We start from the raw sequence: 57,671 nt of genomic DNA, 5'->3' as shown, positions 1-57,671 counted from the left end.
TTGTTATTTGAGTTAGGAGAAGTAATCACGATTACCCCCGGAGTAAGGGCAATATTATCGGTGATTTTCCACTCATAAAATCCTTCGATATGAAAGGAAGTATCGGGATCATTAGTGGAACTGCCATCATTTAATCTAATACTAGAACTAGATACCCAAGGCTGCATACCAACAATAATACCCGCCGTATTTCCTTCCTTAAATAAATCAGGAAAAGCCAAAGTTACCGCCCAATTCCAGATATCTAAATCCCCGCGTTCTAGTTGTCCATCTAAGGTGCTAAGGGTGATAGCTTTTGTGTAACCACCCCAACCACCGAGGACAAAACCATCGACAATTCGCCAAGTAAATTGTAAACCCAAACTATTATTAATGGTCGGGACAGCCTCCCCGAATAGTTCTTCGGTGAAAAATCGGAAATTCGAGCGCTGACTTCCCGTCCCCGTGTCTAATTGGTTATAACCATGAAAGTAGGATAAAGCAATGCCAAAATTCTCGTCTGGAACATAACCCACCTGTGCCAGGGCAGTATAGGAACCGTTAAATAAACCCGCACCCGGGTTAGGATCGTTAGCATCCCCGGCAAGATAACCGGCGCTGAATTGGAAAGCCCCATAATTACCCTGTAAACCGAGTCCAGTTTGTCCGGGGGCAAAATAAAGGGGATTGCGGGTACCAAAAGCGGAAAGCGCCCCACTAGCACCATCTCCATCCAAAAAGTTGAGGGTATTGGTAAAGTCATCTTTAGCACCTCCCGTCGCTTCTAACCAGAGTTGGATATTTTCCGTTAGGGGGAAACTGTAGTTTAAAACTTCTAGCAATAAATCGTTGCCGTCCGGTTGGGTAAAGGCTAAGGTACTGGCAAAAGTTCCGGTGGTATCGGCTAAATCGGCAATATTTCCCGTTGCTAGACGGGTATAGAGTAAATCTTTGCCTGTGAAGCTAGTATTTAATTCTAAACGGGCCCGATAACCAAAAGCTGGCACTTGGGGAATTCCTTCACCACCGTTTTTTTCTCCTGTGGCTACCCCATATAATGCCATCACCACTTCCCCGGTTAATTTAGTAGTGGTGGAAAATTGATTATTTTCCAGAAAAGCGACTCGATTTTCTAAGTTATCAACCCTTGCCCCTAGGGCTGCTAATTCTGTCTCGAATTCCTTGACTAATCGCTTGATTCTGTCTAGATCTTCTTTTAATACCGCTACTCCTTCTTGAATCAATCTTTCCAGGGTATTTAAGCAGGAATTCAACCCCGCGGCAAATTCCCAACGAGTTAAAGCGCGTTCACCGCGAAAAGTACGGTCAGGATAACCTACTATACAACCATACCTCTCCACGAGACTTCTTAAGGCCTCAAACGCCCAGGCGGTGGGAGAAACATCCCGCAATTGATTGACACTTGTTACCTGTGCCATGGGGTTACTAGAGAGGTTTTCGAGACTATTAGCCAGTACTGGACCAGAAAAACCCAGTAATATCGCTGCTGTTAGCAAATTTTGCTTGATTTTCATTGCTGCCTCCCACACTTACAAGAATGATTCTTATTATCAATGTAATCAGGTTAGCAAACTTTTTCCAGTTTGGCACTGTTGCCAATATTTTTTAAGTGTTAAGTAGCTGGTTATAATTAAATTGAAGATAGATTTTAGGTTCGATCCCCCCTGCCCCCCTTGATAAGGGGGGTGCCGGTAGGCGGGGGGATCGAACCTTAATAAGAGGGGCATCTGATAACTTTTAACGCCTACTTACTTACTCCAGATAAAATCTGAATTGCCTAGCATTTATTGGTTCAAATAAATCTTAAATGATAATAAAAACAATAGGTAAATAATTTTATTGTTCCTAAAAACAAGATAGAGACGCTGCTGACAGCATCTCTAAATGATTATTTTTGGTTCAATTGAGGATAAAAAAGGAGGTAACTAGCGCAATTCAGCGTTAAACTCGTTAAAAGAGCGTCTTTTTAACTCTACCGATTCTGATCGAGGCAGAAGATCAAAAACCTTTCTTAAGACATCATCCACATCTTCGTATTTAACATTGCCCAAACCATCATAAACCACTTTACCTTGTTGGTCTAAAACCACCGTTTGGGGAACCCCACCGCGATAATAGTAACCCGGTTCATCGGGACGATAGGAAGACTTTAAGGGGATAGAATCGACAGTAACGGGGATAATACTGGCGGCGCGACCGTAAAACTCTTGAAAACGGGAGACAATCGCCGCAAATCGCTTACAATCACTACTATCATCCAAATAATAGACGATTATAGCTGGAATTTTCCGTTGAAAAGTTTCCGCTAAATTTAGACGCGGTGGTACGAGGGAACCATTACCCGCATAGACCACAAAAATATTACCATCGAGGCGATCATCATCGATCCCCGCATAGGCGCTAGAGGTTAGCCAAGGAGACCAACTCGTCAGGGCGATAATAAGAAAGACAAGACAGATCTGAAGACGCAGCCGATAACGAGATTTCATGATCAACAGGGTTAAAATATTAAGACAATTTTTAGTGTAAAAAATCTTGTGACCTTCGAGCGCGATAATTCCCAAACTACCTCGCGAGTCATTGCCGCTAACTCGCGCTTTGCCAATACCTATTATGCCATTCTCGGGCTACATCCGAGTGCCTCGGTGATCGAAGTGCGACGCGCCTATCGGGAACTCAGTAAACGATACCACCCCGATACTACCGAACTCAGCCCCGAAGTGGCAACGGTTAAATTCCAGCGTCTTAACGAAGCTTATGCCACCCTGAGTAGTCCCGATCGCCGTTCCCTGTATGATTTACAGATAGGTTACTCGCGCTGGAATGTCATCCAAACTATCCCCGATGGCGATCAACCCATAGCTAATCGTAGCGCCTATCTCGATCCTACCGATCGCCCCCTATCTTCGGGAGAAATTTTTGCTTTGTTTATCTTGGCACTCACCCTGCTGGGCTGCTTGTTACTAGCGGTGATTATTGCTATGCTTCGAGGAGAGAATGCCGTCACTGTAGCCCAATTATTTTTGATTTAGATGCGATGAAGATTCCCACTGCTGATACTCCCCTCTATAATCATCCCTTACCGGCGATCGAAGCATGGCTAGTTAAATTAGGTTGTCGGAAAAATACCGAGAATGTCCACTGTTGGACTGTGGAAAAACCGACATGGAAAGCGGAAATCTGCCTCGATATCGAAGAAATCACCGTTCGTTACTTTCGGGCAGCAAATGACGGCAGTGATATCAATCGCGCTTTTAAATACTCCCTTAGTCGCCAAGATATAGAATCGGCGGTTTTTTCTGGTCCCTAATCATCGGTTAAACTTTTGACTATCTAAGATTACTCGTTAAGACAGCACCGCAGTTGGCAGCGAGGAGAGCTAGTCCGAGCATTTGTACTAAACTTTCCGAGACAGGCTGTCAATCCAGTACACTTGTTCAGCTTGAAATCAAAGCTCCCCCACAACTGGAACCGCTGCCGGCAGTGCAACCGTAGCAATAGGAAGCGGTTTGTACCTCTGCAATTAGATCTAAACTATCCGCTTGTAATAAATCCGACAGGGTTAATTTTTGGTCTTGACCGGTGCAAGCGGCCAGATCTTCCATCTGATTAAAATCGCAGTCATAGATATTACCCAAATAATCGATCGAAAGCTGATTACGACACATCAAATATTCGACAGTATCGCCATTAAAATGGTCTTCGAGGAATTGAAGATAGGGTTGATAGAGTTGCCGGTGTTCCAGATGGAAGCGCGTCCTTCCGACGGGTAGGTTAGTGATAGTAAACAGATTGTTAAAAGAAATATTAAAATGTTCTTGTAAGAACTTTTTATAATCCCGTGTTAGGGATACCTGATCCGGTGTGAGAGAAAAATTCTCTGACTTAGGAATCTGGGGATTATAGACTAAATCTACAATCAAATTCGGCTCTTGAGCGTAGCCAAGACGGTTCAACCATTGTAAAGCGGCGATTGATCGATCATAGACTCCCAGACCGCGCATTTTATCCACATTATCGGCAAGATAACAGGGTAAAGAAGCCACCACCCGCAGCTGATGGCCCGCGCAATATTCAGGAATATCAGTAAATCCTTTCTCGAAATAAATAGTTAAATTCGAGCGCACAATTACCTGTTTCCCAGCTTTTCTAGAGATTTCCACAATCGGCTTAAAACCGTAGAGCATTTCTGGAGCGCCGCCGGTCAGATCGACGGTTTTAATTTGGGGAAATCTTGCGATCAGTTCGATAATTTGTTCGCACACTTCTGGAGTCATTTCTTCGGAGCGAACTGGACTTGCTTCCACATGACAATGGCTACAAGCAAGGTTACATTTTTTTCCCAAATTAATTTGCAGAACCGAGATTTTTTGCTTAGTTAAAGGAGTTTTTATTTTCTCAACAAAAGGGGTCATGGGAGAGTAAACAGTAATCAGTAAACAGTGAACAGTAAACAGTGACCAATCACTAATCAATGATAACTGATAATGGATGAGTTTTTTGTCAATGGGTAACTCCTAACTCAGATAAACTTGATTTTTCTCTTAGTTGCCAGGGGATAGCTCAGAAAGATTAGCTGATTTTTCTTGCCAATCTTGACCAATTTTAATCGTCACATCAGAAGCGAGATTTCCCGTACTTTCCACCAAAACTTCCCCGACACCAAGGCTATTATGGAGGGCAGCAGCCAGGGAATCATCCCCTTTTTGAGCAATAATTTTGGTAGTTTCTAGAATTGGCGATGAAGACTTAGAGACAAAAACATTTTCATAACCAAACGAGCGCAGATATCTGACTAGAGTTTGCACCGCTTCTGGATTATCGATGCTATCTTCCACAGCTATGCGAGTCGGTCGTGTGGTTTCTTCAGTGTCAGCCATAAAAAAGCCGTGGTTAAAATGTTGAGCCACTAGCTCTTGAATTTTACTTTGATCGGGCAACCAATAACTGATCCCTTGCCGACCATCACCATTAAAGTCCCCCGGTAGCAGTAGCATTTGCACATCAGCGCGCTGAGTTTTGGAGGCAAAACCGGCTAGGGCGAGTAACTCCTCTAAACTGAGATTAGTATCGATATGGGTGCGGATAACCTCGATAATATCGGGAATTTTCAGTAAAGTTGCTGGTTTTAGGGTTTGTTCTACTAAAGACCGCATTAATTGCTGTTGTCGTTGGATACGACCGATATCGCCGTTAGCATCGTAACGAAAACGGGCAAACTGGAGGAATTTCTCGCCGTTGAGGTGTTGTTCCCCTTTTTTCAGGTCAATGTAGAGGTGTTGACTAAAATCTTTGTACTTCATGTCTTTGGGAACATATACCGTCACCCCCCCCAAAGCATCAATTAATTTTTCCACACCCTGCACATTAATGCGAACATAGCGATCGATAGCGACTCCGTCTAAAAGATGACTAACCGTTTCCGCCGTTAAAGCAGGTCCCCCGAGAGCGTTAGCTTCATTGATTTTTTTCTCCCCATAACCCTCGATATCGGTGCGGGTATCCCGGGGGATGGAAAGCATGGTTAACTTCTGTCTTTGGGGGTCAAAACGCAGTAACAGCATGGTATCGGTTAAACCCTCCAAGGAATTAACCGGGGCATGATAACCCAGATCTGGGGTTTGTGCCTCCTTGACATCGGATGTCAACACTTTCGCGCCAACTACCAGAATATTAACGGGGCGGTTGAGGGCGGGAAGTTGCAGATTTTCATAGGATATGGCCTGCTGATTGTTAAAAGCGGCGGCTTCTTCGGGACTAAGGGCAGCTTGTCGCAAAGGTGTGGAGGAGAGAGACACAGCTAACATAGCCCCCGCCGTAGCGGAAACTAGGGCGCAGCCAGTTAAGCCTAGGGCTGTCAGGAACCATTTACCCGACAATCGCCGCTTTTTAACAGGTTTAGCCGCTAATTTGCTTGATTTTCCGCTTTTAAGCCTTGATTTCGTCTTATTAACCACAAATTGCCTCACACAATCACTAAATATCTCCCTAAAACCATATTTAAAGAGATAAACTATTTGTTTTCTCAGATAACCGGAAAAGATTATTAAACTAATCGGGTTTTCTAGAGAGTTAGCAGATAATATAGCAGAATTTTTCCTTATAGTTCTTCGGCATCGCAATTTTGTCGAAATATCTAGGGTTTGTTTCGTGGGAGTGGGGTGTGGGAATTATGAATTATGAATTATGAATTATGAATTGGGAAGTGGGGGAGTGGGGGAGTGGGGGAGTGGGGGAGTGGGGGAGTGGGGGAGTGGGGAAATTGAACTAAAACCGCAACACCCCAACCCCTAAAACCTGTCTCGGAGTCTCCTCATTGGCTGATTTTTTTGTGCAGAAATAACTTTTGTGGTCGATTAAATAACCAATTGACCAACCAACCGTCGGTTTTTTGCAGACGATAACCGCTACTTAAGTACAGTGACCGGGCTGCTAGATTATTATCGAGAACATGGAGGGAAAGTTCCTCAAAACCCCATTCTCTAGCGATCTGTTCACACTTGAGCAGCAATCTCCGGGCCAGACCGGCACGCCGGCGATCGGGACTAACGGCTAAATTAGAGATATAAGGGATGGGAACAGCCAAAAAAGAACTGGATTTTAAGCCGATTTCCGCCGTAGCGACAATAATTTCCTCAGGACCTGTGGCAGTGACGCTGGTTTGACTGACTACCAGACAGTGGTAGTAAGGGGTATCGGCGCGCAATCGTCCCCGTAAGTCCTCGTAAATGCCTAATTTAAAGATGGGACGCAGAAAAGACCAATAATTGGCCGTGGGGAAAAAACTATCGGTGAGAATCTCCGCCAAACTTTTGAGATCTTGGCCTTGGGCCAAACGTACTTCGACGGCAATGGCGGCAGTGTCACCGATCGCTTCCGAGTCGGAGGGATGAGACAATAGGTATGAGATAAAACAGGAGTCCACTTTAATCACAGGAGTCGGCAGGGAAGATGGGGATGGCAGTCCTTATCTGGGAAGGGTAAATAGGGGTGGGATTTAGTTGGGGGAATCAAGCATCTATCTTAGGGAGAAGACCGCAATTTTTCAAGACTACTGAATCAAAATCTCATCCATTCTACTGCCTATAGCCCCAGTTGGGGGAAAGACCGCAATTTTTTCGGGAATTTTTTTTGATCGCCGGGCAATGGCTAATATGGGGCGATGCCGGTCAGAACTAATCTCTTTCTTTTTGGGTCAATTAACTATATTCTTTAATCTAATCTATCCTCCTATCCCCTCTATGATCAAGGAAATTTCCGCTTATTTGCAAGTGTTCCGCAGTCAAAAAATGGCGGCTTTGTTATTCTTAGGTTTTGCTTCTGGATTGCCCTTATTGCTCACCAGTCGCACCCTGCAAGCTTGGATGACCACCGAAGGAGTTGATCTGAAATCGATCGGTTTATTTAGTTTAGTCACCCTCCCCTACTCTCTCAAATTTCTTTGGTCTCCCTTACTCGATCGCTATGTTCCTCCTTTTCTTGGTCGTCGTCGCGGTTGGATTTTAATCGCTCAAATTTGTTTAACTTTAGCGATTGGTTTTATGGCTTTTCAACAACCAAAACAATCTTTGGAATTATTGGCAATTAATGCTTTACTGATTGCTTTTTTTAGTGCCACTCAAGATATTGCCTACGATGCCTATCGCACAGATATTTTAGAAAAATGGGAGATGGGTGCTGGGGTGGCGATCGGGGTTTTAGGTTATCGTTTGGCTTTAATTTTAACTGGTTCGATCGCTTTAATTTTAGCCGATCAATTTCCCTGGCCCCTTGTCTATCTTTTCCTAGCTGCATTGATGGCTTTAACGATTATTTGGTCTTTTTTCGCCCCAGCTACTCCTCCTAGAGATGATACTCCTCAAAGCCTTTTAGAGGCGGTTTGGTTGCCTTTCCAAGAGTTTTTTCAACGCTATCGATTAGGTCAAGGAATCGGCATTCTCGCCTTTATTGTTCTCTATCGTTTAGGGGATGCTTTAGTTAATAATATGGTGACTCCTTTTCTCTTAAAAACTGGTTTCAGTCAAACCGCTATCGGAGCGATCCAAGGCGGCATGGGCATGATAGCAACTATGGTGGGAGTTTTATTAGGTGGTTCCCTGTTAAGTCGTTGGGGAATTAATCGATCGCTCTGGATTTTTGGCGGCTTGCAAGCTATTAGTAATTTAGCCTATTTTATTTTAGCAAATTTAGGGCAAAATTATCCTTTTATGGTCTTAGCTATTAATATTGAAAACTTCTGCAGCGGCTTAGGAACTGCCGCTTTTGTGGCTTTTTTAATGAGTCTTTGTAATGCTCGTTTTACCGCTACTCAGTACGCCCTCTTATCAAGTTTAATGGCCTTTAGTCGCGATATTTTAGTAGCTCCCGCTGGAGGTGTAGCGGATAAGATCGGTTGGCAGTGGTTCTTTTTAATCACGGTAATTGCCGCTTTACCCGGGTTAGCTTTATTACCTTTATTTGCTCCCTGGCAAGAGCCGAATTAGGCTAATTTATGAGCTAGAGAACGATGATTTATTCCTCCGATTTCACTCGCATAACTACTAAAGTCATATCGTCACTACTGTCATTTCCTAACCCAGTAAAAGCGGCCACTTTCCCAAATAAATATTCTAGAATCTGTTCGGGATCGTTGTACTGTTGACAGGCTTCTTTAACTGCCGATAGCCAATTTTTCTGATCAAATCTTTCCCCTTTCGAGTTAACTGCATCGGTAAAGCCATCGGTATAATAAATCACGGTATCTCCCGCTTCTAATTGCACTTGGGCATCATCATAGATAGAATCGGCCTCTAAACCAACTAATGTCCCTTCCGTGTCGAGAGACTCTAACTCTCCCGTTTTGGCCCGCCACCAGAGGGTGGGATAATGGGCAGCATTACTGTAGCCAAGACGGCGCGTCAGGGGATCATACTCGGAATAAAATAATGTCACGAAACGATGAGAATTATCGAGATCGGCATACATAACCCGATTGAGATGACGCAAAATTTGGGCCGGGGAGTGACGATTTAACACTTCCGCTCGCAACATTCCCCGGGTCATGGTCATCAATAATCCTGCCGGGACACCTTTACCCATGACATCACCGATGACTATACTCCAAGGGGCGGTACTGGCTTCCATTTCCGCCTCCGTTGCCGGTTTAAATTGATCGTAGTTGCAGGGGATAAAATCATAATAATCGCCCCCAACGCGATTAGCCGTTTTGCAGTGGGCTGCCAATTCTACCCCCTGAATTTTCGGACATTGCCGGGGTAAAAGACGATTTTGGATTTCGGAAGCGATTTCTAACTCTCGATCCTGACGTTCCTTGGCCCGTAATTCGATCGTTAATTCATTATTAGCTATAGCTACCGCCGTTTGATCGGCCACTAGCTGCAGAAGTTTACGACGGGTGGGTGTCCAACCATAATCGGGATCGCGACTGAAAACGTATAAACGTCCCCGCTCACTATTTTTTACTAAAACAGGTGTACTATAAACCTGCGTACCCTGTCCGAGAGTTTGCCGGATTTTATGGTCGAGACTATCGAGAAGCGATCGATTATTTTTGTTCTCAAGTGTCGCTTCTTGGTTTAATTGTCGGATAATTGCCTCTAATTGTCGGCGTAGTTCCCCATTAATTTGATTATCTTGGCAATGGAGTTGATCGAGGGCTACTTGACCGTTATTTTTGCTCAAAATCAACGCTCCTCCCTCCGCGTCTGCCACTCGTGCGGCCATCAAGGGGGTAAGATCGAGGAATTGGTTTAAATTATTGAAACTCCGCAGGGCAAAACCGAGGGAACTTAAGAGATTTTGAACTTTGTTTTGTTCGCGATATAAACTGGCGACCAACTCTTTTAAGGCTAAAATTGGCTTGATATCGGTAGTTTGATCGCCCATATTGACGGGGGCAGTGGTGAGGGTTTCCCTCGGTTCCGGCTCAGAAAGCATAAAATGATTTTTGTGGCGGTGACATGATTATAGCTAGATGGTCATTGGGTTATGACCTGTTTAAGTTTAACAGTATAGTCGATCTTTTCCTGACTGCCACAATTTAACCCCGATGTTTTACTATTTCTGTTTTGTCACACCGAAGTCTAGGGCTGATAACCTGACCTTATAATAATTAGAAGTATTTAACTTGATCCATTGACTTTATGACCTTGCCTCTCGATGTTCCCACGGCGATTAATCAACGTCGTTCTATTAAAAATTTTACCACCGATCCGATCGCACCGGAACTGCTGAAAACCCTAGTAGAATTAACCGTTGCCGCACCTAGTAGTTTCAACATCCAAGATTGGCGAATTATTTTAGTACAAGATGAGGCACAAAAGGCCGCTTTGGCCGAGGCCGCTTGGGGACAAAAGCAAATTATCCAAGCGCCGGTTACTTTTGTTTTCGCTGCCGATGCTGCCGCAGGAGGAGGAGATCTAACTCCTATCTATGAACAGGCTCTCAGTACAGGTGCCTGGAGCGAAGGCACGGTAAAATATTTTAAACAGGCAATCCCGGGATTTCAAAAGGATTTGGGCGAAAAAACCCGGGAATATGCGATTAAAGATGCCATGATCGCCGCTACTCATCTGGTTTTAGCTGCTGAAAGTCTCGGTTTATCTAGTTGTTTTCTCAACGGTTGGATCGAGGACAAGGTAAAAGCTGTGATCGGTGCTGCCGATCATCCCCATCTGGCGATCGCTGTTGTCGTTCCCATCGGTTACGCGGCGGAACCACGGCTTAATCCGGGGCGTTTACCCTTAGATTACAATGTTTTTGTGGATCGCTTGGGTAATCCCTATCAAATCTAAACTCTATTAAATGGATTTAATCCCGTTTCGATCGCTGTTTTAGCCGGTGGTTTGGGGGTGGGTATCGGTTTCGGTTGGCAGGGGTTGGCGTTGCTGATTTGAGATAGGAATCTTCTGGCAAACTAACTTTTAGATAGGATGCACAGTTGGTATTCATAGCTTGATTGAGCAACGCCTTGTATTGTGTCAAAATTAACAATTTAATCTGCATCAAGCTGCGCTAATACAGCCGACATCGATCTTAATTTTTTCACAAGATATAAGGTTAATTATTTGTATATAGCGTTTCCCAATCTCATGAGGTACACCAAAATCTTAACTCCTGAATCCCGAATCCTGACCCCTGACTCCTGACTCCTCAAAACCTAAGACTCTGTACCTCACAACTATGGGAATTGCTATATAGCGTTTCCTAAGCTAGTGAGGTACACCTGTTTTTCTTCCCCTTTGCCTTTTGCCTCTTGCATGAGTGCCTAAAACCCATAACTTTTGTACCTCAGCAGACTGAAAAACGCTATAACAAGTCCCTAGAAACCTTATTCATACCAAAACTCGGAACTTCCCGCACATTTTTCGTCTCTAAATAACCATTGTTGAAACACTTGTTCTCTACCATCCTGAGGTGCAACAATCTGATAAACTGTTAGGGATTTTTTAGCAATTCTCTGGCTGCCCTTGCTGGTTAATTTATAACCTAACAAGTTTAAAAAATTACGAATAATTGTCAGGGGACGGGAAGTATTAGAGAGATTAATCTTGGTGATAGTTTTAATCTCGTTACGGTTTTTAATGGCGATTTCCGCCATTTTTTGTAAATCGGCATCATGATTATTTAATTCTCTTTCTGGGTTAGCTAATAATACGGAAATTCCCAACAATTCTAACGTCCCGATAATCACTCCTAATTGACTACTATTAAAATCGGGAATAAATAAACTTCCGTGACCTGATTCTATCAGTTTACGCGCAATTAAAGCATCTCGATCACACAAAAATTGTCGCCCAATTGTCAAAAAGTAATGTAAGCGTAGTTCTTGATACCATCCTTGATCATCTTTAATTACTAATTGTGGTGTGACGGGGATTCCATAGCGTTTGTATAGGTCATATTTCCTGATAATTCTCCTTTCTTTTACTGACTTAACTAACTGTTTTTTTAGCAGACGACACTCTGATTCCGTTATCTCGGCTGCGCTGGCAATCGCATCACATTCAGAACGATAATTATGTTCCATAATTTCTTCAATTGCTTCCGTTAACTGATTAGTTATGTCTAGTTCTTCTTCCTGATTTCGTTCTTTAATTCTATGACCTTCTGCTTGTAAAATCTCTAGAATTGACTGACGATAATTAAGCATATAAGCATTGACTCGCACGGCCATTTTAGCCCAGCAGAGTAGAGATTCCGCTTGAAAAGTTGTATCTAAATCCTCCAGAGATTCTAAATCTGATTGGTGTAGTAAGCGAATATTAACCTCCGTTAATCGGTGTCCAGAGGTGAGAAGTTTGGGGATAGAAGTGGAACCATTGCCCACCTGATTAAATCCGTACACTGCTGACCAAATATAACGAGGAATATTCTCTCTAATTCTCCCTAAAAATTGAGCGATAGAAGTGGGATTCTGAATTCCCTGTGCTAAACACCAAACCGAGGAAAAGTGTTGCTGAATATCAATACTAATTCCCGTTTCGATCGCGGGACTAGCTAGAACTATATCATAGTTAAGCAACAACTGATTTAAATTGCCAATCACTTGATAGACATCGTGACTAGAATCTTGCAATGACTCTGAGTCTATCCGCAGAATTTTCTTGTGAGGAAATTGCTTTTTTAGATATGATTCTAGGGTAATTGTTCCCCATTTGCTGGTTAATTTTTGTGCTGATAGACAAACGAAAGGTTTTCCTCCCTCTTTAATATGTTTGACTAAATCATTAACTAGCTGTTGAGGACTATTATCAGAGTAGTTATAAACTCGCCAAGCTTCCTGATAACTAGGTTTCCACTCATTAATAATCAAAAAAGTGTCTAGTTTAATTGCCGCTAAAGAAGTTAAATAATCTAGGGAAATATCACTTAAATCAGCATCGGCAACTAGGACTTTACCCCCACTGCTGACCACAGTTTGCAGCAGGGACTTTAGGGATTTTAAAATTGCCACACGATTACTTTTACAAGTATCCCCATTTAAACCATGCCATAGAACTTGTTCGATCTCATCGATAATAATAATAGCTCCCTGCCAATCTTCCGCTTGAAATTTAGCTTGTGATTGGGGATGGAGAGAGTCAATACATAAACCATAACCGTAAATTTGTGCCGCAGGATTATCCCTAATTTTGCTGATATAGTTTAAACCAAAGCGTTGACATAACTCCTCTACCAGTTTCACCCGATGACCAATAACTAAAACTTTTTGTTGATTGGCAATAGCCTGTTTAACTATCTTGGCTAAAAACTCAGTTTTTCCCGTACCTTTAGCCGATTTAATCGCCATTAACTGCGCTGATGTCGGGATGGCAATATCTGGCAAGTAACGGCTATTTAATTCTAGATGAGGTGGGAGAGTTAAACTATTTAAACTCGCTGCTTTCCAAATCTCCCAAGAGGTAGCTTTTTGATAGACTTGTTTAAAGTAATCTTCTCCTCGATTGATTAGTAAATCATCCACCCCTTTACCGTCAGCAGCATCCCAAGCAACTACCTTTACCTCACAGTTAGCCTGAGTGAATAGATAACCCATTCTCTGTAAAGCTAAATTAACCGCTTGTTGGGTTTTCGGTTTAGTTTCTTGGTCGAAAACTAGATAAATCTTTCGTCCGGAATTAGCCAATTTTTCTAGCTGCGGAATTAAATGAGATTTACCGATTCTCCTACCCAGTTCGTCCTTGGGAGTACGATAACCATTGTGAATCCCGGGTAAGGCAATTGTCACATAACCTGCTGTTAGTAATGCCCCCGCTTTTTTCGCTCCTTCCGTAAGACAAATAGGTATCTCTGGATGTTTGATTACCCAGGACCAAAAACCGAGATCCTCTTGCTTATTATCCACTTCTTCAGGTAAAATATTAACATTGATATGCTGGGCTATCCTTTGCCAAATTTTCAGGGGAACCCGCAAAGCAAAGACTCCCGTAGGGGTTTGGGGGGGATGTTCGTACTTAATCGGTTTAGCCTTATCGAAGCTTAAACGGGGAAAATCGGGCTTAAAACAGCCCCAAGGGTCATAATTACCCGTTAATAAGTCAATTCCTGAACACCACCAACCGCCTTGACTGGTATGTTCATAACGCTTGAGAATACTATCCCTAACCCTGCCATCATTGCGTCGCGGTAATTCTTGGGAGTAGAGTAGGTATTCACTGGGAGATAGCCCCGCTAAACCGGTGACATTGAGAGCGATTAACTCCGCATCCACACCGCTACCACGCCATTCTTCTAAATATTTCATCCTTGTCCTCTACTGGCTAGACGCTATATATAGCGTTTTTGTCCTATTATTCTAGCGGTAAGACACTAAATAGCGAAAAGAGAAATTTTACTCTCTCAGAGGTTCTCGGAGGAAATTTGACTTTTAATCCACTCTTGTCTTAGATTATGCAGAATCGGATCAAAAATATTTTGTCAATCTGTTTGTAATATCAAATAAAAATCTTTTTGTCAAGCATACATAAGAACTATCCTAGCAAGAAAATCGAGAATTTTTTGCGGAAAATGTCATCCAAAACACTGTTTTAGGGAACAAAACAATCCTAGCTATACCACATATAGAGTTATAAAATTATTTAACACGCTAGATATTGTGTTTTCCTAGAAAATCTGATAGAATAACTTAGTACAAATAAATTAATTTGTCAATTTTTTTTAAAGCCGCAATTTCCCAATTATGCAATCGAAGCCCTTGACTACTGCCGTCTCCATTCACAAAAATAACGAAGTAATACCCTTTCGTTCTACCCCTTTAGCTAATATGGGCAGCCATGGAATTAGAGTGATTCGGCGCGATGGTTCCACCACAAGCTTAAATATCGGCAAAATTCGTGACGTGGTAGAGTGGGCTTGTGAGGGCAAAAAAGTCAATTCTATTGCCTTAGAAGCGGGTTTAACCACACGCCTGCGGGATGGGATTACCACTAGGGAAATACAGGATAATTTAATCAATTGCGCCCTAGAAATGTGTAGTCCCGAGGAACCGGATTGGCGCTATGTGGCGGGAAGATTGCATATTTGGAGTCTGTGGAAAGATACCTTGGTAGCCCGGGGTTATCAGTACGGAAATTACGAGAAAACTGTCAAAACTCAAGTTAAAAATCGCCTGTACGACGAAAGGATTCTCATCTATTCCGAGGCAGAATTAAAAGAAGCTGGTTCTTGGATTAATCCCGATTGGGATATCGATTATGATTACGCTGGCGCATTGTTAATCACTAGCCGTTATTTACTCAAAAATGAGTTACCCCAAGAGGCATTATTAACCTGTTCCTTGCTGCTTGCCATTGTGGAAGAACCGGCTAATAGACTCCACTGGGCGAAGAAATTTTATCAAGGGATTGCTCAAAGAAAAATCTCTCTTGCCACCCCAATTTTAGCCAATTTACGCACTCCCAAAGGTTCCCTAACCAGTTGTTTTATCCTCTCAATTGACGACAGTTTAGAAAGCATTTTCAGCGAGATTACTAATGCTGCCCGCATCTCCAAAAATGGTGGCGGTGTCGGGGTGAATGTAAGTAGAATTCGCGCCACTGGTAGCTGGGTAATGGGGAAAGCTAACGCTTCCGGGGGGATTATTCCTTGGATTAAATTACTCAACGATACAGCTATTGCAGTAAATCAGGGGGGAAGACGCGCCGGGGCAGTAACTATCGGTGTTGACATCTGGCATTTAGATGTGCCAGAATTTCTGGAAATGCAGACAGAAAACGGTGATCAAAGACGCAAAGCTTATGATGTTTTTCCCCAATTAGTTATCACCGATGAATTTATGCGTCGGGTGATAACTAAAGCCGAGTGGACATTAGTAGATCCCTACGAAGTTCGCAATAAATTAGGTATAGAATTAGCGGAACTATGGGGGGAAGAATTTGAAGAGGCCTATCGTTTAGTAGAAGCTAATTTAGATAAAGAGATTCTCCTCTATAAAAAAATCAATGCCCGGGACTTGTTTAAAAGTATCATGCGTTCCCAAGTGGAAACAGGAATGCCCTACATTGCTTTCAAAGATACCATCAATCGGGCTAATCCTAATAAACATGATGGCTATATCCCCGGTGTAAATTTATGCACGGAGAGTTTCTCGAATGTCACCCCCGATAAAACTGCTCATTGCTGTAATTTAGTTAGCCTTAATTTAGCCAACATCGACAGGGAAGAAATCGAGTCTAATTGTCAAATTGCTGTCAGGATTCTCGACAATACTATCGATATTACTAATCCTCCCTTTGATAATGCTAAAAACCACAACGATAAATATCGCACTATTGGGGTAGGGGCGATGGGATTGGCTGACTGGTTAGCTAAACGGAAATTATCCTACAATAACCTGTCAGAAATTAGTAATTTATTTGAAGAAATTGGCTATTGGTGTACCTATTCCTCGATGGAATTAGCCAAAGAACGCGGCACTTATCAAGCTTTCTTGGGCAGCGAATGGAGTCAAGGTAAATTAATCGGTGCAAAACCAGTGGCATGGTTTTTAAATAATGCGGTGCAACCGCAAAGATGGCAACAATTAGCCGAAGATATTCAACGATTTGGCATCCGTAACTCCCATATTACCGCCATTGCTCCTAATACTTCCTCTAGTTTGGTACAGGGATGTACCGCTAGTGTTTTGCCGGTTTATAGTCGCTTTTTCTACGATAAATGGGCAAAGGGAACCGTTCCCATCGCACCGCCTTTTATTGAAGAAGCTTTCTGGTTTTATCCAGAGAATAAAAATCTCGAACAGCAGCAGGTGGTGAAAGCGATCGCTACTATGCAAGAATGGATCGATACGGGGATTTCTATGGAGTTATTATTCAACCTCAATGAAGGGGTTTATTTCCCCGCAGAACCCAACCGTTGTCTCACTGCTAAAGATATCTTTGATACCCTAATCATGGCGTGGGAATTGGGGTGTAAAGCGATTTATTATATCCGCACCGTACAAAAGGACAATTTTCGAGAGTCTGACGATAGTTGTTCTAGTTGCGCTAATTAAGGTTAAGATAAGTCTTATTCATCAATGTAATCACAGCTATGGATAAGACTTTATACGAACAGGATTACTATCTCTGGTTAGAGAAAACCATATCTTTACTAGAAAATCGCCAGTTTTCTGAGTTGGATTTAGAAAATTTAATTGAAGAAATAAAAGATATGTCCAGAAGAGAACGCCAGAAGTTAGAGAGTTTACTAACTAAACTCTTGGAACATTTACTTAAATTAACTTATTGGCAATCTAAGCGCGATTACAATAAAAACAAGTGGCGACGAGAGATTTTAAATTTTCGCATTCAAATAAAAAGAATTATTAGCAACAAAAAGGATGGAAATTATAATACAAACTTAGTATCTTACCTCACCGAGATTCTCGATCAATGTTATGAGGATGCTTGCCATCTATTTGTCGAAGGTTCTGGCATCGATAAAAGACTTTTAAGTGCTACACCTATTGGATCAATTGACCAAATTTTAGATGAAAATTGGTTTCCTGAGTTTCTCGGAGAGGATTAAGCAATGAAGAGTGATTTATACGAGCAGGATTACTATCTCTGGATAGAGAAAACCAGATCTTTACTGGAAAATCATCAATTTTCTGAGTTGGATTTAGATAATCTCATCGAGGAGATTAGCGACATGGGCAAAAGTCAACGACAAAGCTTAAAGAGTTATTTAACTCGGTTATTAGAACATTTGCTGAAACTAGCTTACTGGCAGTCGGAATTAGAATATAATCAAAGAGGATCGAAAAATGAAATTAGGAATTTCCGTCGTGCCATAAAAAGAATTATTGCCGATAGTACTAGTTTACAGCCTTATCTGATTTAAATTTTTAACAACTCTTTTCAAGAAGCTCGTATTTCTTTTATCGAATTATCGGGAATGGCTGAAAATTTGGTCAGTTTAGATGCAATTTGCATTATAGAACAAGCTTTAAATGAGGATTGGTTTCCTGAAATATCAAAATAATGGGGATAATTATGGAAAAGAACTTATAGGAAAAAGACTACTATCTCTAGTTAGAGAAAACTATATTTTTACTAGAAAATCATCAATTTTCTGATTTATATTTAGAGAATTTAATTGACGAAATAAAATCTATGTCTATCAGTCAACAGAAAGCATTAAAAAGTAATCTGACTGTGATTTTATGGCATTTACTAAAATACTTACAAGCACCAGAACAACAAACCAGAAAATGTAAATTAACCCTTTTTGATCATCGCGAAAGAATAGAAGAAGATTGAGAAAATAGCCCTAGTCTTAAGAGTTTTTTTAACAGAAGATGATTTTAAAAAATGCTCTAATAAGACTAGAAAAAAAGCCGCTATTGAAACAGGGATAAACCTAGAGAAATTCCCGAAGGATTGCCCATTTACTTTGGCAGAAGCTCTAGATTTTGAATTTATCCCTAATCAAACCATTTGACTTTTTACCGAAAATCTACTATAACCTAAAAGTGCCATAATGTCCAAGTAATCATGTCCTTACATTTAGTTAATTCTTGCCATTCGATGCCCATTTCCCCGATCTTCAATCCGGCGGGAGATGATGCGATCGAAAACCGTTCGATCTGGTTTGGTAACACCACCAACCTAATGCAGTTAAACGATGTCCGCTACACCTGGGCGGTGGGTTTATATCAACAAATGCGCGAAAATTTCTGGATTAAATAAGGTAGTCCAGACTAAATCCCCTGAAAACGGTGAAACTCTGTGATCTATCTTGCAAGAAAATTTGTTATAATGTGTAATATGTATCGCACAACAAAACAAATGGAAAGCAAGACTTGCACTAAGTGTCATACCACAAAACCGATTTCTGAATTTCACAAAGATAATAGGCTAAAAAGCGGGACAGTAGCAAGGTGTAAAAGCTGTACTTGTGAATACAAGCGAGAGTATTACGCATCAAGCGAAGGAAACGCCAAAATAAAAGCCTACATTGAGCGAAATAAAGAAAAAAGATCCACTTACAGTAAACATTATTCTCAGAAGTACAGAGATGCTCAGTTTAAAAACCAAAAAAAACTTGAGTTTTGCCTCTATAAAGGAGGGTACTGTTCTGAATGTGGATTGGCTGTAACGGAAGACACTATTGCGGCCTTTGATTTTCATCACATCGAACCCTCTGAGAAGGAATATACCCCATCAGATATGTTGATGTTGAAGAAAGAAAAGGTGTTCAAGGAATTAGATAAGTGTATTCTCTTGTGTTCCAACTGTCACAGGATTTTGCACCACAGACAATACCGTGCCAAGCTGCTAGAAAAAAAGCAGAAGGTGTAGAGACTAATGAACAGCAGATCATATCTGACTAAGTAAAGTAGGCAGTAAGCGATTGACTGTCGAAGCGGGGGACTCCTTTGTATAAGCAAAGGATGATGATATAGTCCGATCCATTTGGTGACAGATGGCAGCTTGAATAAAGCGGGTTAGGGGTAGCGAACCTAATTGAACATAAATGACCGCAACGATTAGATATCACTCAAGACGTGACTGAATACGGGCATCTTACCGACGAAGAAAGATATGCTTATGATGGTATTTTGTCCTATCTAACTTTTCTTGATTCCGTGCAAACCTGCAACATTCCTCACCTAAAAGGTAGCGTCACTGCGCCAGAAATTAGTCTTTGTATGGCGGAACAAATTTCTCAAGAGGCCATGCACAATCAAAGTTATCAATACCTAATTGAAACGATTATTCCCTCGGATCGTAGAGGTGAAGTTTATGACTTTTGGCGCACCGATAAAGTTCTCAAGGATCGCTGTCAATTTATCGCTAGTCTCTACCAGCAATACATCGACAAACAAACTACTGAAAGCTATTTTATCGCCCTTCTTGCCGATTATTTGCTAGAGAGTTTGTATTTTTATAACGGGTTAAATAATGAGGTAGCCCACTAGCATCGTGAGGTGTTAGTTAAAACTCGCCAAATTGCTGGGAAGCCCTAAAGCCCTTAAACCAAAGCGAAGTCTGAAAAGATAAGCGTAAAGGAGCGAGAGCAGAAAAAAGTTAAGGGATTTAATAAAAGCCGTAAGGCAGCTATTAAAAACAATGGGTAATCAGCAGCCAAGCCTCTATTTTAAAGGGGAAGGTTCAACGAACAGAGGGTGAGTATCTTCTTCCGCTTGGTAAATATGCCATAATTATAAATGTAAAAAGTTTTTTTACAGATATGGAGACTGGTGTTATTTACAAAGTGCAGAACCTTGAAAACGAAAGAGCGTATGTTGGGTGTACCCGAAATTTTCCACAAAGGATAGGTCAACACTTGTTGCTATCAAGTAGTGGAGACGAATCATTGAGATTTTACCCAGAGTTAAAAAAGTATCCTGAAAAATTTTACTTTCAGATACTAGAGTCTGGAGTAACTCTTTGTCGATTAAGGGAAAGAGAAAGTTATTGGATAAACAAGCTTAACTCTATTGAGTGCGGGTATAACGAATGTCTGTATAGTGGGAATGAAAAAATTTCTTTGATACAAGTCAATGAAATAAAGCTAATCCTCAAGACAGAGAAAACTAAGTTTTCCGTTATTGCAGAGTTTTTTAATATTGATGCCTCTACTATATCTGATATCAATTGTGGAAAAGCTTGGTACGATCCATCAATAACCTATCCAATCAGACGCAGCACTGTAAAACGAAAAAAACTCTCTATAGATGAGTTAAGGTTAATTCATGAACTGCTGTCTGACACAAATATCTCTTTCTCTGAGATAGCGGCAATGTTCGGATGGGAATCAGAATCTGTTATCAGAAAGATTAACGCAGGAATTTACTCTGTAAAAGTCTTGGATGATAATAGTTATCCAATACGCTCTATCGATTCAAGAAAAGGTTCAAGAAGATAATGGTATGTTCTAGCCCCACTCTGAAAGGATGGGTAGTTGCGTCATCTTTTTCTATAATCTTGCTTCTCGACAGCTAATGTCCGGTAGTGCTGACGTTTTCAAAATGATCAACCGGGACGAATTAAGTCACGTCCGTTTGTATCAGAAACTTATTCCCGAAGCCATGGCAATTTTTCCCCATTCTGTTGAACAGATTTATGAGATGTTCGATAGTGCCGTTAAACACGAATGTCGCTGGACTAATCACATTGTTGGCAACGACATTTTAGGTATTACCGAATACAGTACCGAACAGTACACCAAATACCTCGCTAATATTCGACTAAAAGCGATCGGACTTGAGCCTTTATACAGGGAAGAAAAGTATAAAAAAAGTCCCTATACCCATCTGGAACGCTTCTCCGATACCAAAAAAGAAGGCCACACCAAAGCTAACTTTTTTGAAGCAACCGTTACCAGTTATGTTATGTCTTCTGGCTTAACTGGATGGGATGAAATTTAAAATTTACAGGACAAGAATAACCCAATTTCTTACCATAAAGTGGCAACTTTGTCAAATATTTTGACAACTTTTGACCCTCTATTTGCCGGGGTTCAAGGTGCTTTTTGCTCCTTGGACTCGCTCAACTTTTAACGATCCCCACCGGTATCTCGGTAATTAGGGTTGGCTGAATAAATCTAAAAACCTTGTTGGATAAGGTTTTTAGATTTTTTTGACCTCAAAAAGTGCCAACCATTGGAGTGATTGGGGGGAAAATTTCTGGACTTTTTCCCTGAAAATTAGGTAATTGACCCCCTCAAAATCGGTAAAACCCTACACCCTACACCCTACACCCACGAAAAACTTTTTGCCGCAAACCCTAATTATGACGATTGCCATCATAATGAATTCTCGCCCCGGCCCATTGTAATTTTTCCTGTAGAGTCTGATAAAAAGAATAGCTTTCCCGCAGGATAATAAATTGGGCGAATTTTTCAGCTTTGGTAACTCCCACCCATTGCCCGGGCCAAATGGAAGTGGCTAAAGCGCCATCCATCCAGAGTTTAGTGTTTAATTCGTAGTCTCCCAGAGGCCAAATACTGACCAGAGATGCCGGGGGAATGACAATCGGCCGACTGGAGAGACTCAAGGGACAAATCGGGGTGACAGCGATCGCTTCCATGCCGGGGTGTATAATCGGACCATTAGCGGAAGCGGTGTAACAGGTGGACCCCGTGGGAGTAGCCACTAATAAACCGTCCCCTTGGTACTGATCTACTATTTCCCCGTCCACTTCAATTTCGAGGATCGAGGTGGGCATCCTATCGATACTAGCGGGTTTCACACACATCTCATTCAGGGCATAAAATGCCTCGCTCACTGCCTCTGGGTTTCTTTTATCCCCTTCATAGATTCTGGCCTTTAACATCATCCGTTGTTGTACCGCATAGTGATCGGATTGTAAACGCTCCCAGACCGTCTCCGTATCTTGGAAAATCTCAAAAGGTTCCGTTAAAAATCCCAGATGGCCGCCGACATTCACCGCTAAAATTGGAATGTCTTCGTGAGCTAAATAGCGAGTGGCGGCCAAAGTGGTTCCATCTCCGCCTAAAACGATGGCGAGGTCGATTTTTCCCGATGCTGAGGCTAAAAATACCGGATAGGGATTATCTTTAAAGCCACTGGGTCCCATTAAAACTTTACACTGACGGGCTTCTAACTGTTTAGCGCATTTTTCCGCCCATGCTTTACTTTGGGGATGGTTGGCCTTGTGAGCGATGATGACTTGTTTTAACTGCACGGAGTTGAGACCTTTTTCGGAGGTTCTATACTTTTAACAATACCAAGACTGGACAGATCGAGTGACAAGTAAAAAGTAAAAAAGAGGTTGGGGGAAGAACCTCGGCCTGACTGTAGCCAATTTGACAGAATTAATCGATAGATAAGAGTAAATGGAAGTAACTAGGATAAGCTCACAGGTTTTAGCAATCTTATCCCGTTTTTTCCCTGTAACTGCTGTATCTATGCGACTTTTACCGAATTATTTCCCTCAACACCCCTACCACTTAATTTCCAGGCAAGGTTATAATTGTATTAAGATGTGTAACAATTCTCTGGCAAGCTCTTGACAAAGGATAACAAATCTGATCTACCAAAAAACAGGAAAGGTTTTATTTCTATGACATTAATTCAAACCGCCCAATTATCGCTGGAAACCTCGGCTTTAGCCTTTTTTAAGCAGACAGAAGGACGCTGGCAATCCCAGAGACGTTATTACACCCTCACCCAAGAAACGGAACCCCAAGAAGTTATCAGCGCCATCGAGATTAAATATTTACCCCAAGGCAGCGAACCATTAATTCAACTTGCCCGTTTACATCATCTGGAAGATACAACTTTATTAGGTGGCACGGAAGTCACCTGGCAAAGTAATTATCTCCGTCCCCAGAGTAAAAAACCCTCCAACGGTTCGACTATATTCGGTATTTTAGATAATATTCTCTATCGCGATCGGGGATTTGCGACGGATAAACCCGTTAGCGCTATTTATACCTTTCCTAACCCCTCTACTCTCTGTCTGAGAACAGAATACGCCGGTTCTGTCTTTGAAGAAGAAATTAAACTCATCGGTCAACAATATCGCACCCGACAAACTATTATCTCTCGCGCCGGTCAAGAATTGATGATCGGTCAATATCTAGAAAAACGGGTCAATTAATCAAAAAAATGGCGGTTATTCCCAGAATTTTGACTTTTATCCTAGGAATAGGGCTGAAATCAAGTCAGCCCTTTCAATAACTCCCCTTTAAACCGGGGTTAAATTGTCTTGATTCTGACTAGCGAGAAACTTCTCTAATTCCGTAATCGCATCGGCATCGACTTTAGTTTGCATGGGACAGAATTTCGGTCCACACATCGAACAAAACTCCGCAGTCTTATAGATATCTGCGGGTAAAGTCTCATCGTGGTATTCCTTAGCGCGATCGGGATCCAAGGATAACTGAAATTGACGATTCCAATCAAAATTATAACGAGCGATGGAGAGTTCGTCATCACGATCACGCGCTCCTGGACGATGACGGGCGATATCTGCCGCATGAGCCGCTATTTTGTAGGCAATTAAGCCATTTCGCACATCTTCAGCGTTGGGTAAACCGAGATGTTCTTTCGGGGTGACATAACATAACATCGCCGTCCCGTACCAACCCGCCAGAGCCGCCCCGATCGCCGAAGTGATATGATCGTACCCTGGAGCAATATCGGTGACAAGGGGACCAAGAACATAGAAAGGTGCTTCGCTACACTCCTCCATCTGTTTTTTCACATTAAACTCAATTTGATCCATGGGAACATGGCCCGGTCCTTCGACCATCACCTGTACATCGTGTTCCCAAGCGCGGCGCGTCAGTTGGCCGAGGGTTTTCAATTCCGCTAATTGGGCTGCATCGGAAGCATCGTGGGTACAACCGGGACGCAGGGAGTCACCGAGACTAAAAGAAACGTCATAACGCTTGAAAATCTCGATAATTTCGTCGAAATGGGTGTAGAGAGGATTTTGCTTGTGGTGGTGTAACATCCACTTAGCAATAATACCACCGCCCCGGGAGACGATCCCGGTCAGACGAGTTTTAACTAAAGGCAGGTGTTCGATGAGGATTCCCGCGTGAATCGTCATGTAGTCTACCCCTTGCTGGGCGTGTTTTTCGATAATGTGGAGGAAATCTTCGGCGGTCAGTTTTTCAATATTACCGTGAACGCTTTCCACCGCTTGATAGATGGGTACAGTACCGATGGGGACGGGAGAAGCATTGATAATCGCGGTGCGAATTTCGTCCAAATTACCGCCCCCGGTGGAGAGATCCATCACCGTATCGGCGCCGTATTTGACCGCTAGGTGTAATTTTTCCAGTTCTTCGTTAATATTCGAGGAGTTAGGGGAAGCCCCGATATTAGCATTAACTTTACACTTAGAAGCAATACCGATCGCCATGGGTTCGAGGTTGAGGTGATTGATATTAGCGGGAATAATCAGTCTTCCTCGGGCGATTTCGCTGCGAATCAATTCGGGAGAGAGATTTTCCCGTTTTGCCACATACGTCATCTCTTCGGTAATTATCCCCTGACGGGCGTAGTGCATTTGCGATACATTTGCTTGTCCGCGCCGGGGGGCAACCCATTCTTGTCTCATAATTTTATTTCCTCTGTAAACAGCTTCCCTACGCTGGAATTACCCAGTCTCAGGTTCTAAGGGTCTTTCTCAGCCTGATTATCCCAGACACCCCTAGCTATGACGGCAATTGTATCACTGTTGAGGACTGAGGAGATCAAGCTTAAGATTGTTGTTTGATTAGGCAGTATTCAGGAGTCACTATTCAGTATTCAGTATTCAGTATTCAGTATTCAGCTTTTATTTATTATCCCATCTCCCCCGCTCCCCACTTCCCGCTCCCCCACTCCCCAATTCATAATTCATAATTCATAATTCATAATTCCCCCACTCCCCAATTCATAATTCATAATTCTGAACTTCCCCCATACAGAAATACTAAAAAATTAACAAAATCCTTACTACATGGAGCTTCTAAGAAAAAACTGAAAAGAGGCTACTGGGTACATTTTTCGCTTGAAAATGGCTGTACCGTTGACTGTATCTGGAGTAGAGCGATTCCGTAGAGTTGGCTGTATAGTGATCGCTAACCTGATTGTAACAGATAGTGTCATTAATCTCTAGAGTAAGCGATTCCCTCTGTAGCCATGTTTTTGCTGGTTTTCTGCCCCAAAACAAGCTATAATTGTCTAAAGGTCGAATTTGAAAAATTTTGCCTCAAACGCTATCTGCGTAAGGTTTTCAGGAGTTTGTACCCAGTAGTTTATTAGTATTACATTGCTTTAACTCAGGCTCTGTAAGACTTTTAGCCATAGCTAGTACATTTATACGGTGGAAGTTGAGATAATTCATAATTCATAATTCATAATTCATAATTCATAATTCCCCTACTCCCCAACCCCCAACCCCTTGCTGATTCGGAAAAAAAGGGCAGACAAAAGCCCACCCTAGGATTAATGATTATTCAATCAAACCTTAGACATCGTAGTAGAGAGAGAACTCGTAGGGGTGGGGACGTAAGCGCATCGGGTTAACTTCGTTATCGAGTTTGTAGGTGATCCAGTTTTGGATAAAGTCTTCGGTAAAAACACCAGAATCGGTCAAGAAAGCGTGATCTTTTTCGAGACTTTCTAGAGCTGCTTCTAGAGAACCGGGGGTAGAGGGTATTTTTGACAATTCTTCGGGGCTGAGTTCGTAGATATCCACATCAAGGGGTTCCCCGGGGTCGATTTGATTTTTAATCCCATCGATACCGGCACAGAGCATGGCGGCAAAAGCGAGGTAGGGGTTAGAAGTCGCATCAGGACAACGGAATTCTAAACGTTTGGCTTTCGGGTTGCTTCCCGATAAAGGAATCCGAATCGAAGCGGAGCGATTACCTTGGGAGTAGGCTAGGTTTACAGGGGCCTCAAAACCGGGGACGAGACGCTTGTAAGAGTTGGTGGTGGGGTTAGTTAAAGCTAAGAGCGCGGGAGCGTGTCTAAGCAAACCACCGATGTAGTGCAGTGCCATTTGGCTAAGTCCGGCGTATTTATCCCCAGCGAACAGGGGTTGACCATCTTTCCAGATAGACTGGTGAACGTGCATCCCAGAACCATTATCACCAAAGATGGGTTTAGGCATAAAGGTGACGGTTTTACCGTATTTCTTGGCCACGTTCTTGATGCAGTATTTATAGGTCATCAAGTAGTCGGCGGCCCGTACTAGGGTAGAGAATTTAATCCCTAGCTCGTTTTGACCACCGGTAGCGACTTCATGGTGATGTTTTTCGATGGGAACTCCGCAGTCGGCCATGGTTAAGAGCATTTCCGTGCGGATATCTTGAGAGGTATCGGTGGGACTAACGGGAAAATAACCCTGTTTGTAGGCGGGTTTATAGGCAAGATTTCCGTCTTTTTCGTCTTTACCGCTATTCCAACGACCTTCGACACTATCCATGTAGTAATAGCCCGAGTTGGCGGTTTGGTCGAAACGAGCGCTATCAAAAAGGAAAAATTCTGCTTCCGGTCCAAAATAGACGGTATCACCTAAACCGGTACTGCTAAGATAATCGAGCGCTTTCTGAGCAATAGAGCGAGGATCGCGGCTATACCATTCACCGGTTCTCGGTTCTTTGATGCTACAGATCATGCTTAGGGTAGGTTCCTTGTAGAAGGGATCGATCCAAGCAGTGGTGGGATCGGGAACCATGGCCATATCGGACTCGTTAATTGCTTTCCAACCGCGAATACTGGAACCATCGAAGGCAACACCATCGCTGAAAGAGCTTTCATCGATTTGATCGTAGTAGAACGAGCAATGTTGCCAGATACCAGGCATATCAATAAATTTCAGGTCAATAATCTTAATATTGTTGTCCTGAATCATTTTCAAGACTTCTTGTGGCGTTTCGGGCATGGAAAACTCCTTTGATGTATGGATCAGTTCTTAAGCTTCTCAAAAAAACCATCCTAAACAGTCACTTTGACCGTTTTTGTATTTTTCGATACAAAATCTTTGATCGTAGCTTGAAAAAATCTGTAATTTCCTTGTTCAGGTCGGTAATCGCCCGGAATGGCGATTTGCCTATCAGCTTCTACTGCCTCTTGCCACTCCTCAAGGAGGTTCGTTTGTGCAAACATTTGCCGTCTGGAGATTTTCTGTTCATTTAAAAGCTTACAGATTTTACCGAAAATCTGGGTTTAAGGTTCCCCGTCCTTGAGCTTAGGGCCGGACGGCTTTAACTACATATATGGGTCTATTTTTGAAATTTTAGCGTCAATGTTTATCCTAGAGTTTAACTTGAGGCTAAAATAAAACAATATCAAGCCCCAGACGATGCTATCCGCATCGCTTGATTGAGCAACGTCCAACAGAAAAAAATAAATAAAGCTTTTTTGGCAATAAGTAAGAGGTTGAGCTTGACTTATAGTGACAAATAAGTTAGGGTCATGGCCTACGAGAATCCCAGAATATCAGCGCGTCGATGGTTCGAGTCCCTATAAAAACAAGTTCGAGAGTTTGAATGCTCAGGGCGCTGCCAGAGCAGCAATGCCGACCCCTAGTTTAGAATGGGTTTGTAGGGGGAACGAAAATACTCAAGAATCTGATGGAAATTGGTAGTGCTAAACAAGTAATGATAAATCCAAAGAGGAATTATAGTGATGGATAAAATACTAGATCCCCCCCGATCCGTAGGGAATTTTGGACAATTAGGCATAGCGGAGAGACACTTGATTTTTAGCGACTATTCTATCATCATTACTTCTTGAGGACTACCGTAAAAAGCAAAAAGCGGCCAGGTTTGCCTTTTGCTCCCTCTTATCTATTCCTCTCGATAATTTTCACTCAAATCATGAAAAAACGCTTACAATGGCTAGGTTTAATCCTGATCACCCTGATAGGTGTCCTAGCTTTTCGTTCCCCGGCAATTGCCCAAACCCCGCGACATTTTACCGATTTAACTTTTCCTCCCCTTCCTGAAGTTACAGTTCCCCAATACGAGCGCTATCAACTAGATAATGGTATGGTGGTTTATTTAGTGGAGGATCGGAGCTTACCTTTAGTGAGTGGTACGGCGATGATTCGGACGGGAGGAAGATTAGAACCGGGGGAAAAAGTCGGATTAGCCGATATTACTGGAACCGTGCTGCGTAGCGGTGGCACAGAAAAACATTCTTCTAATGTCTTAAATCAATTATTAGAACAAAGAGCAGCCCTCGTAGAAACCTCGATCGATCTTAACTCTGGAACTGCTAGTTTTAACGCTCTTAGTGAAGATTTAGAAGCAGTTTTTAATCTCTTTGCCGAGGTTTTGCGTTCCCCAGCTTTTGAAAATCAGAGAGTGGAATTAGCCAAAGTTCAGGAAAAAGGGGCGATTGCCCGACGTAATGATGATCCCAGTGATATTGCTAGTCGGGAGTTTAAAAAGCTAGTCTATGGTGATAATAGCCCCTACGCTCGTACTGTAGAATATAGCACTTTAGCTAATATTGACCGTCAGGATTTAATTGATTTTTATCGTACCTATGTCCGTCCCGACCAAATAATTTTAGGAATTGTCGGTGATTTTGATTCTCAGTCGATGAAAGCATTAATCAATAAGACTTTTAGCGATTGGAAAAATCCCGCCACTACCCCTAAAATTGTCACCCCTTCGGCAACCCAAAAAAATCTTCAAGGTGTCTTTGTTGTCAATCAACCCCAATTAACCCAGAGTAGCGTTTTATTAGGTCATCTTGGGGGTCGTTTGGATAGTCCAGACTATCCCGCTTTAACGGTATTAAATGAGATTTTAAGCGGTTTTGGTGGTCGTTTATTTAATGAAGTGCGTTCCCGTCAAGGATTAGCTTATTCTGTCTATGGTATCTGGAATAGTCGTTATGATTATCCCGGTTTATTTATTGCCGGAGGTCAAACTCGCACGGATGCTACCGTACCTTTTATTAAGGCAATTTTAGGCGAAATCGAGCGCCTTCGCAATCAACCCGTTACCGCAAAAGAATTAGCAGATGCTAAAAATGCTATTCTCAATTCTTTTGTTTTTAAGTTTGAGAAACCCGCTCAAAATTTATCGCGATTGATGACCTATGAATACTATGGTTATCCCCAAGATTTTATTTTCCGTTATCAACAAGCGGTAAAAGGGGTGACAATTGCCGATATTCAACGAGTGGCCCAACAATATCTACAACCGAATCAAATTGTGACTCTTGTGGTGGGTAATGAACAGGAAATTCAACCTCCTTTATCCAGTTTGGGAACTACGGTTAAAACTGTTGATGTCACCATTACAAAACTATAAATAAATCTAGGTTGGATTGAGCTAAACTAGGTGAAATCCAACCTAGAAAAATTAGATAAATATAGCACGAGATATGGCTTTACAACTCACCATAAATTATCCTGAAAATTTACCCGACTTTCTTCAAAAAAACCGCGAGGAATTCGAGAGAGAAGCAACCTGGGCTATGGTAGTAAAACTCTTTGAGATGAAACGTATTTTATCGGGTATAGCTGCCAATTTATTAGGAGTGGATAGGGTTAATTTTTTATTGAGATTGACCGATTTTGGCGTAGGGATGATTGAATTGACAGAAGAAGAACTATTATAGCGTTTTTCAGTCTGCTGAGGTACAAAAGTTATGGGTTTTAGGCAAAAGGCAAGAGGCAAAAGTCAAAAGGGAAGAAAAATATGTGTACCTCACTAGCTTAGGAAACGCTATATCAGACTTTGAAAATGCCTAAAACTGAAGGTGACGTATTGCTAAATTACAGCCCTTCTCGTAAAAAAAAGTATAACCTAATTTGGTATTGACTCCTGACTGCTGACGACCGACTCCCCAAAACGAAAACTTCCTATCTCACCATTGAGATAACTGCTGTAACTATTTTGAGATAACTAAGGCTATCATTGAGGAAAGTTACTGTTGAGATTCCTGATTAGTTTATTAATTTTTGTGTTAAGTACCTAGACAATTAAACCCCTTAGAGATAGGGTAATCGTGGCTGAGTTGGCTATTATATAGTTTTGTAAATAAATATCAAACTCAAGGATTTTTGAAGATGGTATGTCGCTAAACTGAAAGTATAAAGTACAGAGGTAAAAATACTTACGATGCTATTACAAGATGTTGCGAGAACCTCTAGAGAACAAGCATTAATTCTGTGGTTTGAAGAAGTAGACAGCAAAGATGTGGGATTAGTCGGTGGGAAAAACTCCTCATTAGGCGAAATGATCCAACAATTAACCCCAAAAGGGATTAATGTACCCACAGGATTCGCCACCACCGCTTACGCTTACCGTCACTTTGTCGAAAAAGCCGGACTAGACGCACAATTAAGACAAATTTTCCAAGATTTAGACGAAAACGATGTGCAGAACCTGCAAGAAAAAGGTAAACAAGCACGCACATTAATCCTCAATACACCGTTCCCCGATGATTTAAGTCATGCGATCGCTATTGCCTATCGCCGACTCTGTGAACGTTATGGCGATGATCTCTATCATTCCATCGATGTGGCCGTTCGATCGAGCGCCACCGCCGAAGACTTACCCGAAGCGAGTTTTGCCGGACAACAGGAAACCTATCTCAACGTGCAAGGGGTGAGGGGAGTTTTAGAAGCTTGCCATAAATGTTTTGCCTCTTTATTCACCGATCGCGCTATTTCCTACCGTCATCATAACGGTTTCGATCACTTTGCCGTCGCCCTTTCCGTCGGTGTCCAAAAAATGGTGCGTTCAGATCTAGCCACCTCTGGGGTGATGTTTTCCATCGATACGGAAACAGGGTTCAAAAATGCCGCTTTAATCACGGCAGCCTACGGTTTAGGGGAAAATGTCGTGCAAGGAGCCGTTAACCCCGACGAATATCTGGTTTTTAAACCCACTCTTAAAAACGGTTACAAACCCATCCTCGACAAACGCCTCGGCAGTAAAGCGATCAAGATGATCTACGATGATGGAGGATCGCGTCTAACCAAGAATATCCGAGTTAACAAGCTAGAACAGGATCAATTCTGCATTAATGACCAAGAAATCCTTACTTTAGCCCGTTGGACAGCCCAAATCGAGGAACATTACTCGCAAGTGCGCGGAACCTACACCCCCATGGACATCGAATGGGCAAAAGATGGGATCACGGGAGAACTCTTTATCGTTCAGGCCCGTCCAGAAACCGTACAATCACAAAAAGCCGCTAATATCCTTAAATCCTACGAGATTAAGCAAAGAAGTCAAGTTTTAGCGGTGGGACGGAGTGTAGGTGCGGCAATCGGTCAAGGAAAAGCCAGAGTTATCCTCAGTGTAGATAAAATCAACAACTTTAAACCGGGAGAAGTTCTCGTCACCAATCGCACGGATCCCGACTGGGAACCGATTATGAAACAAGCAAGCGCGATCGTTACTAATCAGGGTGGTCGTACTTGCCATGCCGCTATTATCGCACGAGAAATGGGCATTCCGGCGATCGTGGGTTGCAATAATGCCACGGAAACGATTAAAACCGGTCAGGAAGTCACCGTTTGCTGTGCGGAAGGGGATGAAGGGAAAGTTTACCTCGGATTGCTACCCTTTGAAATTCTTGAAACTCCCCTGGATAATTTGCCCCAAACTCGGACAAAAATCCTCATGAATATCGGTAATCCCGAAAAAGCCTTCGCTTTTGCCGATATTCCTGCCCAAGGGGTCGGTTTAGCCCGTCTAGAATTCATTATCGCTAACCATATTCAGGCCCACCCCAGCGCCTTGCTGAAATTCCACGAATTGGAAGAAGGAGACGTAAAAGACCAAATCGCCGAATTAACCAAACACTACGAGGATAAACCCCAATTTTTCGTCGATAAATTGGCCCGGGGGATTGCCATGATTGCAGCCGCATTTTACCCCAAAGATGTAATTGTGCGGATGTCTGATTTTAAATCCAATGAATACGCTAATTTATTGGGGGGCAAACCCTTTGAACCCAAGGAAGAAAACCCGATGATCGGTTGGCGCGGCGCTTCCCGTTATACTGATCCTAATTATCGCGAGGCTTTCGCTTTGGAATGTCGGGCGCTGAAAATGGTCCGCGAAGACATGGGATTAACTAATGTGATTCCGATGATTCCTTTCTGTCGTACTCCCGAAGAAGGGATGAGAGTCCTCGAAGAAATGGCGAAAAATGGTCTCGAACGCGGGGTTAATGGTTTGCAAGTTTATGTGATGTGTGAGTTACCAAGTAATGTAATTCTTGCCGACCAATTTGCTCAGGTGTTTGACGGATTTTCGATCGGTTCTAATGATTTGACCCAATTAACCTTAGGATTAGATCGGGATTCTGCCCTAGTTGCCCATCTTTTTGATGAACGGAATGAGGGAGTTAAACGCATGGTGAAAATGGCCATTGAAACCGCTAAAGCCCATAATCGCAAAATTGGTATCTGTGGTCAAGCCCCCAGTGATTACCCCGAATTTGCTCAATTTTTAGTGGAATTAGGCATCGATTCCATCAGTCTTAATCCTGATTCTGTCCTCAAAACTTTATTGATGGTGGCAGCAGTGGAGAAAGGACAATAGTTTAGTGACAAAGGTGGGCAAGTCCCACCTTTTTTTATCTTGGTATAAGTAATACTAAATCCGTCGAGTATAGGCTACATATCAGGACAGGCACTCAGGCAAAAGGGAGAATAAATAATCAGTTTTTACTAACCAGATTTAGTATTAGATATTGACAGATAATTAATTAAAATTCCCAACAGTGATTAGCATCCTTTAACGCGGCTTTTCCCGTCGATAATTGAATGAAATTTCTCAAAGAAATAGAGCAAAATAAGATAGTAATTTCTTCTAAAATCAAGGAAAGTTTTTGATTATCACCAGAGGATAAAGAGCGATTCACCAGTTGATAACATTCATAGATTTTCAAGAATAATTATTAGTTTTTTAAGAGATGGCGGTACTTTTCTTGGAGATTTTCCGTTGCTTTGGTTAATTTTCCCTTTTCGTCTAGGATGGGTAGTTTCATGATTTCCGATGAAGCTTTAATTAAAAGTAGCAGCTCCCGAAACTTGGCTGCATCTTCCTCTAGATGAGGATTAAAATTAGCTCGTGACTCCAGTTCGGTTAAACTCTTAATAGCTCTACTATTCAGACTATTAACGAGGTATTGTAACTCCTTAATTCTGCGCTGAACTTGTCCTAAAAAACCCTTACTTTTATCTAACTGAGCTATTTTATTATCCACTTCCTTGGCGTATTCGATAGCTTTAGTTAGGGCCTTTTTCCCTTCTCCTCCTAAGACAAAACCACCAATCATTAAAGCAGGTCCGACGGTAATACCTCCTAAAACCACTGTTCCCAGGGCCATACCACCACCACCGGCAGCTAAAGAACCACCTCCTAACCATGCTAAGGTAGCATTCCAAGCGGCTACCCCACTAAGTCCACTAATTGCTGTTCCTGTACTAGCAGTACCGAAAAGACCAATTAATCCTAGGGTTCCCTGACTGGCTGCCGAAGCGACTCCCACTACTTTTAAACCCCCCACAGCCAAACTTTGCGCGTCTAACACTTCTGCTTTATATTCCTTGAATTGTTCGGCAGAAAATCCCTCAAACCCTTCTAAGAAGCGTTGATGGGATGGGGAAGAATTTTGACCAAGTCTTTGACCTATTCTTTGATCAATTCTGCTAATAAACTTAATAAATCTGCCGATAGTGTTGATTTTGACATTAATTTGCAGTTGACCGTATTCTTCCGCGAATTTTTGGGTAGCTTGAAACTTTTTTTCTAGGGATTTGTTGGCTTTTTTATATCTTTGTTCGGCACTTTTGCCAATTTTTTCCGCCTTTTGTAGCTTGGATACACCATCAGCACCCGCACTAACACCCACACCAGCAGTAACTAAGGCCGCCGCGCCAAGAATAATCGGGATAATAAAGATCATGACCAAAAATCTCCTAGTCTATCCAGTTTTGTCAAATTCTACCAACATAGTTAAAAAAAAATCAAGGAGGTGCATCTCACACTTGCAGAAATACCGACAATCAGCAATTATCAGTGACTCTTATACCATTTTTCTTTATTTGCGTCACAACGAATGCAGGCTTGGCAAGCATTCGAGCGTGGATGTCTGTCATGGATTTAGAAATTTGGTATTAAATTATTACAGATGCGTCAGCCGCTGCCTGTAAGCATCCCACCGAAAAACTAATGCGCGGGGGGTTTGGGGGCGGCGCCACGCCCCCAACGGGGGGTTTGGGGGGTTCTACCCCCCAAAAGCTTGGATTGAGTAATAAAATCAAAAGTAAAGCCCAATTTTAAAAGAGAGTTTCCCCGTAAAAATCCCAACTTGCTAGATTGACAAAATTGTATCGGTAGAATTACTTAAAATGTCGGATGAATGCCCCCGCTAGATTTTTCGACAAGATACTCACAAAAATTAGCGGGGGATGAAATCCGACCAGAATATTAGCAACGGAGCATCGGTTTAATTCCACTATCTGTGGGTAAACTGTGCTATAATTAACTTAACCAATGGTCGTGGATTGTTAGATGCTAGTCGTAGAAGCAAAGCTAAAAAACGGAACACTAGAGCAATATCACCGGCCTGATGAAGCGATCAAAACTTCTCAGTTTGTGCGTAACTCCTGTGTTCGTTATTGGATGGACAATCAAGGGACAAACCGCAATGATCTCCAAAAACTTTGTGCGTTACTAGCTAACAATAAAGAGACACCTTGGGTTAATAAATTAAACTCACAAGCACGTCAATCGGCTGCTGATAGAGCCTGGCAATCAATTACTAGGTTTTACCATAATTGTCATGCTAAGATACCAGGGAAAAAAGGTTTTCCTCGTTTCAAAAAGCATAGCCGTTCCGTTGAGTATAAACTAACGGGCTACAAACTATCTGATGATAGACGTAAAATTAAGTTTACCGATGGTTTTAAAGCAGGAGAATTTGATTTATGGTGTAGTCAAAAAACTTTAGTTTATTATTCAGAGCAACAGATTAGACGGGTAAGAGTTGTTAGACGTGCTGACGGTTATTATTGTCAGTTTTTGATTGACGTAGAACGGCAAGAATACCAGAAACCAACGGGACAAATAACAGGAATTGACTTAGGGTTAAAAGAGTTTTATACCGATGCCCAAGGCAATACTGTAGAAAATCTACGTTATTTAAGAAAGTTAGAAAAACGACTAAAAAAAGCACAAAGGAGATTATCAAAACGATTTTGTAAAGAAAAGAAACAGTCTAAAAACTATCACAAGCAACGGGTAAAAGTAGCTAAACTTCACCTTAAAGTATCAAGACAACGTAAAGACAAAGCAATTAAAGATGCTTTGGCGTTAGTCCAGTCTAATGATCTGGTCGTCTATGAAGCTTTAAAGGTAAGAAACTTAGTAAAAAACTGTAAGCTTGCCAAGTCGATTTCCGATGCTTCTTGGTATCAATTTACTGAATGGTTAAATTATTTTGCCAATATTTATCGGATTGTCTGTGTTGCTGTTCCTCCCCATTTCACGACTCAAGATTGTTCAGTTTGTGGGACGAGAGTTCAAAAAACATTAAGCACTAGAACTCATCAATGTCCTCATTGTCAAACAATCTTAGATAGGGATCATAATGCAGCAATAAATATTCTTAAAAAAGGGTTGAAATATTTGGGAAATCATCTCAACGGTACTGTTGGGCAAACAGAAACCGACCCAAACGCCTTGGGAGAGTCCGACCTCTGGGTTTTTAATGGAGACATTGAGAATCTAAGCCGTCTCGTTGAATAAGGAATTTCCGATAGTGATAGGTCAAGAATCCCCCGTCACAGCGTAGCTTGACGGTGGGAGTATGTCAATGGGAGCGATCGATTCTCCAGACAAACCGCTATCATAGTATATCGCCCCATCCCGACACCAATGGAACAGCGATGACCAATCAAGACTGGCCAAACCTACTGCAGCAACTACTCGATCAAAAATCCCTTTCCCTTAACCAAGCTGAAGAATTAATGACCGGATGGTTAAACGGTCAGATTCCGGAAGTTTTATCGGGGGCGATTTTAGCAGCTTTGCAAGCAAAAGGAGTCTCGGCCGCCGAATTAGCAGGAATGGCCACAGTTTTACGGCAACAATCTCGCTTAGAAGACCCTAAACCCCATACTACTCCCGTTATCGATACCTGTGGCACCGGCGGCGACGGGGCCTCAACTTTTAATATTTCCACTGCTGTGGCTTTTGTGGCGGCCGCTGGAGGTGTAAAAGTGGCTAAACACGGCAATCGCTCTGCCTCCAGCAAGGTCGGTTCGGCCGATGTTTTAGAATATCTTGGGGTTAATTTAAGCGCCCCTAGCGAGAAAGTAGCGGCGGCTTTAGATGGGGTGGGAGTGACCTTTCTTTTTGCCCCCGGTTGGCATCCAGCCCTGAAAAGTGTGGCTAATCTCCGCAAAACCCTGAAAGTTCGCACGGTTTTTAATCTTCTGGGCCCTCTAGTTAATCCTCTCCGTCCCACAGGTCAAGTTATCGGGGTTTATGACCAGCAATTTCTCACCCCCATGGCCACAGCTTTGGCACAAATGGGAACCCCCAAGGCGATTATTGTTCACGGCCGGGAAAAACTCGACGAGGTGGGGTTGGGAGATCTGACCGATATGGCTTTATTAAATAATGGCGAGGTGATTTCTGGGGCGATCGATACCTTGTCAATTGCTATCCCCAGAGCCAGTTTAAATGCTCTTAAAGGCGGGGAAGTGCCAGAAAATGCCGAAATCCTCAAAAATGTCCTGCAAGGGGGGGGAACGCCGGCTCAACGGGATGCTGTGGCGATTAATGCCTCTCTTGCCCTACAGGTGGCAGAAAAGGTCACTTTTGGCGACCATGCTGCTGGTTTCGCCCTCGCTCGCGAGATTTTAGCCAGTGGGTTAGCTTGGCAAAAATTAGAGGAGTTGGTTAAGTTTCTCGCTTAGGAAAATTCACAGAATTATGAATTATGAATTATGAATTATGAATTCAGGAGATTACGGCGGATTCATGTTTGTTCTGGTACATTCTCCACGCCGAAAGGCTTATCCAATAAGGATTTGTCTGTGCCAGATGGATAGAGGAACCGCCGTATTTTTATTTATTCTCCCATCTCCTCACACCCCACACCCCACACCCCACCCCCACTTCATAATTCATAATTCATAATTCATAATTCCATCTCAATGCACTTACTGCATGACAGAAATCCTTAAACACGATGGTTAAAGGATTTCTGTTACAAACAATACAAAATTATCCAAGTTAAAACGAATTAAATAACAAATAGAGACTAGGTAAATTACTAAATTTTTGCTAATGACGACGGTATTTTAAAGAATACTTATTGTTAAATCCCGATTTCTTCATTTCTAACCCGCACCAACTAGAACAATTGCACCCACAAACCAGAAGGAGATAGACTCGTGGTACAAGCACCTGAAAAAGATGGAACAACTCTCAATAAATTCGAGAAATTTAAAGCTGAAAAAGACGGACTAGCCATTAAAGATGAACTAGATCATTTTGCCCAAATCGGTTGGGAAGCAATGGATAAAACCGATTTAGAATATCGCTTAAAATGGGTAGGGGTTTTTTATCGTCCTGTCACCCCGGGTAAATTCATGATGCGTTTACGGGTTCCTAACGGCATTATTAGCAGTGAGCAAATGCGCGTTTTAGGGGAAATCGTGCAGCGTTACGGTGATGATGGTAATGCCGATATTACTACTCGTCAAAACCTACAATTACGCGGTATTCGTATCGAAGATATTCCTGATATTTTCCAACGACTAAAATCCGTGGGTATGACTTCGGTACAATCGGGCATGGATAATGTCAGAAATATTACCGGTTCACCCATGGCGGGACTAGACGCGGATGAATTAATTGACACCAGGGAATTAGTCCAAAAAGTCCAAGATATGATTACCAACTGCGGTCAAGGTAATTATCAATTTAGCAATCTGCCCCGCAAATTTAATATTGCCATCGAGGGGGGACGGGATAATTCCGTTCATGCGGAAATTAACGATATTGCCTTTGTTCCTGCCTATAAAGAGGGAGAATTAGGCTTTAATGTTGTGGTAGGTGGCTTTTTCTCGGCTAAACGCTGTGAAGCGGCAATTCCTATGAATGTTTGGGTGAGACCGAATCAGGAAGTGGTGGATTTATGCCGAGGGATTTTAGAAGTTTACCGCGATAACGGATTGCGTGCCAATCGTCAAAAATCCCGTTTAATGTGGTTAATTGATGAGTGGGGAATTGAGGAATTCCGCACGCGGGTGGCTAATCACCTAGGTTATCCCTTGGCAACGGCAGCGGAAAAAGACGCTATTGACTGGGAAAAACGAGATCATTTAGGAGTTTTTCCCCAAAAACAGGAGGGATTGAGCTATATCGGTCTTTGTGTTCCCGTTGGCCGTCTATTTGCCGATGATATGTTAGATTTAGCCCGGATTGCCGAAGTGTATGGCAGCGGAGAATTGCGTTTAACCGTGGAACAAAACGTGATTATTCCCAATATAGCGGCTGAAAATATGGCGACTCTTTTAACCGAGCCTTTACTGGCTAAGTTTACCCCCAATCCCGCACCTTTACAACGAGCGCTCGTTTCCTGCACAGGGGCGCAATTCTGCAATTTTGCCCTGATTGAAACCAAAAATAAGGCTGTGGACTTGATTAGTCAGTTAGATGCTGAATTAAATATCCCCCAGGGTGTGCGGATTCACTGGACCGGTTGCCCTAACTCCTGCGGACAACCCCAAGTGGCCGATATCGGTTTGATGGGGACAAAAGCGCGCAAAGACGGCAAAACCGTGGAAGGAGTTGACCTCTACATGGGGGGTAAAGTGGGTAAAGATGCTCACCTGGGAAGTTGTGTACAAAAAGGGATTCCCTGTGAAGATCTAAAATCGGTGTTAACTTCTATCCTCATCGAACAATTTGGGGCGACACCGAAGGGTTAATTAAGTAGGGTTTGCTGAAAAAGTTTTTCCTGGGGGCAGGGTGTGGGGTGTAGGGTGTAGGGTGTAGGGTTTTACCCATTTTGAGGGGGTCGATTACCTAATTTTCAGGGAAAAAGTCCCTGAGTTCTCCCCCCGCTCACTCCCAGAGCCGGTACTTTTTGATTGACAAAAAGTCTAAAAGTCTTACCAAACAAGGTTTTTAGATTTATTCAGCCAACCCTACTTAGCTTCAAATTGAGCTTGTTTACGAAGTAATTCCCCGATGGTTAAATTGGGTTGAGGTCGGCCATTAAAAACCGTTCCTACCTCAAATTTTTGCAACTGTACCCGTGCCAAATGATAGGCCTCATCCGGTAGGGGAATATAACCAATACTATCTAATAAATTGGGAACTCGATCGAGATAATGTTCGACAAATTTCTCTAAAGCGGGATTCTCTTGGGCTTTTTGGGCATTAACATAAATAAACAAAGGACGAGATAAAGGCTGATATTTACTATCCTCGACATTGCTGCGAGTTGGTTCAATACCGTTAACTTTCAAAGCTTTTAATTTATCCCGATTTTGTTCATAGTAAGCATGGCCAAAATAGCCTAAAGCGTTGGGATCTTGACTGACGGCATTAACTAAAGCTTGGTCATCTTCACTAAAGTTAAAGTCCCCACGACTGGTATCTTTGCCGTTAATTACCTCACTAAAAAAATCGTAGGTTCCAGAGTCTTTACCAGGCCCGTGAAGGGTAATCGGTTGGTCGGGCCAAGCAGGATTAATTTGATTCCAACGTTTGATTTTATTCTCGGCCGCTGGTTCCCAAATAGTTCTTAATTCTGTGGTGGAAATATCATCAAGCCAGTTATTTTCGGGATTGACTACCACGGTTAAAGCATCAAAAGCGATCGGTAGTTCGATAAATCTGACCTTATTAGCATCACATTCTTTTAATTCTTCCACAGAAATCGGCCGAGAAGCATTATTAATATCGGTTTCTCCTGCACAAAATTTTCTAAAACCGCCGCCAGTTCCTGAAATATTAGCGTCAATTTTAACATCAGCCAAAGCTTTGTTAGGGGTATTGGCTTTAAAATCTTCGAGAACTTTGTTGGTAATTGGTGCTACGGTACTCGAACCATCGATTTTAATTGGTTTTAGGTCTTGAGGATTAATATTGGCACAAGCGGGTAAAAGTAGAGCAGTTCCTAGGACAATTGCGACTACTTTGGTCGGACGAGATAGCTGAGTAAAAATTTCTAGCATAGGTGTCAAAAGGAGAAAGTAAAAAGTAAAAAGTAAAAAAATGGCGTTAGGTGTTGGCTGTAAACCTTAATCTTTCCTTTGTTGTTTTTACGTCACTATAATGGTAGGGAAAGAGAAAAACCCTATCTAGACAGGAAAAGTTAGCGGCTTTACCTGCGACTTAAAACTAATGTTCAGTCAAAATAAATAGTAAAAGAAGTTGAGATTTTTGTCTAGTTATCGAGAAAAATTTTCTTGACAATACATTATGTTTTTTATTTACTTCTTAACCTATTCTTTACCAAGGTGTGGTAAATTTTAGCGTAAGATTTAAGGCAGTTTACGGATCAAAATTAATTTTATGCTCAACAAAAACAGAAACCATTTACTAACAGCCTTATCCCTAGCGACTCTAACAGCGACTTTAACCGCTTGTGGTGGCGGCGATACGGCGGGAACTAGCGGAGAGGGCAGCAATAGAATCGCCCAGGTTCCCCTAGAAGGAGAAGTGTCCCTCAATGGCGCGGGTGCTTCTTTTCCCGCACCCCTATATCAAAACTGGTTTGTCACCATCAATCAACTATTTTCTAAACTGCTAATTAACTATCAATCTACCGGTAGCGGGGCGGGAGTCGAACAATTTATCCAAGGTACGATCGATTTTGGCGCTTCCGACGTAGCCATGAGTGACGAGGATATGGCCAGAGTTAGCCGCGGGGTTTTACTGCTACCGATGACGGCGGGAAGCATCGTTATGGCTTATAATTTACCCGGAGTAGAAGGGCTGAAACTAAGTAGAGAAGCATATATAGGCATCTTTTTAGGCACGATTACCCGTTGGAACGATGCCAAAATTGCCGCCGATAACCCCGATTTAAAACTACCCGATGAAGAAATTACCGTAGTTCACCGGGCAGACGGTAGCGGGACAACGGGAGTTTTTACCAAGTTTTTAAGCGCCGTTAGTCCCGAATGGAAAAAAAGTATCGGTGAGGGAAAAGCCGTACAATGGCCGACCAAAAAAGGTAAATTTCTCGGCGGTAGAGGCAATGAGGGTGTAACTGCCCTAATTCAACAAAATCAAGGCTCGATCGGCTATATTGAGTACGGTTTCGCTAAAAATAATAACCTGCCCATGGCCGCCCTACAAAATCAGGCGGGTAAATTTGTCATTCCCGATGAAACCAACGCCGCTGCTACCCTCGCTAACGTTGAACTGCCTGAAAATTTACGCGCTTTTATCGTCGATCCCCCGGGGGAAAATTCCTACCCCATTGTCACCTATAGTTGGATGTTGGTTTATAAAAAATACAACGATCCCCAAAAAGCTTTAGCTATGGAGGCGATGATCGAATTTGGACTCAATCAGGGACAGGAACAGTCCGCCGCCCTTGGTTATATTCCCCTACCGAAAAATGTCCGGGAACGAGTAGCCGCCGCCGCCGATGTCATCTATCCCGATTACACAATCAATGTGGATTAGTCGCCGAAAAAATGTATTCAAAGTTACAATAATAGTGGAGAAAGGCCAATTTCGACCTTAGCTACCGCAAACTAGCTGGATTTAAACCCTAATCATGAGTGCGCCCACAGTTTCACCCGACTCAAATTTTAAAGAACGTCCAGAATCGGAAAAAATCCTCGATAAAGGCTTTGTTGGATTAACCACCGCCTTTGCCATCGCTATTGGGGTAATTTTGCTCCTAATTGCCCTAGTGATTTTTATTCGGGCCCTACCAGCGATTCAAAGCTTTGGTCTGGGATTTTTGACCAGTAGCGCTTGGAATCCCGTGCGCGGTCGGGAAGAATTCGGAGTTCTGCCCGTTATCTACGGGACTCTCGTTAGTTCTCTGATTGCCCTCCTGATTGCTGTTCCCCTCGGTATCGGTTCAGCCATTTTTTTAAGCGAAGATTTTATTCCCTTAAATGCGCGGACAATTTTGGTTTTTCTCGTACAACTTTTGGCCGCTATTCCCAGTGTTGTTTACGGATTATGGGGTATCTTTGTATTGATTCCTATCCTCAGACCCCTTGGTAACTGGTTAAATGCTAATTTTAGTTGGATTCCTCTTTTTAGTACTCCTTTAGGGGGTCCGGGGATGTTACCGGCGGGGGTAATTTTAGCAATTATGATCCTGCCGATTATTATCGCTATCTCTCGTGACTCTTTGGCCGCTTTACCGCCAGATTTGCGGCAAGCTTCCCTCGGTTTGGGGGCCACCCGTTGGGAAACGATTTTTCGGGTATTAATTCCCGCCGCTTTTTCCGGGATTGTCGGGGGGATTATGTTAGCTTTAGGGCGCGCTTTAGGGGAAACCATGGCAGTAACGATGATTATCGGCAATTCTAACCGCATTAGTGCCTCTATTCTCGCCCCCGCTAACACGATCGCTTCCTTATTGGCTAATCAATTCGCCGAAGCATCGGGAATGCAAGTATCGGCTTTAATGTATGCGGGTTTTGTTCTCTTGGTTTTGACTCTAGTAGTCAATATCTTCGCCGAATTAATCGTTAATCGCGTCAAAGCTAAGTATTAAGCCGTCAGAAGGCAGAAGGCATCTTTTTTCTCCCCACTCCCCACTCCCCCACTCCCCCACTTCCCAATTCATAATTCATAATTCATAATTCATAATTCCCACTGATAACTGACATGGATAGTGCGAATTTAGGCAATAATCTCAAAAAGAAACCGGGTAGTCCTCGATCGCTATTGGGGACAATTATGACCGTTCTCTCGGCTTTATGTTTAGCTGTCACCGTGATTCCCCTCTTTGCCGTCCTAGGCTTTGTTTTTGTGCAAGGGGTGGGTCGTTTAAACGCCAATCTCTTTACTAAATTACCGCCACCGCCGGGGTTAGGAGGAGGAGGCATCGCTAACGCCATTTTAGGCACAATTATCGTCGTTGCTCTGGCCACAGCGATCGCAGTTCCCATCGGCGTTTTGGCGGCGGTTTATCTCTCGGAATTTAGCGGTGATAACAAACTTGCCCAGGGTGTGCGGTTTGCTACCAACGTTTTAGCGGGTGTCCCTTCGATTATTGTCGGGGTTTTCGCCTACGGTTTGCTAGTTGCCCCGTTATTTGGCGAAGGAACAGCCCTTTTAGGCTTTTCTGCCCTTGCCGGTTCGATCGGTTTAGCGGTGTTAATGTTACCGACTATTATTAGAACCACCGATGAGGCTTTAAAAATCGTTCCCCAAGACATCCGCTGGGCGGCCATGGGTCTAGGGGCCTATAACTACCAAACCGTCCTAAAAATCGTCCTTCCTGCGGCTGTTCCCGCTATTTTGACCGGTGTGACTCTTGCAATTGCTAGGGCGGCTGGAGAAACCGCCTCTTTAATTTTTACGGCATTATTCTCTAACTTTTGGCCCCGGGGTATCTTTGAACCGATTGCTACCCTTTCGGTCCTGGTTTTCAACTTTGCTACTGCCCCTTTTGCCCCCCAACAGCAATTAGCTTGGGCAGGTGCTTTAATTCTGGTGTTTTTGGTGTTGGTAACTAACATTTTATCCCGTTTAGCCACGCGCCAGAAAACCTATTAAGTCAAGGAAAAAGTAAAAAGGAGAAAGGGATATTTAAGTAAAAATCTACCTATCTTTCCAATTCCTCAATTATCCAAATTCAAGGTCAATAATTTATGCTAACTAATCGCACTACCCAATCAACTGCAACCGTTTTAAAGGTCGATAAGGCTGATATTTACTATGGTAATTATCGGGCAGTACGAGACGTTTCGATCAATATTCCCAAAAATAAAGTCACCGCTTTTATCGGACCCTCTGGCTGTGGAAAAAGTACCATTCTCAGGTGTTTTAATCGTCTCAATGATTTAATTCACGGGTTTCGTATTGACGGCAAAGTTTTTTATCATAACCAAGATATTTACTCTCAAGAGGTAGATCCTGTCGAAGTAAGAAAATACATCGGTATGGTGTTCCAGCGCCCTAATCCTTTTCCCAAATCCATCTATGATAATGTGGTTTACGGAGCGCGATTAAATGGTTATAAAGGCGATTTAGATGAATTAGTAGAAACTTCCTTGCGTCGGGCTGCTCTCTGGGACGAGGTAAAAGATAAACTAAAAGAAAGCGGTTTTTCCCTATCGGGGGGACAACAACAAAGATTATGTATTGCTCGCGCTATTGCCGCTCAACCAGAAGTATTATTAATGGATGAACCCTGTTCGGCACTGGATCCAATTTCAACTTTAAAAGTTGAGGAATTAATGCACGAATTAAAAGAACGTTATACAATTATTATTGTTACTCACAATATGCAACAAGCTACTAGAGTAGCGGATTTAACGGCTTTTTATAACGCTGAACCCACCGATAAAGGTGGCAAAATTGGTTATTTAGTCGAGTTTGATCATACGGACAAAATCTTTAGTGATCCTCAAGAAAAAGCAACTAAAGATTATGTTAGTGGACGTTTTGGCTAAATCAGTTATCAGTTATCAGCTTTTTTCTTCCCTCTCCTCCTCTCCCTTTTCCCTATTCCTCAACACCTATTCCTTTAAAGATTATGTATAGTACCGATGTTGTTACCGATGCGGTTTTGAGAACCAAAAACTTAAATGTTTACTACGGTCCTAATCTCGCTGTTCGTGATGTTAACCTTGATATTCCTGAGAAAAAAGCGATCGCTTTTATCGGTCCATCTGGCTGCGGCAAAAGTACAGTTTTGCGCTGTTTTAATCGCATGAATGATCTGGTTAAAAGTGCCAAAATTGAGGGAAAAGTTACCTTTCGCGGTCAAGATATTTATGGTAATTCCGTTAATCCTATCGGGTTACGCAGTCGTATTGGTATGGTTTTTCAGAAACCGAATCCTTTTCCTAAATCTATCTATGAAAATATCGCTTTTGGGGCGCGCTTAAATGGTTACATCGGTGATATGGATCAATTAGTGGAGGAATCTTTAAAAAAAGCCGTTCTCTGGGATGATGTTAAAGATAAACTCAAAGAAAGTGGTTTAGCTTTATCGGGGGGACAACAACAAAGGTTATGTATTGCTCGCGCTATTGCAGTTAAACCGGAAGTTGTTTTAATGGATGAACCCTGTGCGGCACTCGATCCAATTTCTACCCTAAAAATTGAGGAATTAATTCACGAATTGAAAACCCAATATACTATAGTTATTGTTACTCATAATATGCAACAAGCGTCGCGGGTTTCTGATTTAACGGCTTTTTATAATGCTGAACCGACACCAAAAGGCGGTAAAGTGGGTTATTTAGTGGAATATGATCGCACAGAGGTTATCTTTCAAAATCCCGCCCAAGAGTCCACTAGAGATTATGTTAGCGGTCGTTTTGGTTAAGATCACATCAATAATAGCTAAAATAAAAGTTGATAGGGCGAGTTAATCTCACCCTATTTTAAGTTTCTAAAACTTGGCTTTCTGGCGCAGTAATTCGGCTAAAGTCACATCGAATTTTGAGTGTCCCCCGAAAACTGTTCCCGCTTCCCCGTTAAAGAAAGTGACCTTGGCTAAATGATAATGCTCACCGCTCAGGGGAATATAACCGACCTCTTGAACGATATTTTGAGCTTGACTGAGATAATACTCGACAAAACGCTGTAAATCCTTATTAGACTGGGCTTTTTGGGCGTTAACGTAGATAAATAAAGGACGGGCTAAGGGTTGATAGGTGGATTGTAGCACCGTTTCCCGGGAGGGCAAAACAGCCCCTTTACCACTGTCTATTGCTAAGGCTTTTAAGTTCGCCGCTTGTTTTTCGTAGTAAGCTAGACCAAAATATCCTAGGGCGTTGGCATCTTGACTAACTCCTTGGATTAAAGTGTCGTCATCTTCACTGGCAACGTAATCGCTGCGGCTAACATCTTCTTCTCCTACCACCGCTTCCGTAAAATAATCGAAAGTTCCCGAATCTTTGCCCGCACCAAAGAGATTGAGAGGTTTATCCGGCAATCCCGATCGCACCTGACTCCACTTGGTAATTTTACCCTGGGCCGCAGGTTCCCAGATTTTTTTTAATTCCTCTAAAGTGATGCTATCAATCCAAGTGTTTTCTTTATTGACTGCGATGGTGAGTGCGTCAAAGGCGATCGGCAATTCGATAAATCTAATGTTATTCCGATTACAGGCTTCGATCTCATCGCTGCGAATCGGTCGCGAAGCATTGCTAATATCGGTTTTTCCAGCGCAAAACTGCCGAAATCCGCCAGTAGTACCCGAAAATTTGACGCTTATATCCGCAGAGGGCTGTTTTTGTTTTTTGTATTCATCGGCGACAGCTTTGGTGATCGGGTAAACGGTGCTAGACCCATCAATAATAATTGATTTGTTTGATTGGAAGTCAACGGGAGCGCAAGCGGCTAGAACACCAGCACTAACAAAAATAAGAGCCTTTTTGAGCAATTTATCGAGATTTATCAGCATTTATCCATCCCCTTGCTTTTCTGGGAGTCAGAAAAATCTATATCCATCATTTCAAAAAAAATTGATTTAACACGAAAATCTCACCAAAAAGATAACAAACTTAACAGTAGCGAAAAGCAGCGGTGGCCCTGTTTGCCTTCACACACCTAGATAAAAAGCTTTGTCTGGGCAATTTCTCCCCAAAAGATGCTTTAAATTAAGATTTCATCCTTGAATAGATAGAATGGATTTTGGTCTTAATCGATCTAAATTGTTGCCAAAAGCTGTGGATTTTTTAAATTAAACTTAACCAAAATTTTACCGAATCTTAACCCAAAAAAATCTCCAATATTTCTAGATTTAAAAGTAATATTTGTGCCTTAAACTATATCTTGAAGAAAGTTCAACTTTCTCCAATTGTGCAGGATTCTTCAACCGGAAAATTTATGATATTCTCAACTGCTACCCTAACTCGTGTGTGTGCTGTCTCCTTCGCCACGGCAGCGGCCTTAGCAGGGACGATGGGAGAAGCTTTCGCCCAAACCCTGAACGGTGCAGGAGCCTCCTTTCCCGCGCCCCTATACCAGCGTTATTTTGCCGACTATAAAAACGCCACCGGTGTCACCGTTAACTATAATTCCGTCGGTAGCGGTGCTGGTGTCCGGCAATTTATCGCCGGAACCGTCGATTTTGGGGCTTCCGATGCCGCTCCTTCCTCTTCCGAAAAAAGCCAGATGAAAAACGGTTTACTGTTAGTTCCCACCGCCGGAGGAGCCGTCGCCGTGGTTTATAATTTGCCTGGGGTAAATAACCTACAAATTTCCAGGGCTAACCTCGGTAAAATTTTCAGTGGCGAGATCACTAACTGGAGACAAGTGGATCCGAAACTGCCCAACCGACCCATTAAAGTGGTGGTTAGGGCTGATGGTAGCGGTACTACGGAGATTTTTACCTCTCACCTGAGCGCTATTAGTCCTTCCTTCAAAAGTAAAGTGGGAACCAGCAAAGAACCTAACTGGGGTTTTACGGTTCTCAAGGGACCGAAAAATGATGGTGTGGCGGCCCTGGTTAAACAAACAGAAGGCTCGATCGGTTACGTTCAAGATACCTTTGCCCGCAAAAATGAAGGGGCAACCATGAGAACCGCCAAAGTTCAGAATAAAGCCGGTCAATTTGTCGAACCCAGTCTCGCCCAAGCTAACAAGGCGATGGAAGGAATCAAATTTAACGCCGATTTTACCGCTAATATGGACGATCCGAGCAGTGGTTATCCGATCGTCGGGATTACTTGGTTATTAGTACCGAAAGACTATGCTGATAACAAAAAAGCAGCAGAAATTAAAAGACTGTTAACTTGGATTCTGACCACTGGTCAAGGTATTAACAATCAATTGGAATTTACCCGGATTCCCCAATCGGTGACTCAAAGAGTTTTAGCCGAAGTTAACAAAATTAAATAAATACTTTTGTATTAGTTTAGGCTTGATTGTCACCGCTTTCCAGTAAGATGGAAAAAAGTTACCAGTTAAGTCCATAACTAATAACTGCAAGTATTTCTTTTCTGTGGGCTGAACATTGTTCAGCCCCTACAGTTGCGTTTTAAACAACTGATAAGTGGTAATCGCTCTCTATCTTATGGCCAATTTTTCTGAACCTGTCGAGTCCTTGGCTGTCTCGGCGGCCAATCTTAACGAAAACCCCGGCACTGCGGGTTTATTCAATCGCATTTTTACAATCCTAGTCTGGATTTGTGCCGCCTCTGGTTTAATTTTTCTGCTCTGGATGGCCTGGATTGTTTTTCAGGATGCGCGGCCGGCGATCAATGAATTCGGTTGGGGATTTCTCTGGGGAACCACTTGGGATGTGAACGTCCTCAAATTTGGTGGTTTACCCTTTATTTTCGGTTCGATCGTTTCCTCGATTCTGGCTCTTGTATTAGCTATTCCCCTCAGTGTTGCCGTTGCTTTAACCACTAGCGAGAATTATTTGCCGGCAAGTGTCCGTTATCCCATCGGTTTTCTGGTGGAATTAATTGCCTCGATTCCTAGCGTAATTATCGGGTTATGGGGGATTTTCGTGCTAATTCCCGTGCTTAAACCCCTACAAGAATGGTTATTTCAAAATTTTGCTTGGTTCCCTTTGTTTAATACCCAACCTTTGGGACCAAGTATGCTGATCGCTGGTGTGATCCTGGCCATCATGATCGTGCCGACTATTTCCGCTATCAGTCGCGATGTGTTGCTTACCGTCCCCCCGGAATTACGCAGCGCCTCCATGGCCCTAGGGGCGACTCGTTGGGAAACCATCTGGCGCGTGTTGTTGCCGGCGGCCAGTTCCGGTATTATCGGGGCGATTATCCTCGGTTTAGGTCGCGCTTTAGGGGAAACTATGGCGGTAGCCATGGTAATCGGTAACTCCTCGATTATTAGTCCCTCCCTCTTGGCCCCCGGTTATACTATTCCTGCTGTACTAGCTAATACCTTCCCAGAAGCTTTTGAAAAAGTCCATATCGGAGCCTTGATGTATCTAGCTTTGATTCTATTTGTTATTACCTTAGCCGTCAATAGTGTAGCGGCTTTATTAGTACAATTTATCAACCGTAATCGTTAATTTTATGAATCAAGGAGCTTTTCCCGAAGAAGATTTACAGCAACCCCTGTCACCGTGGCGACATTTTTTTACCAACGGTCTCACGGGTTTAGCGATCGCTCTTAGTGCCATCGCCATTCTGCCTTTATTCGCTATCCTCTTTCAAATTGTCAAAGAAGGTTTACCCGGATTCAATTGGCAAGTTTTCACCTCTTTACCCGCCCCAGTTGGCTCCGATCCCAGTGTTCCCAATGGTTTTGCCAATGCGATCCTCGGGACTTTAACTATGGTCGGTTTAGCATCCCTCGGCAGCATACCTCTGGGGATTCTCACTGGGGTTTTTCTCTCGGAATTCGCTCGGGGTTCCAAAATTGGCGGTATTCTGCGCTTTGCGATCGTGGTGTTGAGTAGTACCCCTTCCGTTATCGTCGGGGTGTTTTCCTTCGGGGTTTTGGTCTTAACTACCAAACAATTTTCCGCCGTGGCGGGGGCCTTTGCTTTAGGGGTGATTATGTTGCCCATCGTCGCTTTAACCACGGAAGAGGCACTAAAACTAATACCTATGTCCTACCGTCTCGGTTCCTCCGCTTTGGGGGGTTCCCGTTTCGATACGGTATTTCGCATTGTCCTACCAGCAGCGATCGCACCGATTATGACCGGGATATTATTAGCGGTGGCCCGGGCCGCTGGAGAAACCGCCCCCTTAATGTTTACGGCTTTATTTAGTCAATTTTGGCAAGAAAGTCTTTGGTCGCCCACACCGGCTTTAACGGTGTTGATTTATAACTATGCTAGTTCCCCCTTTCCTGAACAAAATTCCCTGGCTTGGACAGCTTCTTTAGTCCTAATTATCTTAGTTTTAATTACTAGCCTTCTCTCCCGTTTTGTCACTCGTAAACGCTCAAATTAAGCATTTTTCTTATGATCGATTCCTCTCTCATTAACAGTCCTACTTCTCTAGCTAATTCAGCGATTGAAGTCGAAAATCTTAGCTTTTTCTACGGTAGCAAAAAAGCACTAGAAGGGGTTTCTTTACAAATCCCGCAAAAGCAAGTAACCGCCATGATCGGCCCCTCCGGTTGTGGTAAATCTACTCTCTTAAAAGCCCTCAATCGCATCGGGGAATTAGAGGGACAAGTGACAGTTAAAGGCAAAGTTAGGTTTTTTGGTCAAGATATCTACGCCCCCAAAGTTAACCTTCATACCTTACGGCGACAGGTGGGCATGGTGTTTCAGCGCCCTAACCCTTTTCCTGCTAGTATTTACGATAATATTGCCTACGGTATTAGAATTTATCGTTCCGCCAGTCGCAGTGAATTAGATGCAATTGTGGAATCAGCTTTAAAAGGGGCTGCTCTTTGGAATGAAGTTAAAGATCTGTTGAATAAATCCGCTTTAGGATTATCGGGAGGACAACAACAAAGATTGTGTATTGCTCGTGCTTTGGCGGTAAAACCAAAAGTATTATTAATGGATGAACCTTGTTCGGCCTTAGACCCCCTTTCTACCCTCAAAGTCGAGGAATTAATCCATGAATTGAAGGAACAATACACGATCGTGATTGTCACCCATAATATGCAACAGGCCTCTAGGGTATCCGATCGCACGGCCTTTTTTAATGCCGATGAAACCCGCGTCGGTCGTTTGGTGGAATTTGACACCACCCAGAAAATTTTCACCGATGCAGTTAATCAACAAACTCGCGATTATGTAGCCGGTAGATTCGGTTAATTTCTCTTATCAGTTATCAGTTATCAGTTATCAGTTATCAGTAGTCAGGAGACAGGAGATTATTTTTATTTATTCTCCCCACACCCCACTCCCTGCTCCCCAATTCATAATTCATAATTCATAATTCATAATTCCCCCACACCCCACACCCTACACCCTACACCCCACACCCTAAACCCTAAGGCTGCCCGATTTTGCTAGGATAAGAAATGTAACAAGAATCTTTCTCAACAGTCGGATAATTCATGGGCAACGATACCATCACCTTACTCTCCCCGCGGGAAATTGACAAAATGCGACGAGCCGGACGATTAGCGGCTAAACTGTTAGATCATCTGGCAGATATGGTTAAACCGGGGGTAAGTACCCTAGAAATCAATGATGAAGCAGAACGTTGGACTCGCGCCCATGGAGCCAAAAGTGCGCCCCTAGGATACCACGGCTTTCCTAAGTCCATCTGTACTAGCATTAACGAGGTTATCTGTCATGGCATCCCCAGCGCCGATCAAATCCTCAAAGATGGCGATATTATTAACATCGATGTCACCCCGATTTTAGAGGGTTATCACGGCGATACCTCCCAGACTTTCTTTGTCGGTACTCCCTCCCCCCTGGCCAAAAAGTTAGTGGAAGTTACCAGAGAATGTCTGCAAAGAGGCATAGATGCAGTGCAGCCGGGGGGGAGAATCGGCGATATCGGCGCAGCTATCCAAGAATATGCCGAAGGCCAAGGATTTTCGGTGGTTAGAGATTTTGTCGGTCATGGTATCAGTAATGTTTTTCACACCGGTCCGCAGGTTCCCCACTACGGCATTCGCGGCAAAGGCAAAAAAATTCGCCCCGGCATGGTATTTACCATTGAACCAATGATTAATGAGGGAACCTGGCAACATATTGTCTTAAAAGACGGTTGGACTGCTATTACTAAAGATGGTAAACTTTCGGCCCAATTTGAACACACCATCGCCGTCACCGAAACTGGTGTCGAAATTCTCACTGTACCCGATTAAATTTAGGGAACAGGGGATAGGGAATGGGAGAATGGGGAAATAGGGAAGTTTCAACTAATACCCCAAAACCCTAAAACCCCATCTCCCCATCTCCCCACTTCATAATTCATAATTCCTAATTCATAATTCATAATTCATAATTCATAATTCATAATTCCCACTGATAACTGAATATATGCAGTATCGTCGTTTCGGTCGCACTAATCTACAAATGCCAGTGTTTTCCTGTGGGGGGATGCGCTATCAATTTCAGTGGCAGGAGCTGCCAATGTCGCAAATTCCCGACGAGAATCAAGGCAATTTAGAGGCAATTATCAATAAATCTCTGGAAGTGGGGATTAATCACATCGAAACCGCTAGGGGTTACGGCACTTCCGAGATGCAATTGGGCAAAATTTTGCCGCAACTACCGAGGGAAAAGATTATCGTGCAGACGAAAGTTTCTCCCAGTCAAGATGTGCGGGAATTTCGCCGTAAATTTGAGCAATCCCTGCAATTTTTACGGTTAGATTATGTGGATTTGTTGGGCATCCATGGCATCAACACGGCTGAAATTCTCGATGACACTATGGCCGAGGGCGGTTGTTGGCAAGAGGCGAAAAAATTACAGCAACAGGGAAAAGTTCGTTTTATCGGTTTCTCCACCCATGCACCAACTGATGTAATTGTCAAGGCTATTGCAACAAATTGTTACGATTACCTCAATCTGCACTGGTACTATATTTTTCAGAATAACTGGCCGGCCATAGAAGCGGCAAAACAGCACGATATGGGGGTTTTTATCATTAGTCCTTCCGATAAGGGCGGCCATCTCTACAATCCTCCCCCTAAGCTCGTGGCTCTCTGTTCTCCTCTCAGTCCGATGGTTTTTAATGACCTATTTTGTCTCAGTCATCCGGCCGTCCATACCCTTAGTATCGGTGCTGCGCGAGCCAGAGATTTTGATGAACACCTGAAAACTTTACCCTTACTCGATCGCTCCGAGGAGATTTTACCGGCAATTATCGAGAGATTGCAAGGGGAGATGATCAACTGTTTAGGCGATAATTGGGTAAAAACTTGGTCTGTGGGTTTACCTAGCTGGGAAAATACCCCCAATCACATCAATATTCCTTCTATCCTCTGGTTACGCAATCTCGTTATCGCCTACGATATGATTGACTTTGCGAGGGCCAGATACAATCTCTTGGGGAATGGGGGTCATTGGTTCCCCGGTCAACAGGCAAAAGAGGTGGAAAAACTCGATTTAACTGCCTGTTTAGCCGCTAGTCCCCACGCTGATAAAATTCCCTATCTTCTCGCCGAAACTCATCGATTATTGTCGGGAGAGACGGTACAACGCTTAAGCAGTAGTTAATTAAAATTCGATGCCGGGTTGCGCTTTCACTCCCTGTTGACGAAAGGGATGTTTAATTAACTTCATTTCCGTGACTAAATCCGCTATCTCGATTAATTCGGGTAAAGCTCCTCTACCAGTGAGAATAACGTGAGAATTGGCGGGTTTTCGGGCTAAACCAGCGATAACTTCCTGAATATCCAGATAGCCGAATTTAAGGGCGATATTGATCTCATCGAGTAAAATTAATTGATATTGGGGATTTTCGAGAAAAGTGAGGGCTTTTTGCCATGCTTCTTGGGCTTTCTCTATATCTCTTTCTCTATCTTGGGTTTCCCAGGTGAAACCTTCCCCCATAGCATAAAACTCGATTTGTTCCCCCCAAACACTAAAAATCTTTTGTTCGGCAGGTTCCCAGGCACCTTTGATAAATTGTACCACCGCCACTTTGTAACCATGACCGAGGGAACGTAAAACCATACCGAGGGCTGCCGTGGTTTTTCCCTTACCATCGCCGGTATTAACGATAATTAAACCTTTTTCAGCGATTTTTTCGGCTAAACGTTCCTCTTGGATGACCTTGCGGCGCTGCATTTTTTCTTTGTATTGTTCGGGAGTGAGTTGCATTCGGGTCTGTCCAGTCAAATCAAGATAATTGTAACTCAAGGGGTTATCGATCGCTATGTGAAGATTTTGACCGGCTAAATTGTCTGGGGGTTGATGCCTAATTCTCGTAATTTTGCCGCTAATCTTTCCTTGGCTTGTCGTTCTTGTTCTTTTTCTAAAAGAGCCTGTTCTTTTTCTAAAAGAGCCTGTTCTTTTGCCTGTCGTTCCTGTTCCTTTTCTAAAAGAATCTGTTCCTTTTCTAAAAGAATCTGTTCCTTTGCTTGTCTTTGCTGTAATTCAGCTTCTTGGGGAGTGGGAACCAATTGACCATCGGCGGTAAAATAACGCAGTTTACGGTCAAATATGCCTAAATATAATCCTAACTGTTCACTCCATAGATAACCCCGGTCATTGGGAGAAATAGCTTGATATTGTCCCTCAAGTATCGTAAATCCTTGGAATTCTAAGGTATTAGGATCGAACCAAAAATAATTAGGAGTGCGAAAAGTATTTTGGTAGAGAATTTTCTTTTTAGTGCGGTCAATATTGGCCGTAGAATCGGAAATAATCTCCACGATCACATTGGGATATTTACCCTGTTCTCCCCAAACCACCCAACTTTTGCGGGGACGTTTTTCTGTATCTAAAACCACAAAAAAATCAGGACCGCAGAAATCGCGCTTTTTCAGTTGTTCTTCGTTATAGTAGATAGTCAGATTACCGGAAGCGTAGTAATCGTTTTTCTCTTGCCATAATAATTCTAGACAATTGAGGAGAATTATGATCTGTTGCAGGTGTAAATCACTTTCCAAGGGTGGTTCATCACTCCATAAATCGGTGGGGGGACAGGTAACTTCTGCTGAAATGTCGAGAGTTGTCATAGTTTTTACCCTGGCTGGAACATTTATTTAATTAGGGTTTACTGAATAAATGTGAAATATAGACTAGATAAGAGTTTTAGGATATTTTTTTGCGAAACAGGTGCAAGGTTTTGAGAATCCTGTAGGGGCGAATCATTTGGGCATAACCTATCGCTGAAACCGTAGATTTCCTATCCGAATGCTTCGCCCCTACCCCAAATTTTTCTCTAGCAACGCACCAAATAAATTAATGATAGGTGTGGTGCGTTACGACGGATTGTTAGATTTAAGTTTAAGCAGAGATTATCGCCGTCTAACGCACCCTACATTTTACTACTATCCGAATGCTTCGCCCGCTTGCAACAAGGAAATAATTCATAATTTTAAGGAAGTCCCAGACAGTAGAACGCCCCCCAGTAACGATAATCCTGAAAAGGCACTGCATCGGGAGCAAATTCGTCAAGCCACTTGATCAATTCGCCGATTTTCTGATAATTGGCTTGAGCAGTATCGGCGTTGGGATCCTTAGTTTGGCGCATTTGTCGCCAAGTCTGATAAGCCTGCTGATAATCGGCTGTCAAACGGTCCCGCCAGTCTTTTTGGCAAGTCTCCCGCAACGCTTGACGAGCCTGATGTAGAGCCGTTAAGCGTTCCCCTCCCGCCCGCCGTGCGCGATGGTACTCCCGGGAAAACAGCGCCGTCGCTAGATCAGCCACCGCCCAATGACTACTAATCACAGCACGAGCGCCCCCCAGCAGAAAGCCTGTACCTAAGCTGAGGGGTTCGTCCAGTAATTCCGGTCGCAGGTTTCCCTCTTCATCTCGGAAACCGGCAAAACTGAGACCGGTTTCACAACAGGAGAGAAACACTTCCGACAATTCGGGAAAACGCCACAGGGGACTAAGTAAATCCCGGAGGGTGACTTTTTGCTCCCCGTCTAGGACGAGGTGGGAGTTGAGGGGATCATCGGCGCGGCTGGTGGCGTGGTGGCTGGAGAGCAAAGCCTGCACTTGTTTCAGCAATTGCAGATAAGAGTCGGGGGTGACAGTGCGCCCCTGTAGCCGCCGTTGGCGAGGCACATTCCAGGTTTGGGCGACCCACTCACACTCTAGGGGAGTATAGGGCAAATCCTCTGTGGTGTTTTCCACAATCCCCAGGGTGTCGGGAGTCGGTTGCGATCGCTCTTGGCACAGTCCGAGAATTTTCGTACTGGGGACAAACTGAAGGCGAAAGCGATCGCCGAGTAGTTGGCCTTGGGCGGTGGGTAGAAGGTCGAAGGGAATTTGGTGCAGGAACAGGTGGGGAATCAGAATTAACTCAGTGATGCCCTGGAGGTGCTGTTGGATGAGGGTGTCGAATTGCAGGCGGGCTGCTACTTCTTGCAGACGAGTGGCCATTGCTTGGTGCCACTCATGCCGACGCTGCTGGCGGGATTGGGCGGTCTCTACTTGATTAATCTCAATGTAGGGGATAACCCAGTTGACGACCAGCCAGTTTTGCAAGTCGTTGGCGGACTCCGGGGGATTGGGAATAGTGTGGCAGTTGACCCCTTCCCCGCCATCCTGGGAGGGGCGACGCAGGACAAAGATGTGGGTATGGGTGGCGGTGGTGTAGAAGCTGAGGAGGGCGGTCTGGGGAGATGGAAGCAGCGCCGTTAGCTCATCGAGTCGGGGTTGGGGTTGGGGTTGCTGAAGTTGGGCGGTGATGGCATCAAAGCGGTAGAGAGCTTCCCAGGCTTGACGTTCGGCGGCTTCGGCGGCCTGGAGTTGTTCTGTGGCAAAGCTGGCGCGGGTGTTACCGATGGGGTAGGGTTGGGGTTTTTGGGTGAATCCGGGCTGGTCGAGGGGTTTTTGACGGAGTTGGGATTGGATCTGACGGCTATCCTTAACCTGCTGGTACCAGGCTTGGATCTCTGGGGGAACGCGCCCATCGGCGTAGAGGTCGCCCACAGCGATGAGGTCGGCGAGGCGTTTGGAGCGGGAACGTTCGACGGTTCGCAGCGCCAGGGAGAGGTCGCCTTGGTTAACGGCGGCTTGGATTAGGTTTTCATAAACACCGATGGACTTGCGGACAATCTCTTGGCGAAGGGCTTCACTGGTTGCCCAGGCCCGGCTTTGTTCAACGGCTTCCACGGCGACGGTGTAGCCTTCTAAGGCGATGTTCCACCAACCCTGCTGGAAACCGAGATTGCCTAAGTTGCGCCCAGTTATCAGGGTGTCAGCAGGTAAGAGAGCGGGGTTGAGAAAGGAAAGTGCTTCTCGATAATTGGCGATCGCCCGTTCTAGGTTGGCTACCGGCTCTTTCCCTAGTTGGGCTTGGGTCCAGTAGGCAGCGCCCAGATTAGTGAGGGTTCCGGCTAAATCCCTTTCTAATCCCGGTTGGCGGCGGATGGTGGTGGCTTCCGTGTAGGCAGCGATCGCCCGTTCTAGGTTGGCTACCGGCTCTTGACCTAGTCGGGCCTGGGTGCGGTAGGCTATGCCCAGATTATTGAGGGTTCCGGCTAAATCCCTTTCTAATCCCGGTTGGCGGCGGAT

General features: G+C 43.3%; 45 protein-coding genes, 4 pseudogenes and 1 riboswitch (1 of these 50 running past the window's edge). Of the genes and pseudogenes, 31 read left to right on the top strand and 18 right to left on the bottom strand.

Going from position 1 to position 57,671, the window contains the following annotated elements; genetic code table 11:
• Nucleotides 1–1,514, bottom strand: the 5' portion of a protein-coding gene (locus N0824_RS06620; protein ID WP_108936179.1) for an iron uptake porin. The gene continues 49 nt to the left of window position 1, outside the view; only the first 1,514 of its 1,563 coding nucleotides appear in the window; the start codon lies at nt 1,512–1,514; the stop codon falls past the left edge of the window.
• Nucleotides 1,515–1,925: 411 nt separating this feature from the next.
• Nucleotides 1,926–2,489, bottom strand: a complete 564-nt coding sequence (locus tag N0824_RS06615) for a thylakoid membrane photosystem I accumulation factor (protein WP_108936178.1) — start codon at nt 2,487–2,489, stop codon at nt 1,926–1,928.
• A 48-nt stretch (nt 2,490–2,537) separates the two neighbouring features.
• Between N0824_RS06615 and N0824_RS06610 the strand changes: the two genes are divergently transcribed.
• Nucleotides 2,538–3,032 carry a J domain-containing protein gene (locus tag N0824_RS06610; RefSeq protein WP_108936177.1) on the top strand — a complete coding sequence of 165 codons (495 nt, stop codon included), beginning with the start codon at nt 2,538–2,540 and terminating at the stop codon, nt 3,030–3,032.
• A 5-nt stretch (nt 3,033–3,037) separates the two neighbouring features.
• A complete protein-coding gene (locus tag N0824_RS06605; RefSeq protein ID WP_002770501.1) occupies nt 3,038–3,310 on the top strand; it encodes a DUF3143 domain-containing protein in 273 nt (90 codons plus the stop codon).
• Between the two features lie 127 nt (nt 3,311–3,437).
• Here the strand turns inward: N0824_RS06605 and arsS are convergent, their stop codons facing one another.
• The 3 genes from arsS to N0824_RS06590 all read right to left on the bottom strand — a co-directional run bounded on the left by arsS (nt 3,438) and on the right by N0824_RS06590 (nt 6,934).
• On the bottom strand, nt 3,438–4,415 hold the full coding sequence (gene arsS / locus N0824_RS06600; protein ID WP_108936176.1) for an arsenosugar biosynthesis radical SAM (seleno)protein ArsS: 978 nt from the start codon (nt 4,413–4,415) through the stop codon (nt 3,438–3,440).
• 129 nt (nt 4,416–4,544) lie between these two features.
• Nucleotides 4,545–5,957 carry an LCP family protein gene (locus tag N0824_RS06595; RefSeq protein WP_108936175.1) on the bottom strand — a complete coding sequence of 471 codons (1,413 nt, stop codon included), beginning with the start codon at nt 5,955–5,957 and terminating at the stop codon, nt 4,545–4,547.
• 356 nt (nt 5,958–6,313) lie between these two features.
• Complete coding sequence (locus tag N0824_RS06590) at nt 6,314–6,934, bottom strand: GNAT family N-acetyltransferase (protein ID WP_108936174.1); 621 nt, start codon at nt 6,932–6,934, stop codon at nt 6,314–6,316.
• Nucleotides 6,935–7,241: 307 nt separating this feature from the next.
• On the opposite strand from N0824_RS06590, the gene N0824_RS06585 reads away from it, so the two are divergent.
• Complete coding sequence (locus tag N0824_RS06585; protein ID WP_108936189.1) at nt 7,242–8,483, top strand: AmpG family muropeptide MFS transporter; 1,242 nt, start codon at nt 7,242–7,244, stop codon at nt 8,481–8,483.
• A 28-nt stretch (nt 8,484–8,511) separates the two neighbouring features.
• On the opposite strand, the gene N0824_RS06580 is transcribed toward N0824_RS06585, so the two are convergent.
• Nucleotides 8,512–9,936 (bottom strand): PP2C family protein-serine/threonine phosphatase, encoded by a 1,425-nt coding sequence (locus N0824_RS06580; protein ID WP_108936173.1) that lies wholly within the window; start codon nt 9,934–9,936, stop codon nt 8,512–8,514.
• A 206-nt stretch (nt 9,937–10,142) separates the two neighbouring features.
• On the opposite strand from N0824_RS06580, the gene N0824_RS06575 reads away from it, so the two are divergent.
• Complete coding sequence (locus tag N0824_RS06575) at nt 10,143–10,793, top strand: nitroreductase family protein (protein ID WP_004268876.1); 651 nt, start codon at nt 10,143–10,145, stop codon at nt 10,791–10,793.
• A 536-nt stretch (nt 10,794–11,329) separates the two neighbouring features.
• On the opposite strand, the gene N0824_RS06565 is transcribed toward N0824_RS06575, so the two are convergent.
• The gene (locus N0824_RS06565) at nt 11,330–14,245 is read right to left on the bottom strand and encodes a plasmid replication protein, CyRepA1 family (RefSeq protein ID WP_108936171.1); all 2,916 of its coding nucleotides are present in this window, start codon (nt 14,243–14,245) and stop codon (nt 11,330–11,332) included.
• A gap of 435 nt (nt 14,246–14,680) precedes the next feature.
• Here N0824_RS06565 and N0824_RS06560 point away from each other — a divergent pair, with 435 nt between their 5' ends.
• From N0824_RS06560 to N0824_RS06520, 9 genes and pseudogenes are all read left to right on the top strand, one after another.
• Nucleotides 14,681–16,993: a ribonucleoside-diphosphate reductase subunit alpha gene (locus N0824_RS06560; protein WP_108936170.1), complete on the top strand. Its 2,313-nt coding sequence runs from the start codon at nt 14,681–14,683 to the stop codon at nt 16,991–16,993.
• 38 nt (nt 16,994–17,031) lie between these two features.
• Nucleotides 17,032–17,508 carry a DUF29 domain-containing protein gene (locus N0824_RS06555; RefSeq protein WP_002772074.1) on the top strand — a complete coding sequence of 159 codons (477 nt, stop codon included), beginning with the start codon at nt 17,032–17,034 and terminating at the stop codon, nt 17,506–17,508.
• Between the two features lie 3 nt (nt 17,509–17,511).
• A pseudogene (locus N0824_RS06550) lies at nt 17,512–17,964 on the top strand (DUF29 domain-containing protein).
• 62 nt (nt 17,965–18,026) lie between these two features.
• Nucleotides 18,027–18,423, top strand: a pseudogene (locus N0824_RS21720) (DUF29 domain-containing protein).
• A gap of 86 nt (nt 18,424–18,509) precedes the next feature.
• The gene (locus N0824_RS06540; RefSeq protein ID WP_108936169.1) at nt 18,510–18,671 is read left to right on the top strand and encodes a ribonucleoside-diphosphate reductase; all 162 of its coding nucleotides are present in this window, start codon (nt 18,510–18,512) and stop codon (nt 18,669–18,671) included.
• Between the two features lie 78 nt (nt 18,672–18,749).
• On the top strand, nt 18,750–19,283 hold the full coding sequence (locus tag N0824_RS06535) for a hypothetical protein (RefSeq protein ID WP_108936168.1): 534 nt from the start codon (nt 18,750–18,752) through the stop codon (nt 19,281–19,283).
• 179 nt (nt 19,284–19,462) lie between these two features.
• Nucleotides 19,463–19,879 (top strand): annotated as a pseudogene (locus tag N0824_RS06530) (ribonucleotide-diphosphate reductase subunit beta); the annotation flags it as partial.
• 296 nt (nt 19,880–20,175) lie between these two features.
• Nucleotides 20,176–20,853 (top strand): GIY-YIG nuclease family protein, encoded by a 678-nt coding sequence (locus tag N0824_RS06525; protein WP_108936167.1) that lies wholly within the window; start codon nt 20,176–20,178, stop codon nt 20,851–20,853.
• A 43-nt stretch (nt 20,854–20,896) separates the two neighbouring features.
• A pseudogene (locus tag N0824_RS06520) lies at nt 20,897–21,355 on the top strand (ribonucleotide-diphosphate reductase subunit beta); the annotation flags it as partial.
• A 358-nt stretch (nt 21,356–21,713) separates the two neighbouring features.
• On the opposite strand, the gene N0824_RS06515 reads toward N0824_RS06520, so the two are convergent.
• Complete coding sequence (locus N0824_RS06515; protein ID WP_108936166.1) at nt 21,714–22,634, bottom strand: NAD(+) kinase; 921 nt, start codon at nt 22,632–22,634, stop codon at nt 21,714–21,716.
• A 378-nt stretch (nt 22,635–23,012) separates the two neighbouring features.
• On the opposite strand from N0824_RS06515, the gene N0824_RS06510 reads away from it, so the two are divergent.
• Nucleotides 23,013–23,552 (top strand): phycobiliprotein lyase, encoded by a 540-nt coding sequence (locus N0824_RS06510; protein WP_024969782.1) that lies wholly within the window; start codon nt 23,013–23,015, stop codon nt 23,550–23,552.
• Nucleotides 23,553–23,639: 87 nt separating this feature from the next.
• Here N0824_RS06510 and thiC read toward each other — a convergent pair whose 3' ends face one another.
• From thiC to N0824_RS20925, 3 genes are all read right to left on the bottom strand, one after another.
• Nucleotides 23,640–25,022, bottom strand: coding sequence for a phosphomethylpyrimidine synthase (gene thiC, locus N0824_RS06505; protein ID WP_046660835.1), 1,383 nt, complete (start codon nt 25,020–25,022; stop codon nt 23,640–23,642).
• Between the two features lie 8 nt (nt 25,023–25,030).
• Nucleotides 25,031–25,127: riboswitch (TPP riboswitch) on the bottom strand.
• A gap of 789 nt (nt 25,128–25,916) precedes the next feature.
• A complete protein-coding gene (gene glnA, locus N0824_RS06495) occupies nt 25,917–27,338 on the bottom strand; it encodes a type I glutamate--ammonia ligase (RefSeq protein WP_108936164.1) in 1,422 nt (473 codons plus the stop codon).
• 53 nt (nt 27,339–27,391) lie between these two features.
• Nucleotides 27,392–27,562: a hypothetical protein gene (locus N0824_RS20925; protein WP_199224888.1), complete on the bottom strand. Its 171-nt coding sequence runs from the start codon at nt 27,560–27,562 to the stop codon at nt 27,392–27,394.
• A 713-nt stretch (nt 27,563–28,275) separates the two neighbouring features.
• Between N0824_RS20925 and N0824_RS06490 the strand changes: the two genes are divergently transcribed.
• The 3 genes from N0824_RS06490 to ppsA all read left to right on the top strand — a co-directional run bounded on the left by N0824_RS06490 (nt 28,276) and on the right by ppsA (nt 32,976).
• Nucleotides 28,276–29,724 (top strand): pitrilysin family protein, encoded by a 1,449-nt coding sequence (locus N0824_RS06490; protein WP_108936163.1) that lies wholly within the window; start codon nt 28,276–28,278, stop codon nt 29,722–29,724.
• 73 nt (nt 29,725–29,797) lie between these two features.
• Complete coding sequence (locus tag N0824_RS06485) at nt 29,798–30,034, top strand: UPF0175 family protein (protein ID WP_108936162.1); 237 nt, start codon at nt 29,798–29,800, stop codon at nt 30,032–30,034.
• 503 nt (nt 30,035–30,537) lie between these two features.
• A complete protein-coding gene (gene ppsA / locus N0824_RS06480) occupies nt 30,538–32,976 on the top strand; it encodes a phosphoenolpyruvate synthase (RefSeq protein ID WP_108936161.1) in 2,439 nt (812 codons plus the stop codon).
• Between the two features lie 166 nt (nt 32,977–33,142).
• On the opposite strand, the gene N0824_RS06475 is transcribed toward ppsA, so the two are convergent.
• Together N0824_RS06475 and N0824_RS06470 are read right to left on the bottom strand one after the other, a co-directional pair.
• Complete coding sequence (locus tag N0824_RS06475) at nt 33,143–33,325, bottom strand: hypothetical protein (protein WP_108936160.1); 183 nt, start codon at nt 33,323–33,325, stop codon at nt 33,143–33,145.
• Nucleotides 33,326–33,334: 9 nt separating this feature from the next.
• Nucleotides 33,335–34,345: a hypothetical protein gene (locus tag N0824_RS06470; RefSeq protein ID WP_108936159.1), complete on the bottom strand. Its 1,011-nt coding sequence runs from the start codon at nt 34,343–34,345 to the stop codon at nt 33,335–33,337.
• 608 nt (nt 34,346–34,953) lie between these two features.
• On the opposite strand from N0824_RS06470, the gene N0824_RS06460 reads away from it, so the two are divergent.
• The 3 genes from N0824_RS06460 (at nt 34,954) to N0824_RS06450 (ending at nt 39,386) form a co-directional block, all read left to right on the top strand.
• Complete coding sequence (locus N0824_RS06460) at nt 34,954–36,189, top strand: RNA-guided endonuclease TnpB family protein (protein ID WP_108936157.1); 1,236 nt, start codon at nt 34,954–34,956, stop codon at nt 36,187–36,189.
• 140 nt (nt 36,190–36,329) lie between these two features.
• Complete coding sequence (trpD, locus tag N0824_RS06455; protein ID WP_108936156.1) at nt 36,330–37,364, top strand: anthranilate phosphoribosyltransferase; 1,035 nt, start codon at nt 36,330–36,332, stop codon at nt 37,362–37,364.
• A gap of 480 nt (nt 37,365–37,844) precedes the next feature.
• Complete coding sequence (locus N0824_RS06450) at nt 37,845–39,386, top strand: ferredoxin--nitrite reductase (RefSeq protein WP_108936155.1); 1,542 nt, start codon at nt 37,845–37,847, stop codon at nt 39,384–39,386.
• Nucleotides 39,387–39,605: 219 nt separating this feature from the next.
• Here the strand turns inward: N0824_RS06450 and N0824_RS06445 are convergent, their stop codons facing one another.
• Complete coding sequence (locus tag N0824_RS06445) at nt 39,606–40,640, bottom strand: PstS family phosphate ABC transporter substrate-binding protein (RefSeq protein WP_108936154.1); 1,035 nt, start codon at nt 40,638–40,640, stop codon at nt 39,606–39,608.
• A gap of 340 nt (nt 40,641–40,980) precedes the next feature.
• Here N0824_RS06445 and pstS (N0824_RS06440) point away from each other — a divergent pair, with 340 nt between their 5' ends.
• The 5 genes from pstS (N0824_RS06440) to pstB (N0824_RS06420) all read left to right on the top strand — a co-directional run bounded on the left by pstS (N0824_RS06440) (nt 40,981) and on the right by pstB (N0824_RS06420) (nt 45,943).
• On the top strand, nt 40,981–42,102 hold the full coding sequence (pstS, locus tag N0824_RS06440; protein ID WP_108936153.1) for a phosphate ABC transporter substrate-binding protein PstS: 1,122 nt from the start codon (nt 40,981–40,983) through the stop codon (nt 42,100–42,102).
• Between the two features lie 94 nt (nt 42,103–42,196).
• Complete coding sequence (gene pstC / locus N0824_RS06435) at nt 42,197–43,156, top strand: phosphate ABC transporter permease subunit PstC (RefSeq protein ID WP_108936152.1); 960 nt, start codon at nt 42,197–42,199, stop codon at nt 43,154–43,156.
• Between the two features lie 113 nt (nt 43,157–43,269).
• On the top strand, nt 43,270–44,163 hold the full coding sequence (gene pstA / locus N0824_RS06430) for a phosphate ABC transporter permease PstA (protein WP_002781424.1): 894 nt from the start codon (nt 43,270–43,272) through the stop codon (nt 44,161–44,163).
• 95 nt (nt 44,164–44,258) lie between these two features.
• Nucleotides 44,259–45,062 (top strand): phosphate ABC transporter ATP-binding protein PstB, encoded by an 804-nt coding sequence (gene pstB, locus N0824_RS06425; protein ID WP_108936151.1) that lies wholly within the window; start codon nt 44,259–44,261, stop codon nt 45,060–45,062.
• 83 nt (nt 45,063–45,145) lie between these two features.
• Nucleotides 45,146–45,943: a phosphate ABC transporter ATP-binding protein PstB gene (gene pstB / locus N0824_RS06420; protein ID WP_108936150.1), complete on the top strand. Its 798-nt coding sequence runs from the start codon at nt 45,146–45,148 to the stop codon at nt 45,941–45,943.
• Nucleotides 45,944–46,009: 66 nt separating this feature from the next.
• Here the strand turns inward: pstB (N0824_RS06420) and N0824_RS06415 are convergent, their stop codons facing one another.
• A complete protein-coding gene (locus N0824_RS06415) occupies nt 46,010–47,026 on the bottom strand; it encodes a PstS family phosphate ABC transporter substrate-binding protein (RefSeq protein ID WP_108936149.1) in 1,017 nt (338 codons plus the stop codon).
• 425 nt (nt 47,027–47,451) lie between these two features.
• Here N0824_RS06415 and pstS (N0824_RS06410) point away from each other — a divergent pair, with 425 nt between their 5' ends.
• From pstS (N0824_RS06410) to N0824_RS06385, 6 genes are all read left to right on the top strand, one after another.
• Entirely contained in the window at nt 47,452–48,465 is a 1,014-nt protein-coding gene (gene pstS, locus N0824_RS06410; protein WP_046662710.1) for a phosphate ABC transporter substrate-binding protein PstS, read from the top strand.
• 175 nt (nt 48,466–48,640) lie between these two features.
• The gene (gene pstC, locus N0824_RS06405; RefSeq protein WP_108936148.1) at nt 48,641–49,615 is read left to right on the top strand and encodes a phosphate ABC transporter permease subunit PstC; all 975 of its coding nucleotides are present in this window, start codon (nt 48,641–48,643) and stop codon (nt 49,613–49,615) included.
• A gap of 4 nt (nt 49,616–49,619) precedes the next feature.
• Nucleotides 49,620–50,504: a phosphate ABC transporter permease PstA gene (gene pstA, locus N0824_RS06400; RefSeq protein WP_108936147.1), complete on the top strand. Its 885-nt coding sequence runs from the start codon at nt 49,620–49,622 to the stop codon at nt 50,502–50,504.
• A gap of 11 nt (nt 50,505–50,515) precedes the next feature.
• Nucleotides 50,516–51,325 (top strand): phosphate ABC transporter ATP-binding protein PstB, encoded by an 810-nt coding sequence (pstB, locus tag N0824_RS06395; RefSeq protein ID WP_108936146.1) that lies wholly within the window; start codon nt 50,516–50,518, stop codon nt 51,323–51,325.
• A gap of 245 nt (nt 51,326–51,570) precedes the next feature.
• The gene (gene map / locus N0824_RS06390) at nt 51,571–52,335 is read left to right on the top strand and encodes a type I methionyl aminopeptidase (protein WP_108936145.1); all 765 of its coding nucleotides are present in this window, start codon (nt 51,571–51,573) and stop codon (nt 52,333–52,335) included.
• A gap of 175 nt (nt 52,336–52,510) precedes the next feature.
• Nucleotides 52,511–53,692, top strand: a complete 1,182-nt coding sequence (locus N0824_RS06385; protein ID WP_108936144.1) for an aldo/keto reductase — start codon at nt 52,511–52,513, stop codon at nt 53,690–53,692.
• On the opposite strand, the gene cobO is transcribed toward N0824_RS06385, so the two are convergent.
• The 3 genes from cobO to N0824_RS06365 all read right to left on the bottom strand — a co-directional run.
• A complete protein-coding gene (cobO, locus tag N0824_RS06380; RefSeq protein ID WP_108936143.1) occupies nt 53,693–54,298 on the bottom strand; it encodes a cob(I)yrinic acid a,c-diamide adenosyltransferase in 606 nt (201 codons plus the stop codon).
• Nucleotides 54,299–54,372: 74 nt separating this feature from the next.
• Nucleotides 54,373–55,158 (bottom strand): Uma2 family endonuclease, encoded by a 786-nt coding sequence (locus N0824_RS06375; protein ID WP_108936142.1) that lies wholly within the window; start codon nt 55,156–55,158, stop codon nt 54,373–54,375.
• A gap of 362 nt (nt 55,159–55,520) precedes the next feature.
• The coding region (locus N0824_RS06365) for a CHAT domain-containing protein (protein ID WP_306438738.1) at nt 55,521–57,671 on the bottom strand (2,151 nt) is incomplete at its 5' end.

Source organism: Microcystis sp. 0824 (assembly GCF_003112475.1).
Taxonomy (GTDB): Bacteria; Cyanobacteriota; Cyanobacteriia; order Cyanobacteriales; family Microcystaceae; genus Microcystis; species Microcystis aeruginosa_C.
This window is presented reverse-complemented; position numbering and strand designations above follow the sequence as displayed.

What these genes read in the sequence shown, in the direction of transcription:
- N0824_RS06615 (WP_108936178.1), bottom strand. Translation starts at nt 2,489, where the DNA reads ATGAAATCTCGTTATCGGCTGCGTCTTCAGATCTGTCTTGTCTTTCTT.
- N0824_RS06605 (WP_002770501.1), top strand. Translation starts at nt 3,038, where the DNA reads ATGAAGATTCCCACTGCTGATACTCCCCTCTATAATCATCCCTTACCG.
- arsS (WP_108936176.1), bottom strand. Translation starts at nt 4,415, where the DNA reads ATGACCCCTTTTGTTGAGAAAATAAAAACTCCTTTAACTAAGCAAAAA.
- N0824_RS06585 (WP_108936189.1), top strand. Translation starts at nt 7,242, where the DNA reads ATGATCAAGGAAATTTCCGCTTATTTGCAAGTGTTCCGCAGTCAAAAA.
- N0824_RS06580 (WP_108936173.1), bottom strand. Translation starts at nt 9,936, where the DNA reads ATGCTTTCTGAGCCGGAACCGAGGGAAACCCTCACCACTGCCCCCGTC.
- N0824_RS06575 (WP_004268876.1), top strand. Translation starts at nt 10,143, where the DNA reads ATGACCTTGCCTCTCGATGTTCCCACGGCGATTAATCAACGTCGTTCT.
- N0824_RS06565 (WP_108936171.1), bottom strand. Translation starts at nt 14,245, where the DNA reads ATGAAATATTTAGAAGAATGGCGTGGTAGCGGTGTGGATGCGGAGTTA.
- N0824_RS06560 (WP_108936170.1), top strand. Translation starts at nt 14,681, where the DNA reads ATGCAATCGAAGCCCTTGACTACTGCCGTCTCCATTCACAAAAATAAC.
- N0824_RS06555 (WP_002772074.1), top strand. Translation starts at nt 17,032, where the DNA reads ATGGATAAGACTTTATACGAACAGGATTACTATCTCTGGTTAGAGAAA.
- N0824_RS06540 (WP_108936169.1), top strand. Translation starts at nt 18,510, where the DNA reads ATGCCCATTTCCCCGATCTTCAATCCGGCGGGAGATGATGCGATCGAA.
- N0824_RS06535 (WP_108936168.1), top strand. Translation starts at nt 18,750, where the DNA reads ATGTATCGCACAACAAAACAAATGGAAAGCAAGACTTGCACTAAGTGT.
- N0824_RS06525 (WP_108936167.1), top strand. Translation starts at nt 20,176, where the DNA reads ATGGAGACTGGTGTTATTTACAAAGTGCAGAACCTTGAAAACGAAAGA.
- N0824_RS06510 (WP_024969782.1), top strand. Translation starts at nt 23,013, where the DNA reads ATGACATTAATTCAAACCGCCCAATTATCGCTGGAAACCTCGGCTTTA.
- thiC (WP_046660835.1), bottom strand. Translation starts at nt 25,022, where the DNA reads ATGAGACAAGAATGGGTTGCCCCCCGGCGCGGACAAGCAAATGTATCG.
- glnA (WP_108936164.1), bottom strand. Translation starts at nt 27,338, where the DNA reads ATGCCCGAAACGCCACAAGAAGTCTTGAAAATGATTCAGGACAACAAT.
- N0824_RS20925 (WP_199224888.1), bottom strand. Translation starts at nt 27,562, where the DNA reads ATGTTTGCACAAACGAACCTCCTTGAGGAGTGGCAAGAGGCAGTAGAA.
- N0824_RS06490 (WP_108936163.1), top strand. Translation starts at nt 28,276, where the DNA reads ATGAAAAAACGCTTACAATGGCTAGGTTTAATCCTGATCACCCTGATA.
- N0824_RS06485 (WP_108936162.1), top strand. Translation starts at nt 29,798, where the DNA reads ATGGCTTTACAACTCACCATAAATTATCCTGAAAATTTACCCGACTTT.
- ppsA (WP_108936161.1), top strand. Translation starts at nt 30,538, where the DNA reads ATGCTATTACAAGATGTTGCGAGAACCTCTAGAGAACAAGCATTAATT.
- N0824_RS06470 (WP_108936159.1), bottom strand. Translation starts at nt 34,345, where the DNA reads ATGATCTTTATTATCCCGATTATTCTTGGCGCGGCGGCCTTAGTTACT.
- N0824_RS06460 (WP_108936157.1), top strand. Translation starts at nt 34,954, where the DNA reads ATGCTAGTCGTAGAAGCAAAGCTAAAAAACGGAACACTAGAGCAATAT.
- trpD (WP_108936156.1), top strand. Translation starts at nt 36,330, where the DNA reads ATGACCAATCAAGACTGGCCAAACCTACTGCAGCAACTACTCGATCAA.
- N0824_RS06445 (WP_108936154.1), bottom strand. Translation starts at nt 40,640, where the DNA reads ATGCTAGAAATTTTTACTCAGCTATCTCGTCCGACCAAAGTAGTCGCA.
- pstS (WP_108936153.1), top strand. Translation starts at nt 40,981, where the DNA reads ATGCTCAACAAAAACAGAAACCATTTACTAACAGCCTTATCCCTAGCG.
- pstC (WP_108936152.1), top strand. Translation starts at nt 42,197, where the DNA reads ATGAGTGCGCCCACAGTTTCACCCGACTCAAATTTTAAAGAACGTCCA.
- pstA (WP_002781424.1), top strand. Translation starts at nt 43,270, where the DNA reads ATGGATAGTGCGAATTTAGGCAATAATCTCAAAAAGAAACCGGGTAGT.
- pstB (WP_108936151.1), top strand. Translation starts at nt 44,259, where the DNA reads ATGCTAACTAATCGCACTACCCAATCAACTGCAACCGTTTTAAAGGTC.
- pstB (WP_108936150.1), top strand. Translation starts at nt 45,146, where the DNA reads ATGTATAGTACCGATGTTGTTACCGATGCGGTTTTGAGAACCAAAAAC.
- N0824_RS06415 (WP_108936149.1), bottom strand. Translation starts at nt 47,026, where the DNA reads ATGCTGATAAATCTCGATAAATTGCTCAAAAAGGCTCTTATTTTTGTT.
- pstS (WP_046662710.1), top strand. Translation starts at nt 47,452, where the DNA reads ATGATATTCTCAACTGCTACCCTAACTCGTGTGTGTGCTGTCTCCTTC.
- pstC (WP_108936148.1), top strand. Translation starts at nt 48,641, where the DNA reads ATGGCCAATTTTTCTGAACCTGTCGAGTCCTTGGCTGTCTCGGCGGCC.
- pstA (WP_108936147.1), top strand. Translation starts at nt 49,620, where the DNA reads ATGAATCAAGGAGCTTTTCCCGAAGAAGATTTACAGCAACCCCTGTCA.
- pstB (WP_108936146.1), top strand. Translation starts at nt 50,516, where the DNA reads ATGATCGATTCCTCTCTCATTAACAGTCCTACTTCTCTAGCTAATTCA.
- map (WP_108936145.1), top strand. Translation starts at nt 51,571, where the DNA reads ATGGGCAACGATACCATCACCTTACTCTCCCCGCGGGAAATTGACAAA.
- N0824_RS06385 (WP_108936144.1), top strand. Translation starts at nt 52,511, where the DNA reads ATGCAGTATCGTCGTTTCGGTCGCACTAATCTACAAATGCCAGTGTTT.
- cobO (WP_108936143.1), bottom strand. Translation starts at nt 54,298, where the DNA reads ATGCAACTCACTCCCGAACAATACAAAGAAAAAATGCAGCGCCGCAAG.
- N0824_RS06375 (WP_108936142.1), bottom strand. Translation starts at nt 55,158, where the DNA reads ATGACAACTCTCGACATTTCAGCAGAAGTTACCTGTCCCCCCACCGAT.